General features: G+C 55.1%; 46 protein-coding genes (1 of these 46 running past the window's edge). 13 read left to right on the top strand and 33 right to left on the bottom strand.

Going from position 1 to position 50,946, the window contains the following annotated elements:
• Positions 1-309, top strand: partial view of a lytic transglycosylase domain-containing protein gene (locus AC5Q5A_RS06585; RefSeq protein WP_197147416.1) — the end only. The gene continues 1,728 nt to the left of window position 1, outside the view; only the last 309 of its 2,037 coding nucleotides appear in the window; the start codon falls outside the window, past its left edge; its stop codon occupies positions 307-309.
• Between the two features lie 94 nt (positions 310-403).
• Positions 404-1,102 (top strand): haloacid dehalogenase type II, encoded by a 699-nt coding sequence (locus AC5Q5A_RS06590; RefSeq protein ID WP_493894736.1) that lies wholly within the window; start codon positions 404-406, stop codon positions 1,100-1,102.
• 136 nt (positions 1,103-1,238) lie between these two features.
• Here the strand turns inward: AC5Q5A_RS06590 and AC5Q5A_RS06595 are convergent, their stop codons facing one another.
• On the bottom strand, positions 1,239-1,694 hold the full coding sequence (locus tag AC5Q5A_RS06595; protein WP_008891162.1) for a bactofilin family protein: 456 nt from the start codon (positions 1,692-1,694) through the stop codon (positions 1,239-1,241).
• Entirely contained in the window at positions 1,654-2,979 is a 1,326-nt protein-coding gene (locus tag AC5Q5A_RS06600) for a M23 family metallopeptidase (RefSeq protein WP_008891163.1), read from the bottom strand. Before AC5Q5A_RS06600 ends, AC5Q5A_RS06595 begins: the two co-directional genes overlap by 41 nt.
• Before the next feature lie 222 nt (positions 2,980-3,201).
• Between AC5Q5A_RS06600 and AC5Q5A_RS06605 the strand changes: the two genes are divergently transcribed.
• The gene (locus tag AC5Q5A_RS06605) at positions 3,202-3,696 is read left to right on the top strand and encodes a phosphatidylglycerophosphatase A family protein (RefSeq protein WP_493894737.1); all 495 of its coding nucleotides are present in this window, start codon (positions 3,202-3,204) and stop codon (positions 3,694-3,696) included.
• Between the two features lie 32 nt (positions 3,697-3,728).
• Positions 3,729-4,229 (top strand): CinA family protein, encoded by a 501-nt coding sequence (locus AC5Q5A_RS06610; protein WP_493894769.1) that lies wholly within the window; start codon positions 3,729-3,731, stop codon positions 4,227-4,229.
• A gap of 3 nt (positions 4,230-4,232) precedes the next feature.
• Here AC5Q5A_RS06610 and AC5Q5A_RS06615 read toward each other — a convergent pair whose 3' ends face one another.
• The 12 genes from AC5Q5A_RS06615 to tpiA form a co-directional block, all read right to left on the bottom strand.
• Positions 4,233-4,697: a type II toxin-antitoxin system RatA family toxin gene (locus AC5Q5A_RS06615; RefSeq protein WP_008891166.1), complete on the bottom strand. Its 465-nt coding sequence runs from the start codon at positions 4,695-4,697 to the stop codon at positions 4,233-4,235.
• A 49-nt stretch (positions 4,698-4,746) separates the two neighbouring features.
• Positions 4,747-5,745 (bottom strand): lipoyl synthase, encoded by a 999-nt coding sequence (lipA, locus tag AC5Q5A_RS06620; RefSeq protein WP_493894738.1) that lies wholly within the window; start codon positions 5,743-5,745, stop codon positions 4,747-4,749.
• Between the two features lie 125 nt (positions 5,746-5,870).
• On the bottom strand, positions 5,871-7,268 hold the full coding sequence (gene lpdA, locus AC5Q5A_RS06625) for a dihydrolipoyl dehydrogenase (RefSeq protein WP_008891168.1): 1,398 nt from the start codon (positions 7,266-7,268) through the stop codon (positions 5,871-5,873).
• 95 nt (positions 7,269-7,363) lie between these two features.
• On the bottom strand, positions 7,364-8,701 hold the full coding sequence (locus AC5Q5A_RS06630; RefSeq protein ID WP_493894739.1) for a pyruvate dehydrogenase complex dihydrolipoamide acetyltransferase: 1,338 nt from the start codon (positions 8,699-8,701) through the stop codon (positions 7,364-7,366).
• Between the two features lie 64 nt (positions 8,702-8,765).
• A complete protein-coding gene (locus AC5Q5A_RS06635) occupies positions 8,766-10,220 on the bottom strand; it encodes a pyruvate dehydrogenase complex E1 component subunit beta (RefSeq protein WP_493894740.1) in 1,455 nt (484 codons plus the stop codon).
• A 53-nt stretch (positions 10,221-10,273) separates the two neighbouring features.
• Positions 10,274-11,287 (bottom strand): pyruvate dehydrogenase (acetyl-transferring) E1 component subunit alpha, encoded by a 1,014-nt coding sequence (pdhA, locus tag AC5Q5A_RS06640; RefSeq protein ID WP_008891171.1) that lies wholly within the window; start codon positions 11,285-11,287, stop codon positions 10,274-10,276.
• A 565-nt stretch (positions 11,288-11,852) separates the two neighbouring features.
• A complete protein-coding gene (locus AC5Q5A_RS06645) occupies positions 11,853-12,209 on the bottom strand; it encodes an FtsB family cell division protein (RefSeq protein ID WP_120226001.1) in 357 nt (118 codons plus the stop codon).
• A gap of 316 nt (positions 12,210-12,525) precedes the next feature.
• Positions 12,526-13,797 carry a phosphopyruvate hydratase gene (gene eno / locus AC5Q5A_RS06650; protein ID WP_008891173.1) on the bottom strand — a complete coding sequence of 424 codons (1,272 nt, stop codon included), beginning with the start codon at positions 13,795-13,797 and terminating at the stop codon, positions 12,526-12,528.
• Between the two features lie 103 nt (positions 13,798-13,900).
• Positions 13,901-14,758 (bottom strand): 3-deoxy-8-phosphooctulonate synthase, encoded by an 858-nt coding sequence (kdsA, locus tag AC5Q5A_RS06655; RefSeq protein ID WP_008891174.1) that lies wholly within the window; start codon positions 14,756-14,758, stop codon positions 13,901-13,903.
• 57 nt (positions 14,759-14,815) lie between these two features.
• A complete protein-coding gene (gene pyrG / locus AC5Q5A_RS06660; protein WP_008891175.1) occupies positions 14,816-16,444 on the bottom strand; it encodes a CTP synthase in 1,629 nt (542 codons plus the stop codon).
• Between the two features lie 126 nt (positions 16,445-16,570).
• Positions 16,571-16,912, bottom strand: coding sequence for a preprotein translocase subunit SecG (gene secG / locus AC5Q5A_RS06665; RefSeq protein ID WP_008891176.1), 342 nt, complete (start codon positions 16,910-16,912; stop codon positions 16,571-16,573).
• Between the two features lie 134 nt (positions 16,913-17,046).
• Positions 17,047-17,802, bottom strand: a complete 756-nt coding sequence (gene tpiA / locus AC5Q5A_RS06670) for a triose-phosphate isomerase (protein WP_064781475.1) — start codon at positions 17,800-17,802, stop codon at positions 17,047-17,049.
• A gap of 351 nt (positions 17,803-18,153) precedes the next feature.
• Here tpiA and AC5Q5A_RS06675 point away from each other — a divergent pair, with 351 nt between their 5' ends.
• Both AC5Q5A_RS06675 and trpE read left to right on the top strand, forming a co-directional pair.
• Entirely contained in the window at positions 18,154-20,049 is a 1,896-nt protein-coding gene (locus AC5Q5A_RS06675; protein WP_493894741.1) for a peptidyl-prolyl cis-trans isomerase, read from the top strand.
• A 94-nt stretch (positions 20,050-20,143) separates the two neighbouring features.
• On the top strand, positions 20,144-21,643 hold the full coding sequence (trpE, locus tag AC5Q5A_RS06680) for an anthranilate synthase component I (RefSeq protein ID WP_493894742.1): 1,500 nt from the start codon (positions 20,144-20,146) through the stop codon (positions 21,641-21,643).
• Between the two features lie 71 nt (positions 21,644-21,714).
• On the opposite strand, the gene AC5Q5A_RS06685 is transcribed toward trpE, so the two are convergent.
• Positions 21,715-22,938 (bottom strand): divergent polysaccharide deacetylase family protein, encoded by a 1,224-nt coding sequence (locus AC5Q5A_RS06685; RefSeq protein ID WP_493894743.1) that lies wholly within the window; start codon positions 22,936-22,938, stop codon positions 21,715-21,717.
• A 270-nt stretch (positions 22,939-23,208) separates the two neighbouring features.
• On the opposite strand from AC5Q5A_RS06685, the gene AC5Q5A_RS06690 reads away from it, so the two are divergent.
• The 5 genes from AC5Q5A_RS06690 (at position 23,209) to lexA (ending at position 27,023) form a co-directional block, all read left to right on the top strand.
• On the top strand, positions 23,209-23,781 hold the full coding sequence (locus AC5Q5A_RS06690) for an anthranilate synthase component II (RefSeq protein ID WP_493894744.1): 573 nt from the start codon (positions 23,209-23,211) through the stop codon (positions 23,779-23,781).
• A gap of 44 nt (positions 23,782-23,825) precedes the next feature.
• On the top strand, positions 23,826-24,860 hold the full coding sequence (gene trpD / locus AC5Q5A_RS06695) for an anthranilate phosphoribosyltransferase (RefSeq protein WP_008891184.1): 1,035 nt from the start codon (positions 23,826-23,828) through the stop codon (positions 24,858-24,860).
• Positions 24,857-25,654, top strand: coding sequence for an indole-3-glycerol phosphate synthase TrpC (gene trpC, locus AC5Q5A_RS06700; RefSeq protein ID WP_493894745.1), 798 nt, complete (start codon positions 24,857-24,859; stop codon positions 25,652-25,654). The genes trpD and trpC overlap by 4 nt, the downstream gene beginning before the upstream one ends.
• A 19-nt stretch (positions 25,655-25,673) precedes the next feature.
• Entirely contained in the window at positions 25,674-26,153 is a 480-nt protein-coding gene (moaC, locus tag AC5Q5A_RS06705; RefSeq protein WP_493894746.1) for a cyclic pyranopterin monophosphate synthase MoaC, read from the top strand.
• A 162-nt stretch (positions 26,154-26,315) separates the two neighbouring features.
• Positions 26,316-27,023 carry a transcriptional repressor LexA gene (gene lexA, locus AC5Q5A_RS06710; RefSeq protein WP_008891187.1) on the top strand — a complete coding sequence of 236 codons (708 nt, stop codon included), beginning with the start codon at positions 26,316-26,318 and terminating at the stop codon, positions 27,021-27,023.
• Positions 27,024-27,100: 77 nt separating this feature from the next.
• Here the strand turns inward: lexA and AC5Q5A_RS06715 are convergent, their stop codons facing one another.
• Positions 27,101-29,101, bottom strand: a complete 2,001-nt coding sequence (locus tag AC5Q5A_RS06715) for a ComEC/Rec2 family competence protein (RefSeq protein ID WP_493894747.1) — start codon at positions 29,099-29,101, stop codon at positions 27,101-27,103.
• A 279-nt stretch (positions 29,102-29,380) separates the two neighbouring features.
• On the opposite strand from AC5Q5A_RS06715, the gene gltX reads away from it, so the two are divergent.
• Both gltX and AC5Q5A_RS06725 read left to right on the top strand, forming a co-directional pair.
• Positions 29,381-30,787, top strand: a complete 1,407-nt coding sequence (gene gltX, locus AC5Q5A_RS06720; protein ID WP_417836651.1) for a glutamate--tRNA ligase — start codon at positions 29,381-29,383, stop codon at positions 30,785-30,787.
• Positions 30,788-30,897: 110 nt separating this feature from the next.
• On the top strand, positions 30,898-32,205 hold the full coding sequence (locus tag AC5Q5A_RS06725) for a citrate synthase (RefSeq protein ID WP_040823987.1): 1,308 nt from the start codon (positions 30,898-30,900) through the stop codon (positions 32,203-32,205).
• A 106-nt stretch (positions 32,206-32,311) separates the two neighbouring features.
• Here AC5Q5A_RS06725 and AC5Q5A_RS06730 read toward each other — a convergent pair whose 3' ends face one another.
• From AC5Q5A_RS06730 to dnaE, 17 genes are all read right to left on the bottom strand, one after another.
• Positions 32,312-32,752, bottom strand: coding sequence for a VOC family protein (locus AC5Q5A_RS06730; protein ID WP_008891191.1), 441 nt, complete (start codon positions 32,750-32,752; stop codon positions 32,312-32,314).
• 73 nt (positions 32,753-32,825) lie between these two features.
• A complete protein-coding gene (gene lpxB, locus AC5Q5A_RS06735) occupies positions 32,826-33,992 on the bottom strand; it encodes a lipid-A-disaccharide synthase (protein WP_493894748.1) in 1,167 nt (388 codons plus the stop codon).
• Positions 33,982-34,845 carry an LpxI family protein gene (locus tag AC5Q5A_RS06740; protein ID WP_493894749.1) on the bottom strand — a complete coding sequence of 288 codons (864 nt, stop codon included), beginning with the start codon at positions 34,843-34,845 and terminating at the stop codon, positions 33,982-33,984. Before AC5Q5A_RS06740 ends, lpxB begins: the two co-directional genes overlap by 11 nt.
• Complete coding sequence (gene lpxA, locus AC5Q5A_RS06745; protein ID WP_493894750.1) at positions 34,826-35,629, bottom strand: acyl-ACP--UDP-N-acetylglucosamine O-acyltransferase; 804 nt, start codon at positions 35,627-35,629, stop codon at positions 34,826-34,828. The genes AC5Q5A_RS06740 and lpxA overlap by 20 nt, the downstream gene beginning before the upstream one ends.
• A 2-nt stretch (positions 35,630-35,631) precedes the next feature.
• Entirely contained in the window at positions 35,632-36,081 is a 450-nt protein-coding gene (gene fabZ, locus AC5Q5A_RS06750) for a 3-hydroxyacyl-ACP dehydratase FabZ (RefSeq protein WP_008891195.1), read from the bottom strand.
• Between the two features lie 11 nt (positions 36,082-36,092).
• A complete protein-coding gene (gene lpxD, locus AC5Q5A_RS06755) occupies positions 36,093-37,112 on the bottom strand; it encodes a UDP-3-O-(3-hydroxymyristoyl)glucosamine N-acyltransferase (protein WP_493894751.1) in 1,020 nt (339 codons plus the stop codon).
• Positions 37,112-37,690, bottom strand: coding sequence for an OmpH/Skp family outer membrane protein (locus AC5Q5A_RS06760; RefSeq protein ID WP_493894752.1), 579 nt, complete (start codon positions 37,688-37,690; stop codon positions 37,112-37,114). The genes lpxD and AC5Q5A_RS06760 overlap by 1 nt, the downstream gene beginning before the upstream one ends.
• Positions 37,690-39,984, bottom strand: coding sequence for an outer membrane protein assembly factor BamA (bamA, locus tag AC5Q5A_RS06765; RefSeq protein ID WP_493894753.1), 2,295 nt, complete (start codon positions 39,982-39,984; stop codon positions 37,690-37,692). The genes AC5Q5A_RS06760 and bamA overlap by 1 nt, the downstream gene beginning before the upstream one ends.
• A gap of 26 nt (positions 39,985-40,010) precedes the next feature.
• On the bottom strand, positions 40,011-41,114 hold the full coding sequence (gene rseP, locus AC5Q5A_RS06770) for an RIP metalloprotease RseP (RefSeq protein WP_493894754.1): 1,104 nt from the start codon (positions 41,112-41,114) through the stop codon (positions 40,011-40,013).
• Between the two features lie 38 nt (positions 41,115-41,152).
• A complete protein-coding gene (locus tag AC5Q5A_RS06775) occupies positions 41,153-42,316 on the bottom strand; it encodes a 1-deoxy-D-xylulose-5-phosphate reductoisomerase (RefSeq protein WP_493894755.1) in 1,164 nt (387 codons plus the stop codon).
• A gap of 39 nt (positions 42,317-42,355) precedes the next feature.
• Positions 42,356-43,174, bottom strand: coding sequence for a phosphatidate cytidylyltransferase (locus tag AC5Q5A_RS06780; RefSeq protein WP_493894756.1), 819 nt, complete (start codon positions 43,172-43,174; stop codon positions 42,356-42,358).
• Positions 43,161-43,901 carry an isoprenyl transferase gene (locus AC5Q5A_RS06785; RefSeq protein ID WP_008891202.1) on the bottom strand — a complete coding sequence of 247 codons (741 nt, stop codon included), beginning with the start codon at positions 43,899-43,901 and terminating at the stop codon, positions 43,161-43,163. The genes AC5Q5A_RS06780 and AC5Q5A_RS06785 overlap by 14 nt, the downstream gene beginning before the upstream one ends.
• Positions 43,902-43,903: 2 nt before the next feature.
• The gene (gene frr, locus AC5Q5A_RS06790) at positions 43,904-44,467 is read right to left on the bottom strand and encodes a ribosome recycling factor (protein WP_008891203.1); all 564 of its coding nucleotides are present in this window, start codon (positions 44,465-44,467) and stop codon (positions 43,904-43,906) included.
• A gap of 2 nt (positions 44,468-44,469) precedes the next feature.
• The gene (gene pyrH / locus AC5Q5A_RS06795) at positions 44,470-45,201 is read right to left on the bottom strand and encodes a UMP kinase (protein ID WP_040824079.1); all 732 of its coding nucleotides are present in this window, start codon (positions 45,199-45,201) and stop codon (positions 44,470-44,472) included.
• A 166-nt stretch (positions 45,202-45,367) separates the two neighbouring features.
• Positions 45,368-46,291 (bottom strand): translation elongation factor Ts, encoded by a 924-nt coding sequence (gene tsf / locus AC5Q5A_RS06800; protein ID WP_008891205.1) that lies wholly within the window; start codon positions 46,289-46,291, stop codon positions 45,368-45,370.
• Between the two features lie 87 nt (positions 46,292-46,378).
• The gene (gene rpsB / locus AC5Q5A_RS06805) at positions 46,379-47,158 is read right to left on the bottom strand and encodes a 30S ribosomal protein S2 (protein ID WP_008891206.1); all 780 of its coding nucleotides are present in this window, start codon (positions 47,156-47,158) and stop codon (positions 46,379-46,381) included.
• Positions 47,159-47,388: 230 nt separating this feature from the next.
• Positions 47,389-50,874, bottom strand: coding sequence for a DNA polymerase III subunit alpha (gene dnaE, locus AC5Q5A_RS06810; RefSeq protein ID WP_493894757.1), 3,486 nt, complete (start codon positions 50,872-50,874; stop codon positions 47,389-47,391).
• Positions 50,875-50,946 lie beyond the last annotated feature (72 nt).

Below are 50,946 nucleotides of genomic sequence, written 5' to 3' on the forward strand. Positions count from 1 at the left end.
GATCCGTCCTTCAACATCGCAGTTGGCCGTGCATATCTCAGCCGCCTTCTTGATCGTTGGGATGGTCAGGAAGTCCTGACGATCGCCAGTTACAATGCCGGGCCGACCCGTGTGCGCCAATGGATCAACGAATATGGCGATCCGCGTGACCCGGATGTCGATCTGGTCGACTGGATCGAAATGATCCCCTATAGCGAAACCCGAAACTACGTTCAGCGTGTGATGGAAGGAACTTATGTCTATCGCCGGCGTTTTGCCCGGGACGAGATAGCAATGGGCCAAAGCGACGCGGTGAGCAACGCAGAATAAGGGTTTGCGGGCGACTTGCCCACGGTCCTGATTTGCGCTTGCCCACTTGCACCCCATATTTGATCAATACTGCTTGTCAGAAGAGGTCAGCAATATGTCCGATAACGCACTGTCTTCCTGCCGTGCTTTTGTTTTCGATGCCTATGGTACCCTGTTTGATGTCGGCTCTGCCGTCGCCAAATTGCGCGACAGCGTCGGCGACGAGGCAGACCGCCTTTCATCCCTCTGGCGACAAAAGCAACTTGAATATACCTGGCTGCGCAGTCTGATGGGGGACTTTGCCGATTTCTGGACTGTAACCGGTGATGCGCTCGATTATGCGCTTGATCAGATTGGCAAAAAGGATCCGGTTCTGCGCGCCAAGCTGATGGAAACCTATCTGTCGCTTGATACCTTCCCCGAAGTCGTCGAAACGCTGAAAACCCTGAAAAGTCAGGGCCACAAGCTTGCGATCCTGTCCAATGGTGCCAAGCATATGCTGATTTCGGCGGCCAAATCGTCGGGCATTCTGTCGCTGTTTGATCAGATCATCTGTGTCGATGATCTTAAAACCTACAAACCGCATCCGGATGTCTATCAGCTTGCCGTCGACAAGCTTGAAGTCGAAGCGGCCGAGATTTCGTTCCAGTCTTCAAACGGCTGGGATATTGCCGGGGCCGGGCATTTCGGGTTCCGCACCGCCTGGATCAATCGCGCGCACAGCCCGGCCGAACGCCTGTCGCATACCGCCGATGTGGTGCTGAACGGCCTTGATGAGTTGCTGCCACTGGTTGGCGAACCGCAAAAGGCATAATGCCCGGCAGGATCAATCATATCCAAACATGAAAAAGGCAGGCCCGAAACCGGTGCCTGCCTTTTTGGTTTCTCTGTCGGTTTTGCGCATGGCCGGACCCGCCACCTGTAAACCGCAACAGAAATCACTTAAGTGACTATTTGTTTTCTTTCTTCACGTTGGCAGCAACCACCTGCCCCGCTTGGATCACCGTCAGGCCGCCTTCGTCGGCAGCACTTTCGATGCGACGGCAGTGGCCTTCAATATGGGCACCCGGCTCGATGGAAAGGCTTTCGTGAAGAATGTCACCGATCATGCGGGCGGTATCGGAAAGGGAAACGTCCTTTGCCCGGACCTGACCGATAACAGTGCCGCAAATGCGGATTTTGTCGGCAACGATTTCGCCGCGGACTTCGCCGCTTTGACCGATTGTCAGGGTCCGTGTGCGAATATCGCCGTTGACCGACCCATCAACCTGAACATCGGATTCCGAAATCAGATCACCCGTCACACGAAGATCGGCATTGATGACCGACAGGCCACCCTTTTTCTCGGCCCCGTGTGAACCACTTTTATTCGTTGTTTGTGTCGTCTTGCTCGCTTTTGAAAACATAACGTCCCGCCTCAATAAATTTTACAGGATTGACCGGCTTATTATTGACCAGAACTTCATAATGCACATGGCTACCGGTACTGCGGCCCGTGCTTCCCATCAAGGCGATATGGTCCTGGTACTGCACTTCGTCGCCCTTCTTTACGAGGACCTTGTATAGGTGGCCATAACGGGTTCGAATACCGTTTCCGTGATCAACTTCGACCATCTTCCCGTATTTGCCACTCCATCCCGCATGCACCACTTTGCCCGGTGCGGTTGCAAGAATTGGTGTCTTGATCGGTCCGGCAAGATCAACACCGGAATGAAAAGCCCAGCGACCATTGATCGGGTCTTTTCGTTTACCGAACGAGCTCGATAGATAGTATTTCGCCGCCGGTTCCCCGATTGGCGTCTTCTTGATCCTGTCATGCAGGTTGGCAAGGTGATCCATGCGATCATTCAGCGCCAACGCCGTATTGACAAATTCCTCGTCCTGCGGATGTTCGGGCTCAAACGCCACGAACGGACCACCAACACCGGGCTGCTGCGGCTTCATCGGCGGCAGAACAAATGTTTCCGGCTGCAGGCCGGTCATTTCAAGCACATTCTCAAGCTCGAGAATGGTGGTATCTGCCGTCTGGGCCACCCGCTGCATGGCTTGCTGCTGGATCGAGTGCAAATCAGCAATACGCTGACGCGCTTCGCTCAGTTCACCCTGAAGCTTTTTCGACCGCTGCAAAGCCTGATCACGCTCACGCATCACACGCGACATGACGGTCTCAACCGTTTCCAATTCGTCGCGGAGCGCAAGGTTACGGTTGGTGATCCCGTCAATCTGGCCCTGCAACGCGTTCATCTGGTTATCCATCGACGTGCGAAGCGACGAAATCCGGACTTTCTCCTTCTCGCTATCAGCAAGTTTGGAGGTATAATCCTGTACCCGCGCCTGAAGCTGCAGGTTCTTTTCAGCCATCGACAACAGATTACGATGGGTATCTTCCATCTGGGATGTAATCTCGCCAAAACGGCGCTGACTTTCAGTAACCCGGGCGATCAGACGGTTGTACGACAGCTCGCTTCTGAAAAGCTGCTCTTCACGCATTGTAAGGCGCTGATCTAGGTACCAGCTATAACCTGTAACGCCGACCGTCCAGGTGATGGCTGCTGCCCCGAATGAGGCCAGTGCGACCTGCGCGTATTTTCCAAGCCGAAGCTGGTAAACGGAATCATTGGAGCGGATAAGCAACTGCCGATCCGGAAACCATTTATCCACCAACCGACGAATGCGTTCAAACGCCGACATATTCAGTGTCTAACCCCTAGTTGCCCGTATGCATGTCCGGTTACCCCGGTTATGCAGAGTTTCTTTGACCCCGCCTGAGACATTTTCGCCTTTTCTTTACGCTACCTGTAACTCGGCCTGCAAGCAAGCCCGTTAACACATCCTTAATCGCAAAATTTTCACCTTCTGCTCATATGCTGTGTTACCTATGGCCATCTTCCACATCATATGCGTTTGCTGAGAATGGCGTTTTCCCGATTTATGATTACCTTTGCCGCAACCTGGTTTTATAGCGGCAAAAGCCCGAAGGCACCCGGCACGGCCGGATCGTTTGCAGCCCTGCCCTTTGGCTGGTTGATCTGGGCCTATGGCGGGAACACGGCATTGATCATCGCCAGCATCGCCATTTTTGCCATCGGCATCTGGGTCGCCCATCTTTACAGCAACATGCTGGGCATCCATGACGCCGGCGAGATCGTCATTGACGAAGTGGTCGGTCAATGGATGTGTCTGCTTGTCGTGCCGCTTGGTGCGGTCTGGATGGATGCTGTTTGGCTGTTGATTGCCTTCTTGGCATTCCGCATATTTGACGTCATCAAGCCTTGGCCGATACGCTGGGTTGACCGGCGCGTGGGCGGCGGGTTTGGCATCATGTTTGATGATGTCCTGGCCGGCGTTTTTGCCATGATTGCGCTTGTCGGCGTTGTTCACCTGACAGGCTACCTGACCGGCTCCTGACGAGCACACCTGATGGACGGATGATCGTGATGATGAATGACCCTGATCTTCTAAATGCGGCAAGTGCCCTGATCGCGCGCTGCAAGGCCAAGGGCGAAATGATCGCCACGGCCGAATCCTGCACCGGCGGTCTGATCACCGGAACCCTGACCGGCGTTGATGGCAGCTCATCAGTGGTCGATTGCGGCTTTGTCACCTATTCGAACGAGGCCAAACACAGCCTGATTGGCGTTGGCAATGACTTGCTCGCCGAACATGGGGCTGTATCGGAACAGGTTGCGCGTGCCATGTGCGAAGGGGCGCTTGATCGTGCGCCCAATGCCACCATCGCCGTTTCTGTCACCGGCATTGCCGGTCCGGGCGGCGGTACGGAAACCAAACCGGTTGGGCTCGTTCATTTTGGCTGTGCGGCCAAGGGGCGTGAAACCATCACGACCCACACGGTCTTTCCGGGCGATCGCCATACCGTGCGCAAGGCAACAGTCCTTAAGGCCTTTGCCCTGATCGAAGAAATGCTGGATCGCAAGGACTAGGAATCAGGCCTGATTTTCCGATGTCGGCAAGTTCGGCTCGCCATACACTTCGCGCGCACGGGTTTCAAACGCCCCCACCATCATCTTGACGGCCTCGTTAAACACAACACCGATCATTTTCTGCAGAAGTGCTGATCGAAACTCGAAATCGACAAAGAAATCAAGCGACGTACCGCCGTCCTCGTCCTCTTCAAACACCCAGTGATTGTTGAGGTACTTGAACGGCCCCTGCAGATATTCAACATCGACCCGATCCGGGCGCTGCAGGGTGACTTTCGATGTGTATTTTTCGCGAAACATCTTAAAGCCGATCACAAGATCCGCCTTAAGCACATTGCCTTCACGCTTGCGCACCCGCGATGCGACACACCACGGAAGGAACTCCGAATAGGAATCGATATCCGCGACAAGATCAAAGAGTTGTTCCGGCGTATAGGGCAGTTTCCTGCGCTCTGCATGCGTCGGCACGCGATATCTCCCTTGATCGTCGTGGTCTGTGGCTAAACGGGTGAAAGGATTACTGCGCCGCCGTTACGGTCTGTTCCGCCTTGGCTTTGGTCGCATCCGCAGCCGCCAGCTTCTTCTCGCGCGCTTCACGAAGCTGCTCGAAATCGCGATCCGCGTGATAGCTCGACCGTGTTAGCGGCGTTGCCGACACCATCAAGAAGCCCTTGCCACGTGCCATCGATGCATATTCGTTGAATTCATCGGGTGTGACAAACTTGTGGACCGGCTCGTGCTTAAGTGTTGGCTGCAGATACTGGCCAATCGTCAGGAAGTCGACATCGGCCACACGCAGGTCATCCATCACCTGTGCCAGTTCCTTGCGCTCTTCCCCCAGACCAACCATCAGGCCGGATTTGGTAAAGATCGTCGGGTCAATCTGTTTGACGCGATCAAGAATACGCAGCGACTGGTAATAACGCGCCCCCGGACGGATATTGGTATAAAGCCGCGGCACGGTTTCAAGATTGTGGTTGAACACGTCCGGACGGGCCTTGGCAACGATTTCAACCGCACCCGGCTTGTCACGGAAGTCCGGGGTCAGGATTTCAATCGTGGTTTCCGGCGACTTGTGACGGATCGCCTCAATAACGCGGGCAAAGTGCGCTGCCCCGCCATCGGCCAGATCATCACGGTCAACAGACGTGATCACAACATGCTTAAGCTGCATGTCGGCAACCGCCATCGCCAGGTTTTCCGGCTCGAACGGATCAAGCGCGTTCGGCATACCGGTTTTGACGTTACAGAACGAACAGGCACGCGTGCAGGTATCGCCCATGATCATGAAGGATGCGTGTTTCTTCTGCCAGCACTCGCCGATATTCGGGCATGCGGCTTCTTCACACACGGTATGAAGGTTCAAACCACGCGCAAGGTCACGGGTTTCCTGATACCCCTTGGAGGTCGGAGCCTTGACCCTGATCCAGGACGGTTTGCGCCCCGATGGGCGATCTGGCCGTTTCTGTTTTTCCGGGTGACGAACGGGTTTCTGTTCGCTGGGCGCCGTCGACATAGAGTTACCTCCGAAGGATTGGACGGGCGGCAATTTGCCGCCACGCCGCGCATTTGTCAAACCGACATTCGTAAAAGGTGATCATACCGGGCATGTCCGCCCGGCACGACACAATATCTCAAGCTCTAGAAGTGGATCGCACGGCCATAGGCGTCAAGGACCGACTCATGCATCATTTCCGAAAGCGTCGGATGCGGGAAGACCGTATGCATCAGATCTTCCTCGGTCGTTTCAAGACCCATCGCAACCACAAAGCCCTGGATCAGCTCGGTCACTTCGGCACCAACCATGTGCGCGCCAAGCAATTCACCGGTCTTGGCATCAAACACGGTCTTGACCAGACCTTCGGCCTCGCCAAGGGCGACCGCCTTGCCATTGCCAATGAACGGGAACTTGCCGACCTTGACTTCATAACCGGCGTCTTTGGCCTTGGCTTCGGTCAGGCCAACACTTGCAACCTGCGGATGGCAATAGGTGCACCCCGGGATCTTGCGCGGATCAAGCGGATGAACGCCTTTGACACCGGCAATTTTTTCAATGCAGATGACACCTTCATGCTCGGCCTTGTGTGCCAGCATCGGCGGACCAGCAACGTCACCAATGGCATAGATGCCCGGTTCTGCAGTTGCCGAATACTCGTCGGTATCAATCACGTTGCGATCAACCTTGACCTTGGTGGTTTCAAGACCAAGGCCTTCGGTATTGCCGATCACACCAACGGCCGAAATCACGCGATCAACGGTCAATTCCTGTTTCTTGCCGTCCTTGGTTTCCACCGTGACAACAACGTTATCGGAATTGCGTTTCAGGTTCGCGACCTTGGCTTCGGTCAGGATCTTCATCCCGTCCTTGGTCATCATTTTCTGTGCCAGGCCTGCGACTTCCTTGTCTTCAACCGGCATGATCTGCGGCATGATTTCCACCACGGTCACATCCGCACCCATGGTGTGATAGAAGCTGGCAAACTCGATCCCGATGGCACCTGAACCCACCACAACAAGGCTTTTGGGCATCTTGTCAGGCGTCATCGCCTTTTTGTAATCCCAGACAACCTTGCCGTCGGCCTCAAGCCCCGGCAGTGAACGGGCGCGCGCACCGGTCGCGATGATATAATTCTTCGCGGTATAGGTGCCTTTGTCCTTGCCCTCGACCACGATCTTTTTCGGGCCGTCGAACTTGGCTTCACCGTTGATCACGGTCACCTTGTTCTTTTTCAGCAAATGACCAACACCACCGGCAAGCTGCTTGGATACACCGCGCGAACGCTGGATCACCGCATCCAGATCAAAGGACGGCTTTTCGCATGAAAGACCGTAATCCTTCGCGTGGTGCATGTTGCGATAAACTTCGGCCGAACGCAGCAGCGCCTTGGTCGGGATGCAGCCCCAGTTCAGGCAAATACCGCCAACATGTTCACGTTCGACAACAGCCGTTTTCAGGCCAAGCTGGGCCGCACGGATTGCGGTTACATAACCACCCGGGCCTGCGCCAATCACGATTACGTCGAAATTGTTATCCGCCATCGTAGGATCTCCTTCGCCTGCCCATTAATGGTTACAGGTCTTTTAAATTCAAATGCTTGCGGGGACTTGTTAAAGCCCCCGCGCAACTTTGGACCCTAGAGCAACATGCTCAGCGGATCTTCAATAAGCTTTTTGAATTCGGCCATGAATTCCGCACCGACTGCGCCATCGACCGCGCGATGGTCAACAGAAAGGGTGCAGGTCATGACAGTGGCGATTGCCAGTGCACCGTCCTTGACGACCGGGCGCTGTTCACCCGCACCAACTGCAAGGATGCAGCCCTGCGGCGGATTGATAATCGCCGAGAAGTCCTTGATGCCGAACATGCCCAGGTTGGAGACAGAGAAGGTCCCGCCCTGATAATCTTCCGGCTTCAGTTTGCCGTCACGTGCCTTGCCAGCCAGTGCCTTCATCTCGCTTGAGATTTCAGCAAGGCCTTTCGAACCGGCATCACGAACAACCGGCGTGATCAGGCCACCTTCGATGGCAACCGCCACCGAGATATCCTGTTTCTTGCACTGCAGGGTCGCCTTGTCGGTCCAGATGGAGTTCGCAGCCGGAACCTTTTTCAGCGCCAGCGAAACCGCACGGATGACGAAGTCATTGACCGAAATCTTGACACCCTCGCCCGCCTTTTCATTCAGCTGCTTGCGGGTTGCCAACAGATTGTCGAGTTCGCAATCCACCGTCAGGTAGAAGTGCGGAACCAGCTGCTTGGATTCGGTCAGACGACGCGCGATGGTTTTGCGCATGCCGCTGTTCGGAATTTCTTCGTATTCCGGCAGACCGGTAAGATCCGGGTTCCAGCCAGATGCGGCAGGTGCACTTGCTGCTGCCGGTGCATCTGCCGACTTCTTGTCTTCGGATGCGGCAGATTTTTCGGCCGGTTTCGACGACAGAGCCGCTTCGATGTCGCGTTTCACGATACGACCACGCGGGCCCGAACCGGAAACATCGGAAAGCTCGACACCTTCGTTGGCAGCAATTCGCCGCGCAAGCGGGCTTGCCTTGATGCGCTTGCCACCGGAAACCGGGGCAGCCGGTGCCGGCTTGTCATCACCAGAAGCCGATTTTTCGGCTGCTGCTGGTGCTTTTTCCTCTTTGGCGTCGTCCTTGGCCGGCGCACTTTCGCCGCCGCCTGACGTGCTGGCAGCAGACGTGTCCGCACCTTCAAGCGCGCTTTCGTCTTCGTCTTCTTCAAGCAGCAGCGCGATAACTTCGTTTACCGCAACGTTTTCGCTGCCTTCAGAAACAAGGATTTTACCGATCTTGCCTTCGTCTACGGCTTCGACTTCCATTGTGGCTTTGTCGGTTTCGATTTCGGCGATGACGTCACCCGATTCAACGGTGTCGCCTTCCTTGACGTGCCATTTCGCCAAGGTGCCTTCGGTCATGGTCGGCGACAAGGCCGGCATCAATACTTTTACAGGCATGAACGCATTCTCCCGGTAACGGGGCGGCGCGGTATAACCCGCGACCAGCCCCTGTCCGTCTTACTTAGCGATAGCAAACGGCCTTGGCCGCGGCGACGATGTGGCTGTCCTGCGGAAGCGCAAGCGCCTCCAGGTTGGCAGCATACGGCATCGGAACGTCTTCGCCGGTTACACGGGCAACCGGTGCATCGAGGTAATCAAATGCATGTTCCATCGCAACAGACGCGATTTCCGCACCAATACCCGAGAAGTGCCAGCCTTCCTCAACAGTCACCAGACGGTTGGTCTTCATGACCGAACGCACGATGGTGTTAACATCCAGCGGACGGATGGTGCGCAGGTTGATGACCTCTGCCGAGATGCCCTGCTCAGCCAGTTGCTCGGCCGCCTTAAGCGCCTTGCCCACCATGATCGAGAAAGCAACGATGGTGACATCGGTCCCTTCGCGTTCGATCTTGGCCTGACCAATCGGCAGGACGAAATCATCATCATCAGGCACTTCAAAGCTCTGACCGTACATGATTTCGTTTTCAAGGAAGACAATCGGGTTCGGGTCGCGAATAGCCGCCTTCAGAAGGCCTTTGGCGTCTGCGGCCGACCACGGTGCAACAACCTTGAGACCCGGGCAATGTGCATACCAGGATGCATAGCACTGCGAGTGCTGGGCACCGACGCGCGATGCGGCACCGTTCGGGCCACGGAACACGATCGGGCAACCAAGCTGGCCACCAGACATGTACAGCGTCTTCGCAGCAGAGTTGATGATCTGGTCAATCGCCTGCATTGCGAAGTTAAAGGTCATGAATTCCAGAACCGGCTTAAGGCCCATAAAGGCCGAGCCGGTTGCAAGGCCGGTGAAACCGTGCTCGGTGATCGGAGTATCGATCACGCGCTTGTCACCGAATTCATCCAAAAGACCCTGGGTAACCTTGTAGGCACCCTGATACTGCGCAACTTCTTCACCCATGACGAAGACGTTTTCGTCAGAACGCATTTCTTCGGCCATTGCATCGCGCAGGGCTTCACGAACGGTCTGGGTTTTAAAGCTGGTATAGGTCTTTTCGTCCTGGGTCGCGTTCATCACGCTCATTGCGCGCGGCTCGGCGTCAGAACGTTCAATCGCACCACTGGCAGAAACCGGTGCGGCATTCGAAGATGCCGATGCCGGTGCTTTGTCAGATGATTCTTCCTTGGAAGATTCTTCTTCTTTTGCCGGTGCGGCGTCTTTCTTGGGTTCAGAGGACGCAGAAACGTTATCAAGTGCTGACGCGTCTTCGTCTTCTTCAAGGATATAGGCAATCACCTGATTGACCGCGACATTCTCGGTACCGGCTTCGATAACGAGCTTACCAATGGTGCCCTCGTCTACGGCCTCGACTTCCATCGTGGCTTTGTCGGTTTCGATTTCTGCGATCACGTCACCGGATGCGACAGTGTCGCCTTCCTTGACGTTCCATTTGGCAAGTGTGCCTTCGGTCATGGTCGGCGACAGGGCCGGCATCAAAACTTCAATCGGCATTGTTCCCTCTCTCCCGGGAAATATCGTTCAAAAGCGGTTCGCAGAGCTTGCGATCACGCGTCGATCAGAATGTCGGTAAACAGTTCGGAAACATCCGGTTCCGGGCTGTTCTGCGCGAACTCGGCCGCTTTTGCGACTTCGGCTTTAACTTCCTTGTCGATGTCTTTCAGACCGGCTTCATCAATGATGTCGCCGTCGATCAGGAGTTTTTTGACCATATCAATCGGATCGTGCTCTTTACGCATTTTGTCGAGCTCGTCCTTGGTACGGTATTTCGCCGGGTCGGACATGGAATGCCCGCGATAACGATAGGTTTTCAGCTCGAGGATATAAGGCCCCTTACCTGAACGGCAATGTTCCACAGCACGCTCACCAGCAGCCTTGACCGCCAGAACGTCCATGCCATCAACCTGCTCACCGGGAATGCCATAGGCCTTGCCGCGTTCATACAGATCCGGGCTCGACGAGTGACGCTGGGTCGAGGTGCCCATCGCATACTGGTTGTTCTCGATGCAGTAAATCACCGGAAGCTGCCAAAGGGCTGCCATGTTGAATGCTTCATAGACCTGGCCCTGGTTGACGGCACCGTCACCCAGATAGGTCATGCAAACCTTGTTTTCGCCACGGTATTTGTAGCTAAAGGCAATACCCGTTCCGAGCGGAACCTGCGCACCCACGATACCATGACCACCATAGAAATTCTTTTCCTTGGAGAACATGTGCATCGAGCCGCCTTTACCGCGGGAATACCCGCCTTCACGGCCCGTCAGTTCGGCCATCACACCGGCGGCATCCATGCCGGTTGCAAGCATATGACCGTGATCGCGATAACTGGTGATAACACCATCTTCGTTCGATGCGGCGGCCTGCATGCCGACAACAACGGCTTCTTGCCCGATATAAAGGTGGCAGAAACCGCCAATGAGACCCATGCCATACAGCTGACCGGCTTTTTCTTCAAAGCGACGGATCAGAAGCATTTCACGGTAATATTTGAGGAGATCGTCACTGCTCGCCTGATTGTCGGCGCGCGTCGTGCCGCGTTTGCGTTTTGGTGTGGTCGCCATGTTTCCTCCCGGTGGATGGCTATCGCTTAAGCATCATGTATGAGTGCTTAATTCGGTACTGGACCACCGAAATGACTACCGAAAACAGACCACAAGGGCAAGCAATCTAACCTCGATTAAACTGTTGTTTTGCAACGCACAATCACAAATAAACCCGATTTCAGTTAATCTTTGAGTTTACGCGTTTTTACAGAGTTGCAGGATTTTCAGCACCTTGGACGCCTGCTTTAAAACTCGTTCATTCCCCTGCGTCACAAATGCTATGCTTTCGCGGGGATAATACCGCATAGCAGCGCAAAACGGAAAACAACCGAAAGAATGCATTGTATATCAATGACCTCTACTTGGTTTGGCAAAATAGCGCCCTAAACCAGAAGTCAGTTTAAACAACGACTTACCCGTTTGCGATTATTGCTGAACACAATTCACAACCCAAAATTTCTGTCAAACTGTGATCTGGTCAACAGTACAGAGCCATTTTACGCAGAGAAATGCGATTGTGCTGTCAGCGGATTCTCTCGCACCACATCCCCTGCCCACTCAAAGCAGGCATCAGGCATCAGGCTCAGTTGGCGTCGGCAGCCGCAGCCGTGATGACATCGCTATAGCCATCATGGTGGAAGATGATCACATCGTCGGGATGGGCGGCATTCAGCATCGCACGCGCCCGCTCATCAAGCAGATCCGGATCAAGGTGGCTGGCACGCAGCGAAAGCACATGCTGTTCAAGCAATTTGCGGCGCTCGGTCGTTTCTTCAAGAACCTGGGTGATCTGGCTGACGCGGTCTTGCATCGACCAGTAATTCAAAAGCCCGCGTTCGCCTTCGACACTGTGAAAGATGAAATACGCCATCACGGTAAATGCGATTACCGGTGCGACAGCCTGTTTCAGGCGAAGAATGACCGGTGAACTGGACGACATTTACCTTATGCCCCTTGCACATCTGTGCGACGTGATGACCAAATATATTGTTCCGGCCGCATAACGTAAAAACCACATACGTTATTTCGCTTGTCTGACAATGATTTACCATCGGACAAGTCGGGAAAACCGGCAAGATTACCCGTAACCATGCGCATATTCGGGTAAAAATAGAGTTAAGCAATCAGCGCAAAGCTGCGCGATTACGCTCAATTCACTAATCCTGATATTCGAATTTATCACCTGGCGCCCATACAAAACAGGCCGCCTCCGGATCGGGAAGCGGCCTGTTACGCAGTCGAAATATCAGCAGCCCTTACTTCAGGATCGAACGACCCGGGAAGTGTGCGCCGGCATCAAGGAGTTCCTCGATGCGGATCAGCTGATTGTATTTTGCCATACGGTCAGAACGCGACAGTGAACCGGTTTTGATCTGACCACAGTTGGTGGCAACCGCCAGATCGGCAATGGTCGCATCTTCAGTTTCGCCCGAACGATGCGACATCACAGCGGTGTAACCCGCACGGTGTGCCATCTCGACGGCTTCCAGCGTCTCCGAAAGCGTGCCGATCTGGTTGACCTTGACCAGGATCGAGTTGGCCACGCCCTTTTTGATGCCATCTGCCAGACGTTTCGGGTTGGTGACAAACAGGTCATCACCGACAAGCTGGGTCTTGGCACCGATGGCAGCCGTCAGTTCTGCCCAACCATCCCAATCGTCTTCGGCCATGCCGTCTTCGATGGAGAAGATCGGGTATTTGCCCACAAGGTCGGCCCAGTATTTGACCATCTGGCTCGGATCAAGCGACTTGCCCTCGCCGGCCAGAACGTATTTGCCGTCCTTGAAGAACTCGGTCGATGCCGCGTCAAGGGCCAGCACAACGTCTTCTTCCGGGCGATAGCCAGCAGCCTCGATCGACTTCATAACATAGCTGATCGCAGCCTCGGTCGATGCGATGTTCGGCGCAAAGCCGCCCTCGTCACCAACGTTGGTGTTCAGACCATCTGCCGACAGAGCCTTTTTCAGGTTGTGGAAGATTTCCGCACCCATGCGGATCGCGTCCGAGCAGGTCTCGGCCGAAACCGGCATGATCATGAATTCCTGAACGTCGATCGGGTTATCGGCATGCTCGCCGCCATTGATGATGTTCATCATCGGCACCGGCAAAGTGCGGGCAAACGACCCACCGACATAACGATAAAGCGGAAGCCCCGCATCTTCGGCGGCTGCCTTGGCAGTCGCCAGCGAAACGCCCAGAATGGCGTTTGCGCCCAGACGGCCTTTGTTTTCGGTGCCATCAAGGTCGATCATGACATTGTCAACGGCAAGCTGGTCTTCGGCATCCATGCCTGCCAGCGCTTCAAAGATTTCACCATTTACGGATGCAACCGCCTTGGTCACACCTTTGCCAAGGTAACGGTCTTCCTTGTCGCGCAGTTCGACGGCTTCGTGTGCACCGGTGGATGCGCCCGAAGGAACGGCAGCACGACCAAAGGCGCCATTTTCCAGGGTGACATCAACTTCGACCGTCGGGTTACCACGGCTGTCAAGGATTTCGCGGCCGCGAATATCGATAATAGCGGTCATGACAGAAACGTTCTCCTCACTGGTAGGAACATACCTGACCATCAGGCATGCAGGTTACAGCAAAAAAGAATGCCGCCAATCACGTGCTGGCGGCATTTGTTATTTACGCGTCAAACATATCCAGACGAACCGGATTGGCTTTTGCCACCTTGTCCAGTTCCATCAGAACCGAAAGAACTTCGGGAAGCTTGTTCAACGGGATCTGGTTCGGGCCATCGGAAATGGCCGTCGCCGGGTTATCGTGGGTTTCGATAAACAGTGCTGCGATACCAACCGCAACCGCCGCACGGGCGAGAACTGGCGCGAATTCGCGCTGGCCACCTGACGAGGTGCCCTGTCCGCCCGGCTGCTGAACCGAATGGGTGGCATCGAAGACAACCGGATAGCCCTGACGGGCCATGGTGGGAAGTCCACGGAAGTCCGTGACAAGCGTGTTATAGCCAAAGCTGGTCCCACGGTCACAGAGCATGATGTTTTCATTGCCGGTCGCAGCCAGGTTATTGGCCACATTGACCATGTCCCAAGGGGCCAGGAACTGACCCTTTTTGACATTAACCGCGCGGCCCGTTTTGCCAGCCGCCTGCAACAGATCGGCCTGACGACACAGGAATGCCGGGATCTGCAGGATATCGGCAACCTCGGCCACCGCCGCACACTGATCAGGCAAATGCACGTCGGTCACAATCGGAAGCCCGGTGACTTCCTTGACCTCGGCCAGGATATCGAGACCTTCCTTAAGGCCGACACCGCGTTTGGACGTGGTGCTGGTCCGGTTGGCTTTGTCGAACGAGCTTTTATAAACAAGCCCGATGCCAAGCCCTTCGGACAATTCCTTAAGGGCTGTGGCCATCTCGAGCGCGTGCTGACGGCTTTCGATCGCGCACGGGCCTGCCAGAACGGCAAACGGCTTGTCGTTGGCGATTTCGATATTGCCGACTTTGACGGTTTTAATTTCGGTCATTGCACTGACTTTCTGTCGATCACTTGTGGCTGTTTGTTCTGGCAATCAGAGCCAGGCTTATACCAGACGGCTGCGCTCTTTGGCGGCTTTGATATAGGAAACAAACAGCGGATGCGGATCCAGCGGACGCGAACGCAGTTCCGGGTGGAACTGAACACCGATGAACCACGGATGATCCGGATATTCGACGATTTCCGGCAAACGACCATCCGGCGACAGGCCTGAGAACTTAAGACCCTTCTCTTCAAGCTGGCCCATGAAGTTGACGTTCACCTCATAACGATGGCGGTGACGTTCAAGAACGGTTTCGCTGCCATAAATCTCGCGTGCACGGGTACCGTCGACAAGCTTGCACTCGTAATTGCCCAGACGCATGGTGCCGCCAAGATCATCATCATCAGAACGACGCTCGACCGAGCCACCATCTTTTGCCCATTCGGTCATCAGACCGACAAGCGGCGTCTTGGTCGGACCAAACTCGGACGAGGACGCATCCTTAAGCCCGGCAAGGTTACGCGCGGCCTCAAGAACCGCCATCTGCATGCCAAAGCAGATCCCGAAATACGGCACCTTGTTTTCACGTGCATAGCGGGCCGCGGCAATCTTGCCTTCGGTGCCACGCTCGCCAAAGCCACCCGGGACCATGATCGCATCCAGCTTGGACAGGATTTCGTTGACGTTGCCTTCTTTTTCCAGCTCGTCAGACGCAATCCATTCCAGTTTGACGCGCACCTTGTTGGCGATCCCGCCATGGGTCAGTGCTTCGGTCAGCGACTTATAGGCATCGGGAAGCTGGATGTATTTGCCAACGATGCCGATGGTGACCTCACCTTCCGGATTGCGGATGGTGTTGCAGATATCTTCCCACGGCTGAAGATCCGGTTCCTGCGCCTGCAGGCCGAAGTGATACAGCACTTCGTTATCCAGACCATACTGGTGATAGCTGATCGGCACCTGATAGATGTTATCAACGTCATAGGCCGGAATAACCGCCGCTTCACGGACGTTACAGAAACGCGCAATCTTGCGGCGTTCATTGATCGGAATTTCGCGATCACAACGGCACAGAAGAATATCAGGCTGAATACCGACACTCTGCAGTTCCTTGACCGAGTGCTGGGTCGGCTTGGTTTTAAGCTCCCCGGCAGACGAAATATAAGGAACAAGCGTCAGGTGCATGAACAAGGCCCGGCCATCGCCAAGGTCGTTGCCCATCTGACGGATGGCTTCAAGGAACGGAAGACTTTCGATATCGCCAACCGTGCCGCCGATTTCGACCAGGACAAAGTCCTCGGTCGCATCCGACATGACGAATTCCTTGATCGCATCGGTGATGTGCGGAATGACCTGCACAGTCCCGCCAAGGTAATCGCCGCGGCGTTCACGCGCGATCACGTTGGAATAGATACGACCAGTGGTGACGTTGTCGGACCGGCGCGATGATACGCCGGTGAAACGTTCATAGTGGCCAAGATCAAGGTCGGTCTCCGCACCGTCTTCGGTCACATAGCATTCGCCATGCTGGTACGGGCTCATGGTGCCCGGATCGACGTTGATATACGGATCAAGTTTACGCAGACGAACTGTAAAGCCGCGTGCCTGCAGGGACGCCCCCAAAGCAGCGGAAGCCAGACCTTTGCCCAGCGAGGAAACCACGCCACCGGTAATAAAGATAAAACGAGTCATTATCTTGGCCTCATCTCAAAGCACAAAGCCTCGGTTCGATGCCATTCAGTGCATCACGAACCGGGGAATTCAACAATCAAAAATTGAGGCGGCAAGTTTGCCGCCTCAGGTCGTCGGTTAATTTGTTTATCGGGTCGGAGCCGCGGGACCGGTGTCCTCGGCGGGCTCAGTGACCGCGGGGGCCGGTTCCGGCGCCTGATCAAGGATCGAAGCCGGCTGGGTGTGGGTATTCGACTGAAGGGCAAGAATGATGCTGGTGATCATGAATGCGCCTGCCAGAATAGCAGTAGTACGGGTCAGCAGGTTCGCAGCGCCGCGTGAGCTCATCACGCCGAAACCACCGCCGCCGCCTCCGCCGCCGCTGTTACCGCCGATACCAAGCCCACCGCCCTCGCTGCGCTGCACGAGAATCACAGCGATCAAGCCGAGCGCAAGAAGAAGGTGGATTACCAGAATGACTGTTTGCATGGTGTCGAAACTCTTGTCCTAATCAACCGATCCAAACGCAATTCGGCCCGGATCGGGCATAAATTTGATGCGTATTTAACGCGTTTTATGGCTGTTGGCTAGACCATATTAAACAAAATCTGCACCGCAGTCGGTCAGGCACAAGATTCAATAATCTGCCAGAAATCTTCAACCTTAAGGCTGGCCCCGCCGACAAGTGCACCATCGACATCTTCGACAGCCATCAATTCCTTGGCATTCGACGGCTTGACCGAGCCACCATAAAGAATTCGGAACTGATCACCATCCTCAAACCGTGCCATCAGACCTGCACGGATCGCAGCATGCACTTCGGCAACTTCTTCGACACTGGCAGTCCGGCCCGTGCCAATCGCCCAGACCGGCTCATAGGCAACAACCGTGTTTTTGGCCGTCGCCCCATCGGGAAGCGATACCGCCACCTGCCCGTTCACCACCGGCAACGTCGCGCCAAGATCGCGTTCTTCCTCGGTCTCGCCAACGCACACCACCGCGATCAAACCGGCATCATGGGCCGCAATCGCCTTTTTGCGAATATCGGTTGAACTTTCACCATGATCGGCACGACGTTCGGAATGACCGACCAGAACATATTGTGCGCCAATATCGGCCAGCATCGGGGCGGCCAGATCACCGGTATGCGCGCCTGAAATCGCCGCATGGCAATCCTGCCCACCGACGGCAACCGCACTTCCCTTGGTCACACCAACTGCCTCGGACAAAAGCGTTGCCGGCGGACAGACAAGAATATCGCAACCAAGCGCCCCTTTTTCAGACGCCTTTGCCGCCAGGCTTGATGCCAGCGCAAGACCGTCTGCACGCAAACAGTTCATTTTCCAGTTTCCGGCAATCAGGGGACGGCGTTGGGTCATGGGAGCTACCTCGTACTGATCTGGTTCACATTTTGTCTGTGTAGTGTCCTTGTTTCAAGACCATAACAACCGGTTTGCGGTTGATACGATTTGTTACAGGACCTGTTTCGACGCGGGTTTTAGCATGCCATGCCAGCGGGGCCAAGTACCCGAAAACGCCCGATCACGTATTTAGGATGTGATTGCAGTCATCTTCTATACAATCGCCTGTTGCCGCTGATAACACTCGCCATTAAGATGCGCGGCAAATTTGCTCGGGCCTTTTCGTCTATCGCGTCGTCCGGGCGACCATAATGAAACGACGTCAAAGCCTGATTTTGGCGTCAAACCACGGATTGTTAGGCTTATCATATGCTTGCTGGCATTCGCACATTTTCGAAATCAATCTTCGCCAAGATTATCTTTGGCGTGATTGCACTGAGCTTCGTGATCTGGGGCCTGAACGCATCGATGCTCAATCTGGGCACCTCGCGTGAAGTTGCCGAAATCGGCAGCCAACGGATCACCCCGGTCGAACTGGATCGCGCCTTCCAGCGTAGCGTGCAGAATATGCAAAACATGTTCGGACCGAACTTCAACCAGCAGCAGGCCATTCAGATGGGCCTTCTGAACAATACGGTGCAGTCGCTCGTATCCCAGAAGATCCTGCGTGAAGATGCCAAAAACATCGGTATCGGCATCAGCGACGAAGCCGTCCGTGATCAGATCTTCTCGTCTGACAGCTTCAAGGACCCGACCACCGGCCAGTTCAGCCGTGACCGCTTCCTGCAGGCCCTGTATCAGGCTGGCTACACCGAAAATGAATTCATTAACGGTGTCCGTGGCGACATGATGAGCCAGCAGGTTGTCAGCAGCCTGACCAACCCGGCAACGGTGCCAGACATCATGGCGCGTCAGATCGTCGCATACCGCAATGAACAGCGCAGCGGTTCGTTCTTTACACTGAACAAGGACGCCTTTGCTGACATCGAACCGGCTGATGACGCGACCCTTCGTGCCTATCACGAAGAAAACGCGGCCCAGTTCACCGCACCGGAAAGCCGCAATGTCACCCTTGCAACGCTGAGTGCCGCTGACCTGATTTCGACGGTCACCGTAACCGACGAAGAAATTTCCGAAGCCTATACACAGCGTGAACCGGAATTCCAGACCCCGGAAAAACGCACCGTCGAACAAATCCTGTTCTCGCCGAACGAAGAACAGACCGCCCGTGAAGCCTATAAGCGCCTGACAGAAGGTGCCGACTTCATGACGGTCGCCAAAGAAGACGCGAACATGGACGAAGCCATGGTCAAACTTGGCCAGTTCACCGCAAATGACATCCTGCCCGATCTCCGCGATGCGACCTTCTCGCTCGACGAAGGTGGCGTCTCCGAGCCGGTTGAAACCGCCCTTGGCTGGCACATCATCCGTGTTCCGTCGATCACCCCGGGCAGCACGCAAAGCCTCGATGAAGTCCGCGACATCATTGTTGACGGCCTCAAACAGTTCAAAGCCGAAGACGCCATTTATGATCTGGCGGCCACCTTTGACGAAGAACTCGGTGCCGGCACCCCGATCGAAGACGCCGCACGTGATGTTGGCGCAAAGACCTACAAGCTTGACGGCGTTGTCCGTGGTGAAGGCCTTGCAGGTCAGAACGTTGACGGCGCAGACGAAATCAACGCCAAAATCTTCGAGCTCGAAAACGGCGAGGAAAGCTTCCTTGAAGAAACCGCTTCGGGCACGCGTTATGTCGTTCGTGTTGAAAACGTAACCCCGTCGGCCCTCCGTCCGTTTGACGAAGTCCGCGACGAAGTTGTTGCCGCATGGACCGCCGAAGAACGCCAACGCCTGATGATGGAAAAGGCCGAAGAACTGGCTGGCAACATCAATACGTCCGGCGCTGATCTCGCGACCCTCGCCTCCGAAGACGGCGCAGACGTTCGCGAAACCGGCCTGACGCGCCGTACCGGCCGTGGTCTTGCAGATGACGTCAACCCGGCGGTTGCCGCTGCCCTCTTCACCCTTGAAGACGGCAAGGCCAAAGCTGTCCAGACCGGCGAAGACGTCATGATCGTCAAGCTTGATGAAATTCAAGCCGCCGACATCAACACCGCCGATGCCGCACCGGTAAATGACGAGCTCAAGGAAGCCCTTAACGAAGACATCCTTGCGCAGTATCTCAACTACCTGAACGAGGAAATCTCGGTCAGCGTCAATAACAGCGTGATCAACGAGCTTTATCAGCCGACCGCTGCAAACTGATCCGCATCCAGGGGCGACCGGAAAATCCGGTCGCCCTTTTTCTATCCCAAAGACGCCATCGCCAAACCGACCAAGCCCAACCATCGGACAGATCATGGAAATCAAACCGGATTTCACCAGTTTCAAGCAAAACTACAACAATGGCATTTCACAGGTTCTCTGGACCTCGTTGACCGCCGATCTTGATACGCCGGTCTCGGCCTTTCTCAAGATCGCCGAAGGCATGCCAAACACCTATTTGCTTGAATCTGTTGAAGGCGGATCGGTCCGCGGGCGTTATTCCTTCCTCGGGCTCAAACCCGACCTGATCTGGCGCTGCTTCGGCAACAAGGCCGAACTCAATCGCCGTGTGATGGCCGATGCCGACGCATTTGTGGCCGAGCCTGACGCCCCGCTTGACAGCCTCAAGAAACTGATCGCCGAAAGCCACATCGAACTGCCTGACAACCTGCCGCCGATGAGTGCCGGTCTGGTCGGCTATATGGGCTATGACACTGTGCGTCTGATGGAAAAGCTGCCTGACAGCAACAAGGACGAGCTTGATGTGCCCGACGGCATCTTCATCCGCCCGACCGTCACGGCAAGTTTTGACACCATCGAAGACACGGTAACCGTGGTGACGCCCGTGCGCCCGGAAAAAGGCATTTCGGCTGATGCGGCCTATGATCTGGCCTGCGCGCGGCTTAATGACGTGGTCCAACAGTTCCAGCGCAACCTGTTTATCGACCGTCGATCCAAATCCGTCCCCGATACCCTGCCCGAACCAAAAGTCAGCGTCACCGAGGCCGGTTTCCACGACATGGTTGAAAAGGCCAAGGACTATATCCGCGCCGGTGACATCTTTCAGGTCGTGCTGTCGCAACGCTACACGCTGCCCTATCAGCTCCCGCCCTTTGCCTTTTACCGGGCATTGCGTCGGATCAACCCGTCGCCCTTCATGTTCTATCTCGATATCGGCGGATTTCAGGTCGTCGGTGCCAGCCCGGAAATCCTGGTGCGGCTCCGCGATGGCGAAGTCACCATTCGCCCGATTGCCGGGACCCGTCGCCGCGGCAAAACGCCCGATGACGACAAAGTCATGGCCCAGGACCTGCTCGATGATCCCAAAGAACGCTCCGAACATCTGATGCTGCTCGATCTTGGCCGCAATGATGTCGGGCGTGTCTCCAAACCGGGCACCGTCCGCGTCACCGACCGCGAACAGATCGAATACTATTCCCACGTCATGCATATCGTCTCAAACGTCGTCGGTCAGATTGACGAAACAAAATACGATGCCATGGACGCGCTCAAGGCCGGCTTCCCGGCCGGAACCGTATCAGGTGCCCCAAAAGTCCGCGCCATGGAAATCATTGATGAACTGGAATCGGTCCGGCGTGGCATCTATGCCGGCTGTATCGGCTATATCTCGGCCGATGGCTCGATGGATACCTGCATTGCGCTGCGCACCGCCGTCATCAAGGACGAGAAAATCCACATCCAAGCCGGTGCCGGTGTCGTTGTCGACAGCAAACCGGAACTTGAACACAAGGAATGCCAGAACAAGGCCGGTGCGCTCATGGCCGCCGCCCGCGAAGCCCATCGCTTCGCCTGATCCGGTATCGCGCCAACAAAAAAAGGGCTGCAGTCATCCTGCAGCCCTTTTTTCATGTCCGTCAGCGAACCCTAGCCGGTCACACTTTGCATCGACCGGCGCAAAACATCCGTAATCGGCACCAGCACAAAGCCCTTGGCCTGAATTTCGGGGATCCATGTTTTAAGCGCCCCGATCGTCAGATCGCGCGGATGCCCAATCGCAATCGCAAAGCCCTGTTTGCGGGCGACATTTTCAGTACGCGCCAGCATATCGGCGATCTTGGCCGCATCATCGGCATCATCAATAAAGATATCACGCGTGATTGCCGGGACGCCAAAGCTGCTTGCCGTGGAATAGCCGACCGAGTCTGCGCTGGTCCGGCTATCAAGAAACATCAGGCCGCGTGACTTCATGACTTCCATGACAACACGCATGCGTTCGGGATCGGCGGTAAATTTGCTGCCCATGTGGTTGTTCACACCGACATAGCCATCAAAGCGATCCAGCATCCAGGACATCTCGTTCAGGATCTTCTGGCGGTCATAGCTTGCCAGCAACGCATGCGGCCCCGGATCAACCGATGCAGATGACGGCTCCATCGGCATATGCAGCATCACTTCATGGCCAGCCTTGCGCGCGGCATTGACCTGCGCCTGCAAATCACGGGCATAGGGCAGATATGAAATCGTGATCGGCCCCGGCAAATCGACCGTCTTGGCGGTGCGCGGCTGATCAAGGCCGGCATCATCAATCACAATCGCAATCACTGGTTTGTCGCCAGTATCCTGTGTCAGCGCGGCATATTTCTGCCACGGCTGATTTGTCGGGCCAACGGTTGCAACCGGAACATCATTGCCACTGTCGCCAGGAAGGATATCCCCGCCCTGCTCCGGTTTGCGTGCGGCTGGTGCCGGAACGAAGTCCGTCAGTCCCTGCCCGCCTTGCCCGGTGGATCGGGTGGTTTCACTGTTTTCACCGACCAGATATCCGGTGCGTCCACGCTCGGATACGTTGGCATTTTCCGAAAGCTTGTAATCCTTGCGAAGCTTCGGGGTCGGCTCCGGCTCAGCCAGGGCATAATTCGGTGCGCTTTGATCCGCTGCGCGGCCAAATTCATCCGACGCGCGATCAAGTTCAAGCATGCTGCCAACGGCAATAATGGCCGACAGCGTACCCGCAACAAAGGCCCCGCCCAGCATCAGGCGACCAATGCCACCCGATTTCTTTTTCGGGGCGGTCTTTTTACGAGTGGATTTCTTGGGTGCCGCCTTCTTACGTTTGGCGGTCGGTGCCCGGGTTGCCCGGCGTGCCACGCTGTGGTCTCCAGTATTCGTTTGCTGGGATGCTCGTAGCGGCCAAACACACGGTTCGGCCCCTTCCCATATGGTGATTATATACCGATCAAGTCGGTTTGTGTTTTCACGTTTTTAAAACGCCTCTGGTTAGCACCCGGTTAAAGAACATTAACGACCGAGCACCAACGTGCATTTAGATCGCGAAAAACCCTTGCTCTGCTTCTGCTTGACGTAGCGACAAGGGCGTTTATTCTCTGGCAACTTTAATATGCACAGGCCTTTCCTCCGATGTATCTCCTCATCGACAATTACGACAGTTTCACATTCAATCTGTGGCACTATCTGCGCGAACTCGGCCCGGAGGTCGAAGTGCGCCGCAATGATGAGATTACCGTAGATGCGGCCATGGCGCTCAATCCCGAAGGCATTGTGATTTCGCCCGGTCCTTGCGACCCGGAACGGGCCGGTATCTGCCTTGATCTGATCAAGGCCGCCGCAGGCAAAGTCAAATTGCTTGGCGTCTGTCTTGGTCATCAATCGATCGGTCAGGCCTTTGGCGGCAAGGTGATCCGTGCGCCCGAATGCATGCATGGCAAGACCGATGCGATGAAGCATTCCGGCACCAGCGTTTTCAAAGGCCTTCCCAGCCCGTTTGACGCCACCCGCTATCACTCGCTGGTGATTGAACGCGAAACTTTGCCCGACAGCCTTGAAATAACGGCCGAAAGCGGAGATGGTCTTATTATGGGCGTGCGTCACAAAACCCATCAAATTCATGGTGTCCAGTTCCATCCCGAAAGCATCGCTTCGGAACATGGCCACGCCTTGCTTAAGAATTTTATCGACTATACCGGTGCTTAGGCCCATGCCGAACCCGCACCGGACCGCAAACCAAGGAAGACCCGATGTCGACTGATCATGATCTGAAGCCAATTCTGGCCAAAGTCGCAGATGGCGAAAAACTGACCGAAAGCGCTGCCGAGGCGGCCTTTAACGTGCTGATGTCCGGTCAGGCGACACCATCTCAGATGGGGGCTTTCCTGATGGGCTTGCGCATTCGTGGCGAAACCGTTGATGAAATCACCGGTGCCGCCCGTGTCATGCGCGAAAAGGCAACCGGCATCATTGCCCCGGAAAATGCGGTCGATACCTGCGGCACCGGCGGTGATGGCAGCGGTACCTATAACATCTCGACCGGGGCTGCGATTGTGGCGGCCGCCGCGGGTGCCACCGTTGCCAAGCACGGCAACCGCGCCGCATCATCCAAATCCGGGTCTGCCGATGTTTTGATGGCGCTTGGTGTCAATCTTGATGCCGATATGAAGCTTCTGGAAAAGGCGCTTCGCGACATCAATCTCTGCTTCATGATGGCAACCCGCCACCATTCGGCGATGCGCCATGTCATGCCGACCCGCGTTGAAATGGGCACGCGCACCATCTTTAACCTGCTGGGACCGCTGGCCAACCCGGCCAAGACCAAACGTCAGGTTCTTGGTGTCTTTGCCAAACAGTGGGTCGAACCGATTGCCAATGTATTGAACCGTCTGGGATCGGTGCATGCATGGGTTGTTCATGGCCACAGCGGTCTTGATGAAATCTCGACCACCGGCCCGACCTATGTTGCCGAGGTCAAGAACGGCAAGGTCACAACATTTGAAATCAGCCCAAGTGATTTCGGGCTTGAAACCGTAACGCTTGACGACCTCAAGGGTGGTGATGCCGATGTCAATGCCAGGGCGATTACCGACCTTTTGGCCGCCAAGAAAAGCCCGTACCGCGACATCGTTCTGATGAATGCCGGGGCGGCACTTGTGGTCACCGGCATTGCCAGCGATCTGGCCGACGGCATCAAAAAGGCCGCAGACGCCATTGATAGCGGCAAGGCTGCCGAGACCCTGCAAGGGCTTGTCAAGATTACCAATGAAGGAACCCCGGCGTGAGCGACGTACTAGCCAAAATCTGCAATGACAAACGCGATCACGTTGCGGCCTGCAAGGCGCGCAAGACGCTTGCCACCCTCGAGGCCGAGGCAAAGGCACAATCAGCCCCGCGTGGTTTTATCAAGGCCCTTGAAACCAGTGTTGCCGATGGCCGTTATGGCCTGATTGCCGAAATCAAGAAGGCATCGCCGTCCAAGGGGCTGATCCGCCCGGACTTCAATCCGCCGGAACTCGCCAAGGCTTACAAGGCTGGCGGGGCAAGCTGCCTGTCGGTTCTGACTGACATCCCCTATTTCCAGGGCGATGACAGCTATCTGGTGGCCGCCCGTGCGGCGGTCGATCTTCCGGCCCTTCGCAAGGACTTCATGGTCGATCCCTATCAGATTACCGAGGCACGTGCCCTTGGTGCGGATTGCATCCTCCTGATCATGGCAGCCCTTGAAGATAGCCTGGCTTCTGAGCTTGAAGATGCCGCACACAGCCTTGGCATGGATGTTTTGATCGAGGTACACAACGCCCCGGAACTCGAACGTGCGCTCAAGCTCAAGTCACGTTTGGTGGGCATCAACAACCGCAACCTCAAGACCATGGAAATCTCGCTCACCACGACCGAGGAACTGGCAAGCATGGTCAGCGATGATCGGTTGCTGGTGGCCGAAAGCGGCCTGTTTACCCCTGATGACCTTGCCCGCATGGCAAAGGTCGGCGCTGAGTGTTTCCTGATCGGCGAAAGCCTGATGCGCCAGGACGACGTCGCAACCGCCACCCGCAACCTGCTTGGCCTTGCGGCCTGATCAATACTGGACAGAACCAATGGCAGACAAGCTTTCCCATATTGATGCCGGTGGCAACGCGGTGATGGTCGATATTTCGGCCAAGGCAGAAACTGCGCGCACCGCCATTGCCAAGGCACGGGTTCTGATGTCTTCCGAAACCGCCAAGCTGATTGCCAAGCGCGGCCATAAAAAGGGTGATGTTCTTGGCATCGCCCAGCTTGCCGGGATCATGGGCGCGAAAAAGACCCCCGATCTGATCCCGCTCTGTCATCCGCTGCCCCTGACCTCCGTCACCGTCGATCTCGAACTGGCCGAGGGTGTCGATGCGGTCGATATCACCGCCACCTGCAAAACAACTGGCAAGACCGGTGTCGAGATGGAGGCCCTCACCGCGGCCTCGGTTTCCGCACTCACCGTTTTTGACATGTGCAAGGCGGTTGATAAAAGTATGAGGATTACCGATTTGCGGGTCACCCGGAAAGAAGGTGGCAAGTCGGGCACCTTCGTCGCGGACTAACATCCTGTCCGAAATAACGGCCTAATATTCACATTTTTTGAAAAGTTGCCGCGATTATTCGGTTTTTGCGTTTAATCGCACAGACGCGCTTGACCCGCGAAAAGAACTAAAGTAGAACATTTATGTATCCTTTTTGTTCTTTTTACAGGTTCGGGAAATATCATGCTGACGCGCAAGCAATATGAGTTGCTGGTCTATATAGACAATTACCTTCGCGATCACGGGATTTCGCCCTCTTTCGACGAAATGAAAGAGGCCCTGAACCTTAAATCCAAATCCGGCATTCATCGCCTGATCACAGGCCTTGAGGAACGCGGCTTTATCCGCCGCCTTGCCCATCGTGCACGCGCGCTTGAGGTCGTCAGACTTCCGGAAAACAGCGATGATGACGCCCCGGAAACGCCAAACAATGTGACATCGCTTGCCAGTGTCCGAAAGGCCGCGCATCGGCCAACCACGGTGCCAACCGCCTTCTCGGAAGCCGGGGAATCCGTTGGTTTGCCGCTCTATGGCCGGATTGCTGCCGGTACACCGATTGAGGCCCTTCGCGATCAAACGACCATGGTACAGGTCCCGGCCGCCCTGCTTGGTGCCGGTGATCACTATGCCCTTGAAGTATCGGGGGATTCGATGATTGATGCCGGTATTCTGGATGGCGACACCGTTCTGATCCAGCGCTGCGAACAGGCCCATGACGGTACCATCGTGGTGGCACTCGTTGACGATAGCGAAGCCACGCTTAAGCGCCTGAAACGCGGGCGTGGTGAAGTTCTGTTGGAACCGGCCAACGCACGCTATGAAACCCGCGCCCTGTCGCCAGATCGCGTGCGCATTCAGGGCCGTCTGGTCGGGCTGCTGCGTCAGTACTGATTGCTTGCGCAAAGCTATCAACAAGAAACGCCCGGTGCACACGCCCGGGCGTTTTTGTTTTGTGTGAGAACAGGTTGTTAGCGCCCTGCTCTGCCGCCGATGATGATCCATGGCCAATTGCCGGTTTCCGCACGGACGGTGTTGATTACTGGATTTTCTTCAGCCTCAGACGGCAGTTTGATCGCAACACCGCCCTGCCACCACAGAACATCATCATCGATGACCATGCGCGCGCCAGAGGCCTGACAGATGGTTGGTAGATCTGTTTTCAGACTAACAATGATATCTGCATTACGGCAGGCATAAAACGGATTGGCAATCCGGCTTGCGACAATGATCCGTGACTGAACGATGTTAGCGCTAACACCAAGGGAGCACGGGTCGTTCTGGCAGACCTGTACGCGGCTTTGTTCCTGTTCGGGCCGAATGCCAAAGCGGCTCATCCAGATGCCTTTTTGAAAGTCATTCAGCCGTGATGAGGTATGCAGGATACCGGCATCGGGATCATAAACAGCCCAGCTTTCGCGGTCGCCTGATATCAGGATTTCGGGTTCTTTGTGCAGTGCCTGAAAGATGATGGCGGCAAAAATCACCGGAAGAACCGGCACGATCATCACCTTGTCGCGCCAGATAACGATCCATGCCAAGGCAAACAGCCCCAAGGCAACCGCCAGCATATCAAGGCCCGAGACATACCAAAGCCCCCAGTCCTGTGCGGCGACCAGTTCGGCTGTTTCCAAAAGCACCGTCAATCCGGGCTTCATCGCGGCCAAAGAAAGCCCCGATAACCCAATCGGGATCAGCGCCAACGTCACAACGATCCAGGGCATCACCCAGAATGCCATGACCGGAATGGCGACCAGATTGGCGAGTACGCCCAGCATTGAAATTCGACCGAAATGATAGCCGATGATGGGGGCAGTCACGGCCGTCACGATCAAACTGGTCAGCAGCAAGCCGGCAAGATAAAGACCAGCACGCTCGTACCAGGACAGCACCCCCTGCCGATCCAGCCAGCGCCGCCCCGGCCCGTCATAAAACGCAACAAGTGCACCAACAGCGGCAAAGGAGAGTTGGAAACTGGCGCCAAGCGCCGCATCAGGCCGAAGGATCAAAACAATGATCGCGGCAACACCCACAAGGCGCAGCGATATGGCACGGCGATCCAGCAGGAGTGCCAGCCAAACCACAAGCAACATGACAAAGGCGCGCTGGGTCGGAATGGTCGCCCCGGACAATCCGAGATAGACAAGCCCCGCCAGCATGGCCGCCATCGCCGCCCATTTCTTGATCGGATAGCGCAAGGCAATTGATGGAATGGCGGCCAACCCGAACCGGATCAGGAAAAACACCGTCCCGCAAAGCAAACCCATATGCAGGCCGGAAATCGCCAACAGATGCGCAAGCCCGGATTTGCGAAGGTTATCGGCAATATCCGGGGCCACTTCGCCGCGTTCGCCAATGATCAGTGCCTTGGCAATGCCGGTTTCGGGGCCTGTCATTTCATCGCTGATGACGGCTGAGATATATTGACGCGCCCTTTCAATACCGACCAGCAAAATATTGTTATTTATATCTTTTTGATTTTCCAGAACTTCGAACTGTCGTCCAAAGACAAAGCCGGAAGCGGCAATATTGCTGAAATAGAGATTACGTGAAAAATCCGGGTCGCCGGGAACGGCAGGTGCGCGCAAGGGAAAGAGACGTGCGTTCGCGCGGATCTGGTCGCCAATTGAAAGCGCACTATCGCCCAGAAAGCTGAGCCTTAAATTCCAGTCCAGTTGGTCTTGGGCAATACCGACAATCTCGGACGGTTGGACAGTGGCGCGGATGCGTCCATTCCGCGGTTCCAGCGCAATGATGGTGCCGGTGACCTCGGTCGTATAGAGCGTTTTTGTCGGGATATTATCCGGGCCAAGTTCGGTATGGATGGCACTTGTCAAAGCCCCGAACGCCAAACTGGCAAGCAGTTGAAACGCGAAGGCCAGAGTGGCAAGTCGCCGCGACATCCAGAAACCGCAGCACAGCAGAATCACCGCCAGAGCAATTTGACCAAGCCCGATACGCGCAGGGAGCAAGAAATACCCGGCACAGCCCAACCCAAAGAAGATAACCGAGGACAGAAACCATTTATTTCTTTGGCTTGTTACAACAAAATTAATTTGTGAGAAAATGCCCACAAACAATTGTTTTAATTTAACTTTACCTGTCGCCGTACGACGAATGTCCAATAGCCCGCCTGCCGCATAGTTTCTATCTAACATCCGCTGTGGTGCAACAGCGTGTCATTTGTGCTATAGCCTGCACGCCAAAAGTCCTCAGGACAAGCGACAACATCCAAATAACGGATAGATTGAATGACGGTTGTTACCCGTTTTGCCCCGTCTCCGACCGGGTTTCTGCATATCGGCGGCGCACGCACCGCACTTTATAACTGGCTTTATGCCAAACATACCGGTGGCAAGTTCTTGCTCCGGATTGAGGATACCGACCGTGAACGTTCAACGCCCGAGGCCGTAGACGCCATTTTTGACGGCTTGAACTGGCTTGGCCTGACCGCAGACGAAGAGCCGACTTTCCAGTTTGCCCGTCGCGACCGCCATGCAGAAGTCGCCCAACAGCTTCTTGATGCCGGGAAAGCGTATTATTGCTATTGCTCCCCCGAGGAACTGACCGCCATGCGCGAGAAGGCCCGCGCAGAAGGCCGTCCGATGAAATATGACGGTACCTGGCGCGATCGCGACCCGTCCGAGGCGCCGGAAGGTGTCAAACCGGTGGTCCGCGTCAAGGCCCCGCAAGAAGGCGACGCCGTGATCAATGATCAGGTGCAGGGCGAAGTTCGCGTCGGTAACGAGCAGCTTGACGATTATGTCATCCTGCGCGGCGACGGAACACCGACTTACATGCTTTCAGTCGTGGTTGATGACCATGACATGGGTGTAACCAACGTTATTCGTGGTGACGACCACCTGACCAACGCATTCCGTCAGAAAGTCATTTATGATGCCATGGGCTGGGATGTCCCGACCTTTGCGCATATCCCGCTGATCCATGGTCCGGATGGCGCCAAGCTGTCTAAACGCCATGGTGCACTGGGTGTTGATGCCTATCGCGATGAAATGGGCTTCCTGCCCGAAGCATTGAATAACTATCTTCTGCGTCTTGGCTGGGGCCATGGCGATGATGAGGTCATTTCGACCGAGCAGGCGATTGAATGGTTTGACATCACCGATGTCGGCAAAGGGGCTGCACGCTTTGATTTTGCAAAGCTGACCAACCTTAATGGCATCTACCTGCGTCAGGCCGATGACAAACGCCTTGCAGACGAGATTTCACCGCTGATTGCCAAGCAAATTGGTGTCGATGCGCTTGATGCGTCGCAAAAAGAAATCTTGATCAACGGCATGGCAGGCCTTAAAGAAAGGGCCAAGACTCTTATCGAGCTCGCCGACTCTTCGGCTTTCTACGTTACCGATGGCATTATGTCCGTTAACGAGAAAGCCCAGTCCCTGATTGATGGTGCACCTGAAGGTCTGTTCAAGGAACTGGCCAACAGTCTTGAAGCGCTTGATAGCTGGACCGAAGAGGACGTTGACGCAAGTGTTCGTGCCATTGCCGATAAGTTTGAGTTAAAGCTTGGCAAAGTTGCGCAGCCCTTGCGGGCGGTGCTTACAGGTTCCAACTCTTCACCAGGCATTTTCGAAGTAATGATTGTGCTTGGCAAAACCCAAACGCTGAAACGCATTCGCCATTTTGATGCATAACAACAGCGAATTAAGAAAAACTAATAACCCGTTTGCGCTTTGTGCGCCGCAGCATTATGCTGCACACAACTTGAAACCGTGTTCGTTCAAACAGGGAAGGAAAAATAGTCATGGCATCTAATCCCAAGACTTCCCACACCGTGACAATGACCGACAATGCCACTGGCAAGTCGTTCGATATGCCGGTGATTGAGGGCAGTGTAGGCCCGTCTGTGATTGACATCCGCAAGCTGTATGCTGAAACCGGATATTTCACCTATGATCCGGGCTTCACTTCGACCGGCTCTTGCCAGTCGGAACTGACCTATATTGATGGCGACGTTGGTATTCTGCGTCACCGCGGTTATGCAATTGATGAACTTGCAGAAAACGCCGACTTCCTCGAAGTCTGCCATCTGCTGCTTTATGGTGAGTTGCCGAATGCCACCGACAAAGCCAAGTTCGAGAATGATATTACCATGCACACCATGGTCCACGAACAGATGCGCAATTTCTATAACGGTTTCCGCCGTGATGCGCATCCGATGGCGATCATGTGCGGCGTTGTTGGCGCATTGTCTGCGTTCTATCATGACAGCACCGACATCAACGATCCGAAGCAGCGGATGATTTCGGCCTATCGCCTGATTGCGAAAATGCCGACCATTGCGGCGATGGCGTACAAATATTCCATCGGTCAGCCGTTCCGTTATCCGAACAACAAGCTCGGTTATGCAGAAAACTTCCTGCAGATGATGTTTGGCAACCCGTGTGAAGACTATGAAGTCAATCCGGTTCTGGCCAAGGCAATGGATCGCATCCTGATCTTGCATGCCGACCACGAACAGAATGCGTCGACCTCGACCGTTCGTCTGGCCGGTTCTTCGGGTGCCAACCCGTTTGCATGTATTGCGGCTGGTATCGCATCCCTTTGGGGTCCGGCACATGGTGGCGCAAACGAAGCCGTTCTGGTCATGCTCAACGAAATCGGCGATGTGAAAAACATCCCGGAATACGTTGCAAAAGCAAAAGACAAGAACGATCCGTTCCGTCTGATGGGCTTTGGTCACCGCGTTTACAAGAACTACGATCCGCGCGCCAAAGTCATGCAGGAAACCTGCCACGAAGTTCTTAAAGAACTCAACATCAGCGACCCGCTGCTTGACGTTGCCCAGGAACTGGAACGCATCGCACGTGAAGACGAGTACTTCATCGAGAAGAAACTCTATCCGAACGTCGACTTCTATTCGGGCATCATCTTCAAGGCGATGGGCATCCCGGTCAGCATGTTCACCGTGCTGTTCGCTGTTGCACGTACCGTTGGCTGGATTTCCCAGTGGAAAGAGATGATCGAAGATCCGTCTCAGAAAATCGGTCGTCCGCGTCAGCTGTTTACCGGTGTTGCAGAACGCCCGTTCGTTCCGGTCGACAAGCGCTAAGCCGCGTCGACATCGACAGATCAAAGAAAAGGCCCGGAATTTTCCGGGCCTTTTTGTATTTGTGAGACAGGATTTCCCTGCCCCACCATATTTCGTATTTCCGGGCTTACCAGCTTCCGGTGTTTTCCATGCTGGCCCACGGTTCAGCCGGGGCGAGGCTTTCGCCTTTTTGCAGGAACTCGATGGAAATGCCGTCCGGGGAACGAACAAACGCCATGCGGCCATCACGCGGCGGACGGTTGATGGTGACACCCGCATCCATCAGTTTCTGGCAAAGCGCATAGATGTCGTCGACTTCATAGGCCAAGTGGCCGAAGTTGCGACCACCAGAATAGCTTTCCGGGTCCCAGTTGTAGGTCAGTTCAAGTTCCGGGGCCTTGACGGATTTGGCACTTTCGACGTCCGCTGGCGGCGCAAGATAGATCAGGGTGAAACGGCCCTGCTCGCTCTCGATCCGGCGGGTCTCTTTCATGCCAAGAAGGTCGCAATAGAATTTCATCGATTCATCGACATTCTCGACACGTACCATCGTGTGCAGGTAGCGCATAACACTCTCCGTTATGAATTGATCAATGCGAAGAAACTAATTGCAATGCGGATTTGATGCCACCCGTAACAGACTATTTTTTGGCGATGATTTTCAAAATCTGCTCGGCAGCCTTTTCGCTGGGCGGTCTGTCACCAAATCCCAGCAAGGTGCAGGCTTTATCAAAACCGTCGATCTGTGCTGCCCGTTCAGGGCTATCAGCCATCAGGGTTTCAAGAACCGGAGTGATCTTTTTGGCTTTGCATTTATCCTGCAGGAACTCGGGGATCAGTTTTTTGCCAAGGACCAGATTAACAATGGTGACGGTATCGATCTTTATCAGGCGTTTGGCAATCCAGCCCGTCACTGCATTGACCTGATAGGCAATGACATGCGGCACACCGGCAATTGCGAGCTCCAGCGAGACGGTGCCTGATGCCGCCAGCGCACAGTCGGCCGCCGAAAACGCATCGTGGCGTTCCTGATCGGTTGCGACAATAATCGGATCGAGTGGCCAGGATTTCATTTCTTCGCTGACGGTGTCGACGACCTTGCTGACCGTTGGCACGACGATGCGTGCATCGGGGTATTTCGCGGCAACATCATCAATGACCTTGCGAAATACCGGAAGGAGGCGTTTGACTTCGGAATTACGGCTTCCGGGCAGAACGGCCAGAAGCTTTTGGTTCGGCGTCAGGCCATGTTGAGCGCGGAACCGCTCACCATCCCCGTCATGGCGTTCTTCGACCGCTGAGTGGCCGATAAAGGTGGTTGGCAGGCCTTCTTTTTCAAAATAAGGCGGTTCAAACGGCAAAAGTGCCAGAAGATGATCGAGAAAACCGGCAATCTTCTTTGCCCGGCCTTCGCGCCAGGCCCAGACCGAGGGGGCGACATAATGCACCAGCGGGATGCCCCTGCCTTTCAGCTTCTTGCCGACCCGAAAGCTGAAATCCGGGGCATCGATGGTAATCACGACATCGGGTTTCTCGGATTTGGCGAAGTCCGCGGTTTGGGAAATGCGTTTGAGCAGATGTGGAATGTGCGGCACGACCTCTGTCAGGCCCATGACCGACATTTCATTCATCGGAAAAAGGCTTTTGAGGCCTTCACGCTCCATGCGCGGACCGCCGACACCGATAAAGCGGATATGATCCTGTTTGGCCTTAAGGGCGGCCATCAGGCGCCCACCCAGTTGATCCCCGGATGCTTCGCCGGCCACAAGCATGATTTTCGGGCCGAGCGGCGCGGTTTCATTCGCCATTTTGGCGTTCCTCGTCTGGCAGGGACAGACCAACGACAAACATGCCCAATGCATCGGCGCGCGCAATCACAGCAGCACGATCAATGATCATCGTACCACCGGCAAGCAATGCGATACCACGCAGGCCAGCCTTATGGGCCTCTTCGACGGTTTTCATGCCGATGGCCGGCAGATCAAGGCGTTTGTCCTGTTGCGGCTTGGCGGACTTTACCAGCACCCCGCCCACACCATCACGGCGGTATTTGGCGGAACGGCGCACCATTTCATCGGTGCCTTCGATCGCCTCAAGGGCCAGAACCAGCCCCTGTTGCACGACACATCCCTGCCCGACGTCGGCCTTCCCAAGTGTGCGGGCGACTGACAGGCCATGGCGGGCATCGGTCATTGCCTGTTCATCGGGATTGACCCCCCCAAGAACGCCTTCCTCAACCGCGAGATCGCCAAGAATTTCATGGGCGCCCAAAAGTCGGAAGCCTTCGCGTTCGAGCTCTTTACCGACAAGGCGAAGCAATCCGTCATCGCCAAGGGCCTTGGTGCCGACTTTCATCAGGAGCTTGGCTGCCCGCCAATCCGGGCGGATCGAAGAAAAGCTGGGGCGTGCGACCTTGCCTGCCAGAACCACGTCCTGGCAGTTTTCCTTGCGCATGGCATCAAGGATTTTCGATGCTGCGCCAAGTCGGGCCGTTACATTCGGGTATTGATCAAGGTCGGTATCATCGGCATAGCCATCAAGTTTGACGATGCAGACATCGCGGCCCATTGAAATGGCAGCGGACGCCAGACGGGCGGGAAGCGCCCCGCCCCCGGCGATAATCCCCAATTTCGGCTGCGGATTATCCTGCGGAGCTGTCATATTTTGGCGTGCATACGGAACGCATGCTTTCCGCTTTGAGGAAATTGATGATTTCCATCACCGGCCCGACGCCCTCAAAATCCTTGGCGACTTCTTCGACACGCTCGGCCAGGGTGCCTTCCTGTGCGAACAGAAGACGATAGGCTTTGCGCAGCGAATGGATGGTTTCACGGTCAAAACCGCGGCGTTTCAGGCCGATGATATTCAGGCCTGAAAGATACGCACGGTTGCCGATGACGGAACCATACGGAATGACGTCGCTTTCGACCCCGGTCATGCCGCCGATCATAGCGTGCTTACCGATACGAACAAACTGGTGAACCGCCGATAGACCGCCAACGATTGCGAAGTCTTCGACCACAACATGGCCCGCAAGCGTGCCGTTATTGACCAGAATACAATGGTTGCCGACATGGCAATCATGCCCGACATGGGCCCCGGTCATCAGAAGGCAATCATCACCGATGGTGGTTTCCATACCACCACCTTCGGTACCCGGATTAAGGGTTGCGCCCTCGCGGATTTTGGTGCGTTTACCAACGATCAGGCGGCTGTGTTCGCCCTTGAATTTCAGGTCCTGCGGGGCATGACCAACAGAGGCAAAGGGATAAACTTCGCACTGATCGCCAAGGGTGGTGTGACCTGCGACGGCCACGTGGCTGTGCAGTTTGACACCATCACCCAAGACAACATTCGGACCGACCACGCTATAGGGTCCGATTTCGACATCCTGACCAATCTGCGCGCCATCTTCGACAACGGCGGTTGGATGTACTTTTGACATTATCAGTTATCCCGGATCATCGCGGCGATGGTTGCCTCGGCAACGACTTGGCCGTCGACCTTGACCTGGCTTTCGAACTTCCAGACCGGGCCACGGCTTTGTTTTTTGGTCACATGGATGTGCATGACGTCACCCGGGGTTACCGGCTTGCGGAAACGGGCATTATCGATGCTCATGAAATAAACCAGCTTGCCTTCGGCATCCGCGCCAAGGGTCTGAACGACCAGGATGGCTGCGGTCTGCGCCATGCTTTCGATGATCAGGACGCCCGGCATGATCGGCTGCTGTGGGAAATGGCCGGTAAATTGCGGCTCGTTCATCGTCACGTTCTTGATGCCGGTGGCACGGACATCGGTTTCGATGTCGATGACCTTGTCGATCAGGAGGAACGGATAGCGATGCGGAATCATTTCCAGAATGCGCTGGATATCGACACTTACCAGTTCGGTCATGTGTGTAGCCCTTATTTCTTTTTTCGTATCAGACGCGACAAGGCGACCGTCTGTTTATGATATTCCATGACCGGAACGGCTGGGCTTCCGCCCACAGTTTCCCCCGGCCCCACATTTTTCATGACACCCGACTGGGCTGCGACTTTCGCGCCATCGCCGATTTCGAGGTGTCCTGTAATGCCTGCCTGACCGGCAAGCACGACAAAATTGCCAATCTTGGTCGAGCCGGAGATCCCGACTTGCGAGACAACAACACAGCCCATGCCAAGTTCAACGTTATGGCCGATTTGCACCAGATTGTCGATACGGCAGCCATTGCCGATAACAGTATCGGGCCCTGCCCCACGGTCAATCGTGCTGTTTGAACCGACTTCGACGTCATTGCCAATGACAACCCGACCCAATTGCGGAACCTTGGCGTGCCCTTGCGGGCCCATGGCAAAGCCAAAGCCGTCCTGGCCGATGCGGGCACCGGGATAAATCAGGCACAGATTGCCAATCAGGCTGTGGCTGATCGAGGCATTCGCACCCACCTTGCAGCCCGCACCGATGACAACCCCGTCACCGATGACAGCATTGGATGCGATGATGGTGCCATCGCCAATTTCGCAATTGGCACCGATGACGGCACCGGCATCGACCTGAACACCCTTGCCAAGCTTGGCAGACGGATCAATGACCGCATGATCGGAAACGATGCCATTGCCGGTTTCGAACGGATAGAACGCGGTTGCGGCCTTGGCATAGGCGCGATAAGGGTCGTTGGTTGCGAACAACACCATGCCTTGTGGTGCGCGCTCGACAAATTCCGGGCGCACGAAGCAGGCGCCGGCCTTGCTGTTGACAAATGCATCAAGGTATTTGCGATTGTCAAAGAAGCTCAGGATATCGCCATCTGCGTTTTGCAGCGGCGAGACGTCCTGAAAGACCCGTGTTTCGTCGGGCGCATTGACCGGCGTTGTTTCCGTCAGCGCGGCGATTTCAGCAACACTGAAGGGTCCCTTGCGGCTAAAAAAACGGGCATCCGCCATCAGGAGCCTTCCTTGAATTCAACCGTGATGGTTGGAACCTCGGCATTTGCGCGATCGAAAACTTCCTTGGTCGCATCCATGGTGGTTGCAAACAGAACGGCTTGACCACGATGCAGGACAAGGTTTGCGCCACGTTCTTCGGCAATGCTTCCGATGATTTCATTCAGCGCTTGCGAGAATTTGGACTGTGCTTCAGCCAGGGCTTGATCAAGAACACGGCTGCGAGCCTGGGCAAATTTCTGGAAATCAGCTACTTTTTGCTGAAATTCCTTCTGTTTCCCCTGGAATACGTCAGCAGCCAGAAGCGTGCGTTGCTGAGCGAGTTGTTTTTCTTCCTCGCGCAGCCCCTGCTCGCGGGTTTCGATTTCCTTTTGATAGGCAACCTGTCGATCGCGGATTTGTTTGCGGGCATCCTGCATGGCAGATGCTTCGCGCATGATGCCGGCGACATCGACAATCATGACGGATGCAAAGTTATCCGGGTTCGGTTCCTGTGCTTGCACGCCAGAAGTTTGAACGGTGAAACCGATCAGGGCAGCGAGAACTAGCAGATTACGGAGCGATGTGATCATTTTCATTAGAATCTCGTTCCGAAGTTAAGTCGGAACAACTCCTCTTTGTCGTGATCTTCTTTTGTGACGGCCTGAGAGATGTCCACACCAATCGGACCAAACGGTGATTCCCAACCTACACCAAAACCGACAGAGCTTCTAAGCGAGCCTGTATCGTAGATTTCGCCCGGACGGGCACCGTCCACTTCCTGCCCCGAGCCGAAATCACTAAACACGCGACCGGTCAGAGCAAACTCCGAAGGCAAACCGAGCGGGAAGTCCATTTGCACGGTTCCGGTATAATAAAGTTTCGATCCTAGAGCGTCGCCTGTTTTAATGTCTCGCGGACCTACGCCAGCGGCTTCAAAACCGCGCAGGTTTGAACCGCCGACCATGAACCGCTGCGAAATGCGGGTATCATCGTCAAAACCAAAGATATAGCCTGTTGAGCCACGGGTGGAGAGAACCCATTCATGCTCGCGATCAAGCGGATAGAAATATCCCCCCTCAATTTGAGTTCTCAAATACGACTCGTCACCACCAACACCAGCCAAATCGTTCGACAGGCGGGCATAGTATCCCTCTGTTGGTGCGATGGTACTATCGCGCTTGTCATAGCTCAGAGTATGGCCAATGGCAGACTCAACAAAGTCGTTATCTTCCGCAAGCAATAGTCGCGAGGCGCTACTGGCATCGATATTTGAGTAGCTATTCTGCTCCAACGTATACCGGAAAGAATGAGAGAGTTCCTCACTATAGCGGAAGCCTGCGCGGAGCCGACCACCTGTCTGCTCTTCATCGTATGAGCTCTCGTCCTGATTATCCTGCTCTCGCCTATAGAGATCAAAGCCAGCAGCAATTTCTCGATCCAGAAAATACGGTTCGGTGAAGGACAGGTCGATCTGCTGATCTGTTGAACCAAGCGTGAAGTTCAGACGCAGATCCTGACCTTTGCCAAGCAGGTTGCGTTCACGCACACCGATCTGACCAAACGCGCCGTTATCCGTTCCGTAGCCCGCGCCAATGGAAAACTCACCGGTCGACTTTTCCTCTACATCGACCTCGATCACTGTCTGATCCGGCGAGGCACCCGGCAGGGTTTTGACGTCAACCGATTTGAAGAAGTTGAGGTTTTCGATGCGTTGCTTGGAGCGCTGCATCTTGGAGCTGCTGAATGCATCGCCTTCGACCAGGCGGAATTCGCGACGGATGACTTCATCCAAGGTGCGGACGTTGCCGACAACGTTGATGCGTTCGACATAGACCTTTGGTCCTTCGGAGATATTGAAGGTGATGTCAATGGTGCCGGTTTCGCGGTTGCGCTGCACGTTCGGACGGATATCAATGAAGGCATAGCCCTGATCCCCGACACTGTCGGTCAAAGCATCAACCGCATCGTCCACGAGGTTGGCGTTGTACCATTCACCGCTTTCAATCTCGATCAGCGGCATCAGGGTTTCCGGATCGATCTTGTCGATCTGTGAGACGACATTGATCTCGCCAAACTGATAGCGCTGCCCCTCGCTCACCGTGTAGGTGACAAAGAAATCCGAGCGATCAGGCGTCAGCTCGGCAACCGATGAGAGAACCTGAAAATCAGCATAGCCGGCAGAAAGGTAAAACCGGCGCAGGAGTTCACGGTCAAAGGTCACGCGGTCGGGATCGTAGTTATCGTCCGCCGTCAGGATCTTCCACCAGGCACTTTCTGTCGTGCGGATCACGTCAGACAGCTCACCGTCGTCAAAGGCCTTGTTGCCAACAAAGTTGATCTTGCGGATACCAGTGGCATCCCCTTCATCAATCTCGAACGCCAGATCGACACGGTTCTGGTCAAGCTGGATGACCTTGGGCTCAACCGTTGCGGCGAAACGTCCGCTACGACGATAGAGTTCGAGGATACGCTGGACGTCGGCCTGCACCTTGGTGCGGGTGTAAACAACCCGCGGGCGCAACTGCAATTCGGCACTCAGGGTGTCGTCTTTAAGGCGCTGGTTTCCTTCAAACGCAATGCGGTTGATGATCGGGTTTTCAACGACATTGACCCGCAAAATTCCCTGATTGAAAGAGAAGGATACGTCGGCAAACAGGCCGGTTGAGAAAAGCGCCTTGAGCGAACTGTTGATTTTCTGGATGTCGTAGGAATCGCCCGGTGCGACGGTGAGGTATGCATTCACCGTCGCCGTTTCGATACGATTATTGCCTTCGACTTCAATATCGCGAATCAGACCCGATTGGGCATGCACAGCCACAGGAACAATCAATGGCGCCGTTCCGCCAAGCAAGGCCGTAATGACAACGGCCGCTTTTACCTTACGCAGCAAGTTAACCCCCCTGTTGCTGTCATGCATTAGCCAGCAAGTCCTTTGAGGAAACTAAAGACACCCAATTGCGTCAAATCGTTCCACGTTGCGAAAATTATTAAGCTGAATACCAAACCCGCGCCGATACGGAAACCATATTCTTGTGCTTTTGCCCCCAATGGCTTACCGCGAATTGCCTCAATCGCGTAGAACACAAGATGACCACCATCCAGGACCGGAACAGGCATCAAGTTGATCAACCCAAGGCTGATGGAAAGATAGCCCATAAAGAACAGAAGCGGTGCGATGCCCCCTTCGGCCACCTGCCCCGACATTTGCGCGATCCGGATCGGCCCGCCCAGTTCAGAGCTATCACGATCACCACTGATCATTTCACCGAGCGCCGAGAAGGTCTGGGTGGTCAGTGAATAGGTGGTCTCGAACGCGCGACCGACCGATTCCACAACCCCGGTGCGGCTCGTCTCAAAGTCACCAGCGGTGATGCCAAGGCGTCCAACGGTCGCGGTCATACCACCCTCGCCGACTTCGACGGCTTCGGGCGTTACGGCAAGATCAACGATTTCACTGTCGCGTTGGACCGTGACGGAAATCGGTTGCCCGGGATTTGCACGCACAATGTCAGAAAGCTCAGAAAACCATTCAACCGACTGACCGTTGATCGCCGTGATGCGGTCATCAGCCATCAGGCCAGCAACAGATGCCGGGCTGTTTTCAAGAACCTCGCCAACAACCGGCAAGGCACGCTGTTGTCCGACAGCAGCAAACAGGAAGGTAAAGACGATAATGGCAAAGATGAAGTTGGCCAAAGGTCCGGCAAAAACGATGGCCGCGCGCGCGGCAACCCCTTTGTGATGGAAGGCGTGTTTTGCTTCTTCGGCGTCAAGGTCATCGCGACCGCCCGCACTGGCAGGGTTCATGTCGCCAAACATTTTGACGTAACCGCCAAGCGGGATCAGGCTGACTTTCCAGCGCGTGCCTTTTTTATCCTGCCAACCGAAAAGTTCGGGACCAAACCCGATTGAAAAGGCTTCGACCTTCACGCCGTTTTTGATTGCCACCCAGTAGTGACCATATTCGTGAACGAACACGAGTACCGAGAGCACAAAAAGAAAAGCAAGTAAGGTTTCCATCAAGAATTCCCTAAGCCGGTGAAACCGGCAGTTTCAATCTAAGAAGCCGACACAAGACACGCCGAGGTTTCCCGGCGCACCATTGCGTCTGTTTCAAATACCTGTTCAAGGCTGGTCAGCGGTTCGCTTCCAAGCCTTGTCATGACCTTTTCGACAGTCGCGGCGATTTCAAGGAAGCCGATTCTGTCATTAAGGAACGCTTCGACGGCGACTTCGTTGGCAGCGTTCAGAACAGTAGGCAGCGTGCCACCTTCCTGCAAGGCCTGTCGAGCCAGACGAAGAGCCGGGAAACGATTTGTATCCGGCGCCTCGAAGTTCAAACGCCCGATCGTGGCAAAATCAAGACGCGGTGCGTCCACTTTGATCCGATCCGGCCATGAAAGCGCATAAGCAATTGGCGTCCGCATATCCGGAGACCCCAGTTGTGCGAGCACGGATCCATCAGGATATTCTACCATGCTGTGAACAACTGATTGAGGATGAACAACAATTTCAATTTGTTCCTCGGTCACCGGGAACAGGTGCCAAGCCTCTATCAGCTCCAACCCTTTGTTCATCATGGTCGCAGAATCGATAGAAATCTTTGCACCCATTTCCCAATTCGGGTGTGCCAAAGCCTGTACCCGGGTGACAGATTGCATGTCCTTCAACGACCATTCCCGGAATGGACCGCCCGACGCGGTCAGAAGGATACGGTCGATGCGCGTTTCTTCGCGATCCTCGAGAACTTGGAAAATTGCGCTATGTTCGGAATCAACCGGGATCAGGGTTGCACCATGCCTGGAAATTTCCGCCGTCATCAGGGCGCCGGCACAGACCAGTGTTTCCTTATTGGCAAGTCCGATGCGCGCACCGCGACGAATGGCCGCGAGCGTCGGTTTCAGGCCAGCTGCCCCAACAATTGCGGCAATGACGATATCAGAGGGACGTTCGGCAGCCTCGATCAGCGCGTCTTCGCCGGCCGCGATTTCAATACTCTTCCCCGCCAGAGCATCGCGAAGGTCAGCAAAACAGGAAGGATCGCCGATCACGGCGCATTTGGCACCAAGTTCGATGGCGGCCTTGGCCAATGCATCGACATTGCGATGCGCCGTTACAGCTTCGACAACATATTTGTCAGTGTGGGACTTCAAAACATCAACGGTGCTGGCCCCGATGGAACCGGTAACACCAAAGACACTGACGGATTTCTTCAAAGTCATCAAACACCTGTAAAGACAGCAGCCCGAGGATCGGCCGCCTTAACGCAGAGAAAGCCCTGCGAAACAGATAATAGCAAAGGCCACAGGAAACACCGACAACATCCCGTCAGCACGATCAAGCAATCCGCCATGGCCCGGGATCAGGTGACTGCTGTCCTTGACCTTGAAACGACGTTTGAGCGCGGATTCACCAAGATCACCGATTTGGGCAATGATCGCCAAAACCATACTGACAGCGACAATCGCCCAATTGATCGCATCGGAACTGAAATAGGTGACCAATCCGCCAATCAAACCGGCACAGACCATGCCACCGATCAACCCCGCCCATGTTTTCTTCGGGCTGAAGCGTGGTGCGAGTTTTGGGCCGCCAATGGTCTTGCCAAAAGCATAACCGCCTGTGTCGGTCGCCCAGACAAGGAAGAACAGCCACATAATGATCAGAAGACCGTCGCCATCCTGAGTGCGCAGCCAAAGCGCTGACAGGGCAGCAACCGAGATGTACAAAACGCCAAACCCGGCAAGCAACCAGTTGGGGCCCGAACGGGCCGCAGCAATAATCACACCGATGGCAATCGGCATGACAATGTATTCTTCCTGACCAGCGACATACATTATCATCGCAACCGCAAGCGCAACGGCGGTAACAACCGATATGCCGTTATGGTGGTTCGGGGCGCACATCCGCGACCATTCCCACATCATGCCCGCAGAAAACACAAACAGTAATATGTCAAAATAGGGAGATCCGAACCAGACCGCCGCAACAGCCACAGGCGCCATAACCATCGCGGAAAGAACGCGTGGTATCAGGCCGGAATTGGTATCTTTTTGATCTTGTGTCTCAGATGACGGCACCAAAACGCCGCTCCCGCCCGGCAAAATTATCGATAGCTTTTTCGAGGTGGCTGCGATCAAAGTCCGGCCAAAGCACATCTTCAAAGACGAATTCAGTATAGGCCGACTGCCAGAGCAAGAAGTTACTGATCCGCTGTTCGCCGCTGGTTCGGATCAGAAGATCCGGGTCCGGAATACCGGCTGTCGACAAGTTTTGTTCGATCAGGTCTTCGGTAATCTCGTCGGCGGACAGTTCGCCTGCGGCAACCTTGGCGGCAATATCGCGTACAGCCTGCGTGATTTCAGCACGCGCACCATAGCTCAGTGCGATGGTCAGGTTCAGGCGCGTATTGTCGCGTGTTTGATCTTCGGCCTTGGCCAGAAGTTCACGGATATCATCAGCAAAACGCGAACGATCGCCAATAATGCGAATTTTGATACCATTCTTGTGCAAAGTGGATAATTCGCGCTTCACGAACAGGCGCAGCAAACCCATCAGATCGCTGACTTCGCTTTCCGGACGCTTCCAGTTCTCGGTCGAGAAGCCATAAAGCGTCAGATACTCGATCCCAAGTTCGCCTGCGGCTTCGATGGTGCGACGGACGGCATCAACACCGGCGCGATGCCCCATCGTCCGCGGTCGGCCGCGCCCGCGCGCCCAGCGCCCGTTGCCATCCATGATGATGGCAACATGACGCGGCACACAAAGCGCATCTGAAGGTTGAGTTTGCGAAGAAAGCACAGCCATAATCAGACTTGCATGATTTCCTGTTCTTTGTGGGCGAGTGCTTCGTCGATCTCGCCGATGACCTTGTCGGTCAGCTTCTGGACTTCTTTTTCTTCGTCGTGCATCTCGTCCTTGGAGATGTCACCGTCCTTTTCCCATTTTTTCAGCTGATCCATGCCATCGCGACGGACGTTACGAACCGAAATCTTGGCCTGCTCGGCATATTTGCCAGCAACCTTGGAAAGTTCGGTACGACGTTCTTCGTTAAGTGCCGGGATCGGAACGCGAACAAGCGTGCCATCAGCAGCCGGGTTCAGGCCAAGGCCCGAATCACGGATGGCTTTTTCGACGGCCTTGACCATCGACTTGTCCCAAACCTGAACCGAAAGCATACGGGATTCTGGAACACTGACCGATGCCACCTGATTAAGCGGGGTCGGAACGCCATAGGCTTCAACCATGACCGGTTCCAGAAGGCTCACACTGGCGCGCCCGGTACGCAGACCGGTGAACTCCTTGTGCAATACTTCCACAGCCCCTTCCATACGGCGGGACAGGTCCTTTTTTAGGCCAGCAACGTCAGACACGTTCAGTCTCCATTCGAAATAATCGTAAACGTCCCCTTCGCAGAAACAACGTCTGCGAAGGCACCCGGATTATGCAAAGAAAATACAATAACCGGAATATCATTTTCGCGTGCCAAAGAAATAGCCGATGCGTCCATAACACGCAAATCTTTGGACAGAACTTCCATATAGGTCAGAGAGTCATAGCGTTCTGCCGTCGGGTCAGTTTTCGGATCCGCAGTGTAGACACCGTCAACCTGAGTACCCTTGAGCAACGCATCACAACCCATTTCAACCGCGCGCAAGGCAGCAGCAGTATCGGTGGTGAAGAACGGGTTGCCGGTGCCCGCAGCAAAGATCACAACCCGGCCCTTTTCCATGTGACGGACCGCGCGGCGGCGCACATAGGGTTCACAGACAGAAGACATCGGGATGGCGGACTGAACGCGGGTCTGAACGCCGTGGCGTTCCAACGCGTTCTGAACAGCAAGAGCGTTCATGATGGTCGCCAGCATGCCCATATAGTCGGCGGTGGCGCGTTCCATGCCCTGGGAGGCACCTTTGACACCGCGGAAGATGTTCCCGCCGCCGATCACCATGCAGACTTCAGCACCCATGTCATGAACGGCTTTGATTTCGCTGGCAATCCGGTCAACAGTTTCTGGATCGATACCGTATTGCTGTTTACCCAAAAGCCCCTCGCCCGAGAGCTTCAAAAGGACGCGACGAAACTTCAATGGGCCGTTTTCTGCCATGTCGGATTGCCTCTTAAATGCCGATGTAACGCATTGCCCGAACGCGGGAAATGCAGAATTCAGATATAAAAAGACCGGCGAGTAACAGGGCGGATATGCGCTGCCGACCTCGCCGGTCTGGATCATACACGAAATGGTGGCAAACGCACCATTCCGAACAGATGTTTTATTTGTTCAGCTGCTCAGCAACTTCGGCAGCAAAGTCTTTTTCTTCGCGTTCGATGCCTTCACCGAGTTCGAAGCGAACAAAGCCCTTAAGGGTGATCGGCTTGCCAGCTTCTTTGGCAGCGTTCTCAATCACGGTTTTGACTTTGTTTTCACCGTCAATCACGAAGGTCTGTTCAACCAGAACAACCTGCTCGTAATATTTACGGATACGACCTTCGATCATCTTTTCGATGATTTCTGCCGGACGGCCGGATTCTTTGGCCTGTTCGGTCAGAACAGCTTTTTCACGCTCTACCAGTTCCGGATCAAGATCATCGACGGTTGCCGATGCCGGGTTGGTTGCAGCAATGTGCATCGCGATCTGTTTGCCAAGGCCTTCGAGAACGCCAGCGTCTGCTTCGGATTCAAGCGCTACCAGAACACCGATCTTACCCAGATCAGTGGCAACAGCGGAGTGAACGTAGGAAGCAACAACACCTTTGTCGACAGCCAGACCAGCCGAGCGACGCAGCGACATGTTTTCGCCGATGGTGGCGATCATGTGGGTGACCTGCTCTTCAACGTTACGCGAGGTACCCGGGTAAGCAGCAGCTTTGAGGGCATCGATATCGCCGTTAGCAGCAACCGCCTGATTTGCGATTTCGCCAACAAATTTCTGGAAGTCTTCGTTACGCGAAACGAAGTCGGTCTCGGAGTTCAGCTCGACAACTGCACCTTTGGTGCCGTCAACTGCAACAGCAACCAGACCTTCGGCAGCAACACGGCCAGCTTTCTTGGCGGCAGCAGCAAGACCTTTGGTGCGCAGCCAGTCAACAGCTGCTTCAAGGTTACCATCGGTTTCGGACAGCGCTTTTTTGCAATCCATCATGCCAGCGCCGGTGGTTTCGCGAAGCTCTTTAACGAGAGCAGCGGTAATAGCCATTTTTAAAGCCCCTAAGTACGCGATCAGGTTAACACCTAACAAAACGGCGGCATGCTAGCCGCCGTTTCATCAGGTACAAAATGAAACTTATGCGGAAGCTTCTTCTGCAGCTTCGGAAGCAGCAGCTGCCTCGGCCGGAACTTCTTCCGCTTCGCCAAGGTCTGCGCCAGAAGCAGTCATTTCTTCCTGGATGCCGTCCAGAACGGAACCAACGAACAGATCGCAATACAGCTGGATTGCGCGGATCGCGTCGTCGTTGCCCGGAACCGGGAACTGAACGTTTGCCGGATCAGAGTTGGAGTCGAGGATCGCAACAACCGGGATGTTCAGGTTTTTGGCATCCTGAATAGCAAGCGATTCTTTGTTGGTGTCGACCACGACGATAATGTCGGGAAGACCACCCATGTCCTTAATACCGCCAAGAGCGCGCTCAAGCTTGTCGCGCGAACGGGTCAGGTTCAGGATTTCTTTTTTGGTCAGACCTTCTGCACCAGCGTTCAGTATCTCGTCCTGTTCTTTGAGGCGCTTGATCGAGTTGGAAACGGTGTTCCAGTTGGTCAGCATGCCGCCGAGCCAGCGATGGTTCACATAGTACTGGCCGCAACGCTTTGCAGCGTCTGCGATGATCGGGGAAGCCTGACGCTTGGTACCGACGAAGAGAACACGACCACCCGAAGCGGTTACGTCACGAACAGCCTGCATCGCGCGATGCAGCATCGGAACGGTTTCCTGCAGGTTCAGGATGTGAATGTCGTTGCGGGCACCAAAGATGTACGGTTTCATCTTCGGGTTCCAACGGCGGGTGTGGTGACCAAAGTGGACACCAGCTTCCATGAGCTGGCGCATGGTAAAGGTTGGCAAAGCCATGATAATTCCTACCTTTTTCCGGTTAATACCTCCGCGGAAGGGAATTCCATACACCATGTATGAAACACCGGATGGACGAGTTGCCATATGACGGCAGTCGCCGCTCTTCCGCGTGCGATGTTCGGGCGGGTTTTAATCCCCTCAGCGAGAGATTGCAACCCCTAAAATGCGCACAAATGTGCGGTTCTCAACAGTTCCGACGGACGATACGCGCCAACCAGATGAAATCATCAGATTTCTTCGGCAAATTCCACACCTGGAATCGCGCCAATTGCGCCGATCAACGATGGCCCGACCTTGTAGTTTTCTTCAAGCTCGATCTCGGCCATGCGACCGTCATCACAGACCGTTGACAGACTGACAAGACCACGCCCCCGCCCCGCCTGTTCAAGCAACTGACGGATTTCCGCGACGGGATCAGGACGGTTCAGGCGAATGCGAATGCCTTCGGCCGCACCGGCGACTGCCTGTTCGAGGTCTTCGACGCGCTGGCCCTGAATGCGCAGTTGGCCTTCGCGCATTTCAGCAGAAACGTTAAGTAATACCGGGCGTCCGGCATTGATGATTTCCTTGTATGCCGCCCATGCCTCGGCCCAGAAGGCGACTTCGAAACTGCCGGTCGGGTCAGAGAACATGACAAAGGCGAATTTCGAGCCATTCTTTTTCGAGATCATTTCACGTGCGTTGATCAGGGTTCCGGCCAGACGGATGGTGCCCTTGTTTGATGCACGCATGCGGGCCGGCAATTCCTTGATCTGGGCGATGCCGATGCGCTGGATGCTTTTGCCAAATGTATCAAGCGGATGGGCCGACAGATAGAAACCAATAGCCGAGAATTCCTCGGTCAGTTTTTCCATCGGCACCCAGTCACGTTCATCAGGCAGACGGATCTGATCCTTGCCAAAGCCGCTGCTGTCGCCAAACATCGAAATCTGATCATCGTTACGCGCATGCATTTCGCGCTGGGCAACGGCGATGACCTTGTCGACATTCTCAAACATGACCTTGCGGTTGGACGCCAGGCAATCCAGCGCCCCTGCGCGTACAAGGTTTTCAAGCAGGCGTTTGTTGACCGCGCGGCTATCAATGCGCGATGCGAAATCGGTGATGTCCTTGAACGGTCCGTTGGCTTCGCGTTCGGCCACCAGACTTTCCATCGCGGCATCGCCGACATTTCGAACAGCGGCCAGCGCATAACGGATCTTGCGCACGCCATCGTGGTTTTCCACCGAAAACGCGACTTGGGAATTGTTGACACATGGCGGCAGGATTTCGATTTCAAGCCGTTCGACTTCCTGTTTGAAAATCGCCAGCTTTTCGGTGTTGTGCATATCAAGCGTCATCAAGGCGGCCATAAATTCGACCGGGTAATTCGCCTTAAGATATGCCGTCTGATAGGCCACCAGCGCATAGGCCGCCGCGTGGGATTTGTTAAAGCCGTAGGATGCGAATTTAGCGACCTGATCGAAGATGTCAGACGCCTGTCCGCGATCAACGCCGTTCTTTTCCGCGCCATCGACAAACAGGCTACGCTGTTTTTCCATTTCCTCGGCGATTTTCTTACCCATTGCACGACGCAACAGGTCAGCACCACCAAGCGAATAGCCCGCCATGATCTGGGCAAGTTCCATGACTTGCTCCTGATAGATCATGATGCCATAGGTTTCTTCGAGGATCGGCTGCAACATCGGGTGCATATAGTCAGGTTCTTCCTGACCGTGCTTACGCGCGATGTAATGCGGAATGTTATCCATCGGCCCCGGACGATACAGCGCCACGACAGCGATAATATCTTCGAGCGTATCGGGCTTTAGCCCGCGCAAGACGTCCTGCATGCCCTGGGATTCAAGCTGGAACACGCCGACGGTTTCGGCGGCTGACAGGAGCTTGAAGGCCGGGCGATCATCAAGGGGAATTGCACTGATATCAAAATCTTGCGGAACGTCTTTTCGAAGACGCATCAAGTTGACGGCCTCGATAATCACCGTCAGCGTCTTAAGACCCAGGAAGTCGAACTTCACCAGACCGGCATTTTCAACATACTTCATGTTGAACTGGGTAACCGGCATGTCCGAACGCGGATCGCGATAGATCGGGACCAGTTCATCAAGGTCACGGTCACCAATCACGACGCCTGCCGCGTGGGTCGATGAGTTACGATAAAGGCCTTCGATCTGCATGGCGATTGACAGCAGGCGATCAATATCCGGGTCCTCGCGCGCAATGCGGCGAAGGTCCGGTTCCATATCAATGGCTTCTTTCAGCGGGATCGGCTTGGCCGGATCGCCCGGGATCATTTTACAGATCTTGTCGACATAACCATACGGGATCGACAAAACGCGCCCGACGTCACGCACAGCGGCCTTTGCCTGCAATTTACCAAAGGTAATGATCTGTGCGACGCGGTCGTGACCGTACTTTTTCTGAACGTATTCGATCACCTCGCCGCGCCGGTCCTGACAGAAGTCGACGTCAAAGTCAGGCATCGACACACGTTCCGGGTTCAGGAAGCGTTCGAACAGAAGCGAAAAGCGCAGCGGATCAAGGTCGGTAATCAAAAGCGCATAGGCCACCAGCGACCCCGCACCCGAACCACGCCCCGGGCCGACCGGGATTTCATGATCCTTGGCCCACTGGATGAAGTCGGCAACGATCAGGAAGTATCCCGGGAAGCCCATCTGATTGATGATACCCAGTTCGTAATCAAGGCGTTCCCAGTAAGGCTTGGCGATTTCTTCCTTTTCCGCATCCGACATTTCATCGGTGAAGACGTATTTTTCGAGACGACCTTTCAGGCCCTCTTCAGACATGTGGCGGAGTTCGTCGACCTCTGTCCGGCCTTCGCCGCAATCAAAGGGCGGCAAGATCGGATCGATCTTCTCAACGTGCCAAGAACAACGCTTGGCGATCAAAATCGTGTTGTCGCAGGCCTCAGGAATGTCGGCGAACAGATCGCGCATTTCAGCCGCCGACTTGAAGCGGTGATCCGGGGTCAATTTCCAGCGGTCTTCCTGACCAACAACCGCCCCCTGCCCGACGCAGATAAAAACGTCATGGGCTTCGTACATATCGACCGTCGGGAAATAGCAGTTATTGGTCGCGACCAGCGGCACATCATGATCATAGGCCAACTTGATCAGGCCGGGTTCGACCTGTTCTTCAAGCGGTTCGCCATGGCGCTGCAATTCGATGTAAAGGCGGTCACCAAAGATGTCCTTAAGTTCGGATAAGCAGCTTTCGGCCTTGTCGAGCTGTTCTTCACCCAACAAACGCGCAAGAGGCCCGGTCGGCCCACCGGTCAGGCAGATGATGTGGTCGGCATATTTGCGGATATGTTCGTAAAGGGCTTTTGGCTCGCTGCCGGCTTCGGACGTCATGTGGGCGCGCGAAACGATTTTCAGCAGGTTGAAATAGCCTTCCTTGTTCTGGGCAATCAGAACAAGGCGGTCGGGCATCGGTTCGCGGGCGATTTTGCCAACAGCGGGTTTGTCGCCGTAACGCTCCACGCCCATCTGCACGCCAAGGATCGGCTGAATGCCGGCACCACTCAGCGCACCGGCGAAATCCAGGGCGCCGAACATGTTGTCGGTATCGGTCATAGCAACGGCAGGTTGGCCGTCAGCTGCACAGAGTTTGGCAAGCTCCTTGGTCGTGATCGCACCTTCGGCCAGCGAATAGTTGGTGTGTACACGAAGATGGACGAAACCGTTTTCCATCGGAGCCAGACCTCTGAAATATAACAAAAATGCAGGATTGCCGCGCCCATCACAGGCGCGGTAAAACCAGCT

It is taken from the genome of Thalassospira sp. CA1, assembly GCF_059052855.1.

Coding starts and splice junctions, on each gene's coding strand:
- AC5Q5A_RS06590 (WP_493894736.1), top strand. CDS start 404: ATGTCCGATAACGCACTGTCTTCCTGCCGTGCTTTTGTTTTCGATGCC.
- AC5Q5A_RS06595 (WP_008891162.1), bottom strand. CDS start 1,694: ATGTTTTCAAAAGCGAGCAAGACGACACAAACAACGAATAAAAGTGGT.
- AC5Q5A_RS06600 (WP_008891163.1), bottom strand. CDS start 2,979: ATGTCGGCGTTTGAACGCATTCGTCGGTTGGTGGATAAATGGTTTCCG.
- AC5Q5A_RS06605 (WP_493894737.1), top strand. CDS start 3,202: ATGGCGTTTTCCCGATTTATGATTACCTTTGCCGCAACCTGGTTTTAT.
- AC5Q5A_RS06610 (WP_493894769.1), top strand. CDS start 3,729: ATGAATGACCCTGATCTTCTAAATGCGGCAAGTGCCCTGATCGCGCGC.
- lipA (WP_493894738.1), bottom strand. CDS start 5,745: ATGTCGACGGCGCCCAGCGAACAGAAACCCGTTCGTCACCCGGAAAAA.
- lpdA (WP_008891168.1), bottom strand. CDS start 7,268: ATGGCGGATAACAATTTCGACGTAATCGTGATTGGCGCAGGCCCGGGT.
- AC5Q5A_RS06630 (WP_493894739.1), bottom strand. CDS start 8,701: ATGCCTGTAAAAGTATTGATGCCGGCCTTGTCGCCGACCATGACCGAA.
- AC5Q5A_RS06635 (WP_493894740.1), bottom strand. CDS start 10,220: ATGCCGATTGAAGTTTTGATGCCGGCCCTGTCGCCGACCATGACCGAA.
- pdhA (WP_008891171.1), bottom strand. CDS start 11,287: ATGGCGACCACACCAAAACGCAAACGCGGCACGACGCGCGCCGACAAT.
- AC5Q5A_RS06645 (WP_120226001.1), bottom strand. CDS start 12,209: ATGTCGTCCAGTTCACCGGTCATTCTTCGCCTGAAACAGGCTGTCGCA.
- eno (WP_008891173.1), bottom strand. CDS start 13,797: ATGACCGCTATTATCGATATTCGCGGCCGCGAAATCCTTGACAGCCGT.
- kdsA (WP_008891174.1), bottom strand. CDS start 14,758: ATGACCGAAATTAAAACCGTCAAAGTCGGCAATATCGAAATCGCCAAC.
- pyrG (WP_008891175.1), bottom strand. CDS start 16,444: ATGACTCGTTTTATCTTTATTACCGGTGGCGTGGTTTCCTCGCTGGGC.
- secG (WP_008891176.1), bottom strand. CDS start 16,912: ATGCAAACAGTCATTCTGGTAATCCACCTTCTTCTTGCGCTCGGCTTG.
- tpiA (WP_064781475.1), bottom strand. CDS start 17,802: ATGACCCAACGCCGTCCCCTGATTGCCGGAAACTGGAAAATGAACTGT.
- AC5Q5A_RS06675 (WP_493894741.1), top strand. CDS start 18,154: ATGCTTGCTGGCATTCGCACATTTTCGAAATCAATCTTCGCCAAGATT.
- trpE (WP_493894742.1), top strand. CDS start 20,144: ATGGAAATCAAACCGGATTTCACCAGTTTCAAGCAAAACTACAACAAT.
- AC5Q5A_RS06690 (WP_493894744.1), top strand. CDS start 23,209: ATGTATCTCCTCATCGACAATTACGACAGTTTCACATTCAATCTGTGG.
- trpD (WP_008891184.1), top strand. CDS start 23,826: ATGTCGACTGATCATGATCTGAAGCCAATTCTGGCCAAAGTCGCAGAT.
- moaC (WP_493894746.1), top strand. CDS start 25,674: ATGGCAGACAAGCTTTCCCATATTGATGCCGGTGGCAACGCGGTGATG.
- lexA (WP_008891187.1), top strand. CDS start 26,316: ATGCTGACGCGCAAGCAATATGAGTTGCTGGTCTATATAGACAATTAC.
- gltX (WP_417836651.1), top strand. CDS start 29,381: ATGACGGTTGTTACCCGTTTTGCCCCGTCTCCGACCGGGTTTCTGCAT.
- AC5Q5A_RS06725 (WP_040823987.1), top strand. CDS start 30,898: ATGGCATCTAATCCCAAGACTTCCCACACCGTGACAATGACCGACAAT.
- AC5Q5A_RS06730 (WP_008891191.1), bottom strand. CDS start 32,752: ATGCGCTACCTGCACACGATGGTACGTGTCGAGAATGTCGATGAATCG.
- lpxB (WP_493894748.1), bottom strand. CDS start 33,992: ATGGCGAATGAAACCGCGCCGCTCGGCCCGAAAATCATGCTTGTGGCC.
- AC5Q5A_RS06740 (WP_493894749.1), bottom strand. CDS start 34,845: ATGACAGCTCCGCAGGATAATCCGCAGCCGAAATTGGGGATTATCGCC.
- lpxA (WP_493894750.1), bottom strand. CDS start 35,629: ATGTCAAAAGTACATCCAACCGCCGTTGTCGAAGATGGCGCGCAGATT.
- fabZ (WP_008891195.1), bottom strand. CDS start 36,081: ATGACCGAACTGGTAAGTGTCGATATCCAGCGCATTCTGGAAATGATT.
- lpxD (WP_493894751.1), bottom strand. CDS start 37,112: ATGGCGGATGCCCGTTTTTTTAGCCGCAAGGGACCCTTCAGTGTTGCT.
- AC5Q5A_RS06760 (WP_493894752.1), bottom strand. CDS start 37,690: ATGAAAATGATCACATCGCTCCGTAATCTGCTAGTTCTCGCTGCCCTG.
- rseP (WP_493894754.1), bottom strand. CDS start 41,114: ATGGAAACCTTACTTGCTTTTCTTTTTGTGCTCTCGGTACTCGTGTTC.
- AC5Q5A_RS06775 (WP_493894755.1), bottom strand. CDS start 42,316: ATGACTTTGAAGAAATCCGTCAGTGTCTTTGGTGTTACCGGTTCCATC.
- AC5Q5A_RS06785 (WP_008891202.1), bottom strand. CDS start 43,901: ATGGCTGTGCTTTCTTCGCAAACTCAACCTTCAGATGCGCTTTGTGTG.
- pyrH (WP_040824079.1), bottom strand. CDS start 45,201: ATGGCAGAAAACGGCCCATTGAAGTTTCGTCGCGTCCTTTTGAAGCTC.
- tsf (WP_008891205.1), bottom strand. CDS start 46,291: ATGGCTATTACCGCTGCTCTCGTTAAAGAGCTTCGCGAAACCACCGGC.
- rpsB (WP_008891206.1), bottom strand. CDS start 47,158: ATGGCTTTGCCAACCTTTACCATGCGCCAGCTCATGGAAGCTGGTGTC.
- dnaE (WP_493894757.1), bottom strand. CDS start 50,874: ATGGAAAACGGTTTCGTCCATCTTCGTGTACACACCAACTATTCGCTG.